48 protein-coding genes and 1 pseudogene (1 of these 49 running past the window's edge) are annotated in these 57,671 nt (G+C 64.1%); 21 read left to right on the top strand and 28 right to left on the bottom strand.

From position 1 onward, the window contains the following. The 6 genes from GGD65_RS34210 to GGD65_RS34185 form a co-directional block, all read left to right on the top strand. Positions 1 to 857: the 3' portion of an MBL fold metallo-hydrolase gene (locus tag GGD65_RS34210; RefSeq protein WP_183238107.1), read on the top strand. The gene continues 10 nt to the left of window position 1, outside the view; 857 of the gene's 867 nt are visible here — the last part of the coding sequence; its start codon lies off the left edge, out of view; its stop codon occupies positions 855 to 857. Between the two features lie 115 nt (positions 858 to 972). After that, entirely contained in the window at positions 973 to 2,127 is a 1,155-nt protein-coding gene (locus GGD65_RS34205) for an alpha/beta fold hydrolase (protein ID WP_183238106.1), read from the top strand. A 62-nt stretch (positions 2,128 to 2,189) separates the two neighbouring features. Further along, on the top strand, positions 2,190 to 3,161 hold the full coding sequence (gene mbfA, locus GGD65_RS34200; protein WP_018321384.1) for an iron exporter MbfA: 972 nt from the start codon (positions 2,190 to 2,192) through the stop codon (positions 3,159 to 3,161). A 119-nt stretch (positions 3,162 to 3,280) separates the two neighbouring features. Then, entirely contained in the window at positions 3,281 to 4,753 is a 1,473-nt protein-coding gene (locus tag GGD65_RS34195) for an amidase (protein ID WP_183238105.1), read from the top strand. A 188-nt stretch (positions 4,754 to 4,941) separates the two neighbouring features. Then, complete coding sequence (locus tag GGD65_RS34190; protein ID WP_183238104.1) at positions 4,942 to 5,295, top strand: nuclear transport factor 2 family protein; 354 nt, start codon at positions 4,942 to 4,944, stop codon at positions 5,293 to 5,295. 388 nt (positions 5,296 to 5,683) lie between these two features. After that, a complete protein-coding gene (locus tag GGD65_RS34185; protein ID WP_312017763.1) occupies positions 5,684 to 6,934 on the top strand; it encodes a hypothetical protein in 1,251 nt (416 codons plus the stop codon). Positions 6,935 to 6,967: 33 nt separating this feature from the next. Here the strand turns inward: GGD65_RS34185 and GGD65_RS34180 are convergent, their stop codons facing one another. Both GGD65_RS34180 and GGD65_RS34175 read right to left on the bottom strand, forming a co-directional pair. After that, positions 6,968 to 8,056, bottom strand: a complete 1,089-nt coding sequence (locus GGD65_RS34180) for a Zn-dependent alcohol dehydrogenase (protein WP_028140641.1) — start codon at positions 8,054 to 8,056, stop codon at positions 6,968 to 6,970. 45 nt (positions 8,057 to 8,101) lie between these two features. Beyond that, positions 8,102 to 9,886, bottom strand: coding sequence for an acyl-CoA dehydrogenase family protein (locus tag GGD65_RS34175; RefSeq protein WP_183238102.1), 1,785 nt, complete (start codon positions 9,884 to 9,886; stop codon positions 8,102 to 8,104). On the opposite strand from GGD65_RS34175, the gene GGD65_RS34170 reads away from it, so the two are divergent. The 3 genes from GGD65_RS34170 to GGD65_RS34160 all read left to right on the top strand — a co-directional run bounded on the left by GGD65_RS34170 (position 9,879) and on the right by GGD65_RS34160 (position 11,765). Further along, a complete protein-coding gene (locus GGD65_RS34170; RefSeq protein WP_157644434.1) occupies positions 9,879 to 10,049 on the top strand; it encodes a hypothetical protein in 171 nt (56 codons plus the stop codon). The two genes, GGD65_RS34175 and GGD65_RS34170, sit on opposite strands and share 8 nt — an antisense overlap. Before the next feature lie 69 nt (positions 10,050 to 10,118). Then, entirely contained in the window at positions 10,119 to 10,820 is a 702-nt protein-coding gene (locus GGD65_RS34165; protein WP_092254227.1) for an SDR family NAD(P)-dependent oxidoreductase, read from the top strand. A gap of 114 nt (positions 10,821 to 10,934) precedes the next feature. Further along, positions 10,935 to 11,765, top strand: a complete 831-nt coding sequence (locus GGD65_RS34160) for an enoyl-CoA hydratase (protein WP_183238101.1) — start codon at positions 10,935 to 10,937, stop codon at positions 11,763 to 11,765. A gap of 238 nt (positions 11,766 to 12,003) precedes the next feature. On the opposite strand, the gene GGD65_RS34155 is transcribed toward GGD65_RS34160, so the two are convergent. Both GGD65_RS34155 and GGD65_RS34150 read right to left on the bottom strand, forming a co-directional pair. Further along, a complete protein-coding gene (locus GGD65_RS34155; RefSeq protein ID WP_018321375.1) occupies positions 12,004 to 12,627 on the bottom strand; it encodes a GNAT family N-acetyltransferase in 624 nt (207 codons plus the stop codon). A 67-nt stretch (positions 12,628 to 12,694) separates the two neighbouring features. Then, positions 12,695 to 12,898, bottom strand: coding sequence for a DUF1127 domain-containing protein (locus GGD65_RS34150; RefSeq protein WP_183238100.1), 204 nt, complete (start codon positions 12,896 to 12,898; stop codon positions 12,695 to 12,697). Between the two features lie 110 nt (positions 12,899 to 13,008). Here GGD65_RS34150 and GGD65_RS34145 point away from each other — a divergent pair, with 110 nt between their 5' ends. Both GGD65_RS34145 and GGD65_RS34140 read left to right on the top strand, forming a co-directional pair. Continuing rightward, entirely contained in the window at positions 13,009 to 13,908 is a 900-nt protein-coding gene (locus tag GGD65_RS34145) for a transcriptional regulator GcvA (protein ID WP_018321373.1), read from the top strand. 142 nt (positions 13,909 to 14,050) lie between these two features. Then, positions 14,051 to 15,382 carry an MFS transporter gene (locus GGD65_RS34140; protein ID WP_018321372.1) on the top strand — a complete coding sequence of 444 codons (1,332 nt, stop codon included), beginning with the start codon at positions 14,051 to 14,053 and terminating at the stop codon, positions 15,380 to 15,382. 198 nt (positions 15,383 to 15,580) lie between these two features. Here the strand turns inward: GGD65_RS34140 and GGD65_RS34135 are convergent, their stop codons facing one another. Genes GGD65_RS34135 through GGD65_RS34125 form a run of 3 tightly spaced genes read right to left on the bottom strand, consistent with a single transcriptional unit; the run spans position 15,581 to position 18,187 of the window. Further along, complete coding sequence (locus GGD65_RS34135; RefSeq protein ID WP_018321371.1) at positions 15,581 to 15,994, bottom strand: Rieske (2Fe-2S) protein; 414 nt, start codon at positions 15,992 to 15,994, stop codon at positions 15,581 to 15,583. Then, complete coding sequence (locus tag GGD65_RS34130) at positions 15,994 to 17,103, bottom strand: amidohydrolase family protein (RefSeq protein ID WP_018321370.1); 1,110 nt, start codon at positions 17,101 to 17,103, stop codon at positions 15,994 to 15,996. Before GGD65_RS34130 ends, GGD65_RS34135 begins: the two co-directional genes overlap by 1 nt. Before the next feature lie 25 nt (positions 17,104 to 17,128). Continuing rightward, a complete protein-coding gene (locus GGD65_RS34125; protein ID WP_183238099.1) occupies positions 17,129 to 18,187 on the bottom strand; it encodes an amidohydrolase family protein in 1,059 nt (352 codons plus the stop codon). Positions 18,188 to 18,331: 144 nt separating this feature from the next. On the opposite strand from GGD65_RS34125, the gene GGD65_RS34120 reads away from it, so the two are divergent. After that, on the top strand, positions 18,332 to 18,814 hold the full coding sequence (locus tag GGD65_RS34120) for a CinA family protein (RefSeq protein ID WP_183238098.1): 483 nt from the start codon (positions 18,332 to 18,334) through the stop codon (positions 18,812 to 18,814). Positions 18,815 to 18,975: 161 nt separating this feature from the next. Here the strand turns inward: GGD65_RS34120 and GGD65_RS34115 are convergent, their stop codons facing one another. The 13 genes and pseudogenes from GGD65_RS34115 to GGD65_RS34055 form a co-directional block, all read right to left on the bottom strand. Then, positions 18,976 to 19,251, bottom strand: coding sequence for a DUF1488 family protein (locus GGD65_RS34115; RefSeq protein WP_020508771.1), 276 nt, complete (start codon positions 19,249 to 19,251; stop codon positions 18,976 to 18,978). Positions 19,252 to 19,384: 133 nt separating this feature from the next. Further along, a pseudogene (locus GGD65_RS34110) lies at positions 19,385 to 20,015 on the bottom strand (tetratricopeptide repeat protein). 118 nt (positions 20,016 to 20,133) lie between these two features. Further along, entirely contained in the window at positions 20,134 to 21,603 is a 1,470-nt protein-coding gene (locus GGD65_RS34105; protein WP_183238097.1) for an AMP nucleosidase, read from the bottom strand. A 247-nt stretch (positions 21,604 to 21,850) separates the two neighbouring features. Next, positions 21,851 to 23,185 (bottom strand): HlyD family type I secretion periplasmic adaptor subunit, encoded by a 1,335-nt coding sequence (locus GGD65_RS34100; protein ID WP_018321364.1) that lies wholly within the window; start codon positions 23,183 to 23,185, stop codon positions 21,851 to 21,853. Next, entirely contained in the window at positions 23,182 to 24,930 is a 1,749-nt protein-coding gene (locus tag GGD65_RS34095; protein WP_018321363.1) for a type I secretion system permease/ATPase, read from the bottom strand. Before GGD65_RS34095 ends, GGD65_RS34100 begins: the two co-directional genes overlap by 4 nt. Before the next feature lie 262 nt (positions 24,931 to 25,192). After that, complete coding sequence (locus tag GGD65_RS34090) at positions 25,193 to 25,462, bottom strand: GlsB/YeaQ/YmgE family stress response membrane protein (protein WP_018321362.1); 270 nt, start codon at positions 25,460 to 25,462, stop codon at positions 25,193 to 25,195. Between the two features lie 216 nt (positions 25,463 to 25,678). Then, positions 25,679 to 26,656, bottom strand: a complete 978-nt coding sequence (locus tag GGD65_RS34085; protein WP_018321361.1) for an ABC transporter ATP-binding protein — start codon at positions 26,654 to 26,656, stop codon at positions 25,679 to 25,681. Then, positions 26,653 to 28,068, bottom strand: a complete 1,416-nt coding sequence (locus GGD65_RS34080) for an amidase (RefSeq protein ID WP_183238096.1) — start codon at positions 28,066 to 28,068, stop codon at positions 26,653 to 26,655. The genes GGD65_RS34085 and GGD65_RS34080 overlap by 4 nt, the downstream gene beginning before the upstream one ends. Next, complete coding sequence (locus GGD65_RS34075) at positions 28,065 to 28,262, bottom strand: hypothetical protein (protein WP_018321359.1); 198 nt, start codon at positions 28,260 to 28,262, stop codon at positions 28,065 to 28,067. The genes GGD65_RS34080 and GGD65_RS34075 overlap by 4 nt, the downstream gene beginning before the upstream one ends. Next, a complete protein-coding gene (locus GGD65_RS34070; RefSeq protein ID WP_183238095.1) occupies positions 28,259 to 29,320 on the bottom strand; it encodes an ABC transporter ATP-binding protein in 1,062 nt (353 codons plus the stop codon). The genes GGD65_RS34075 and GGD65_RS34070 overlap by 4 nt, the downstream gene beginning before the upstream one ends. Positions 29,321 to 29,323: 3 nt before the next feature. Further along, positions 29,324 to 30,226 (bottom strand): ABC transporter permease, encoded by a 903-nt coding sequence (locus GGD65_RS34065; RefSeq protein WP_183238094.1) that lies wholly within the window; start codon positions 30,224 to 30,226, stop codon positions 29,324 to 29,326. 229 nt (positions 30,227 to 30,455) lie between these two features. After that, positions 30,456 to 31,409 carry an ABC transporter permease gene (locus GGD65_RS34060; RefSeq protein WP_018321356.1) on the bottom strand — a complete coding sequence of 318 codons (954 nt, stop codon included), beginning with the start codon at positions 31,407 to 31,409 and terminating at the stop codon, positions 30,456 to 30,458. Positions 31,410 to 31,656: 247 nt separating this feature from the next. Continuing rightward, a complete protein-coding gene (locus tag GGD65_RS34055) occupies positions 31,657 to 33,315 on the bottom strand; it encodes an ABC transporter substrate-binding protein (RefSeq protein WP_183238093.1) in 1,659 nt (552 codons plus the stop codon). A gap of 199 nt (positions 33,316 to 33,514) precedes the next feature. Here GGD65_RS34055 and GGD65_RS34050 point away from each other — a divergent pair, with 199 nt between their 5' ends. Continuing rightward, on the top strand, positions 33,515 to 35,110 hold the full coding sequence (locus GGD65_RS34050; protein ID WP_183238092.1) for an ABC transporter substrate-binding protein: 1,596 nt from the start codon (positions 33,515 to 33,517) through the stop codon (positions 35,108 to 35,110). A 322-nt stretch (positions 35,111 to 35,432) separates the two neighbouring features. Here the strand turns inward: GGD65_RS34050 and GGD65_RS34045 are convergent, their stop codons facing one another. After that, positions 35,433 to 37,664, bottom strand: coding sequence for a CHASE2 domain-containing protein (locus tag GGD65_RS34045; RefSeq protein ID WP_183238091.1), 2,232 nt, complete (start codon positions 37,662 to 37,664; stop codon positions 35,433 to 35,435). Positions 37,665 to 37,741: 77 nt separating this feature from the next. Next, positions 37,742 to 43,063 carry a VCBS domain-containing protein gene (locus GGD65_RS34040; RefSeq protein ID WP_183238090.1) on the bottom strand — a complete coding sequence of 1,774 codons (5,322 nt, stop codon included), beginning with the start codon at positions 43,061 to 43,063 and terminating at the stop codon, positions 37,742 to 37,744. Positions 43,064 to 43,684: 621 nt separating this feature from the next. Here GGD65_RS34040 and GGD65_RS34035 point away from each other — a divergent pair. Both GGD65_RS34035 and GGD65_RS34030 read left to right on the top strand, forming a co-directional pair. After that, the gene (locus GGD65_RS34035) at positions 43,685 to 44,416 is read left to right on the top strand and encodes a transglutaminase-like cysteine peptidase (RefSeq protein ID WP_018321351.1); all 732 of its coding nucleotides are present in this window, start codon (positions 43,685 to 43,687) and stop codon (positions 44,414 to 44,416) included. Positions 44,417 to 44,584: 168 nt separating this feature from the next. After that, a complete protein-coding gene (locus GGD65_RS34030) occupies positions 44,585 to 45,697 on the top strand; it encodes a lysozyme inhibitor LprI family protein (RefSeq protein ID WP_018321350.1) in 1,113 nt (370 codons plus the stop codon). Between the two features lie 213 nt (positions 45,698 to 45,910). Here the strand turns inward: GGD65_RS34030 and GGD65_RS34025 are convergent, their stop codons facing one another. The 6 genes from GGD65_RS34025 to GGD65_RS34000 form a co-directional block, all read right to left on the bottom strand. Beyond that, positions 45,911 to 47,110: an ABC transporter substrate-binding protein gene (locus GGD65_RS34025; RefSeq protein ID WP_018321349.1), complete on the bottom strand. Its 1,200-nt coding sequence runs from the start codon at positions 47,108 to 47,110 to the stop codon at positions 45,911 to 45,913. Positions 47,111 to 47,215: 105 nt separating this feature from the next. Next, positions 47,216 to 49,054 carry a long-chain fatty acid--CoA ligase gene (locus tag GGD65_RS34020; RefSeq protein ID WP_183238089.1) on the bottom strand — a complete coding sequence of 613 codons (1,839 nt, stop codon included), beginning with the start codon at positions 49,052 to 49,054 and terminating at the stop codon, positions 47,216 to 47,218. 91 nt (positions 49,055 to 49,145) lie between these two features. Further along, on the bottom strand, positions 49,146 to 49,934 hold the full coding sequence (locus GGD65_RS34015) for an ABC transporter ATP-binding protein (protein ID WP_018321347.1): 789 nt from the start codon (positions 49,932 to 49,934) through the stop codon (positions 49,146 to 49,148). A gap of 3 nt (positions 49,935 to 49,937) precedes the next feature. Further along, entirely contained in the window at positions 49,938 to 50,696 is a 759-nt protein-coding gene (locus tag GGD65_RS34010) for an ABC transporter ATP-binding protein (protein ID WP_018321346.1), read from the bottom strand. Further along, positions 50,693 to 51,844 carry a branched-chain amino acid ABC transporter permease gene (locus GGD65_RS34005; protein WP_183238088.1) on the bottom strand — a complete coding sequence of 384 codons (1,152 nt, stop codon included), beginning with the start codon at positions 51,842 to 51,844 and terminating at the stop codon, positions 50,693 to 50,695. Before GGD65_RS34005 ends, GGD65_RS34010 begins: the two co-directional genes overlap by 4 nt. Before the next feature lie 5 nt (positions 51,845 to 51,849). Beyond that, positions 51,850 to 52,725: a branched-chain amino acid ABC transporter permease gene (locus GGD65_RS34000; protein WP_018321344.1), complete on the bottom strand. Its 876-nt coding sequence runs from the start codon at positions 52,723 to 52,725 to the stop codon at positions 51,850 to 51,852. A gap of 262 nt (positions 52,726 to 52,987) precedes the next feature. Here GGD65_RS34000 and GGD65_RS33995 point away from each other — a divergent pair, with 262 nt between their 5' ends. The 6 genes from GGD65_RS33995 to GGD65_RS33970 all read left to right on the top strand — a co-directional run bounded on the left by GGD65_RS33995 (position 52,988) and on the right by GGD65_RS33970 (position 57,458). Beyond that, positions 52,988 to 53,737 (top strand): ABC transporter ATP-binding protein, encoded by a 750-nt coding sequence (locus GGD65_RS33995; RefSeq protein WP_026202537.1) that lies wholly within the window; start codon positions 52,988 to 52,990, stop codon positions 53,735 to 53,737. After that, positions 53,734 to 55,260 (top strand): permease, encoded by a 1,527-nt coding sequence (locus GGD65_RS33990; RefSeq protein ID WP_183238087.1) that lies wholly within the window; start codon positions 53,734 to 53,736, stop codon positions 55,258 to 55,260. Before GGD65_RS33995 ends, GGD65_RS33990 begins: the two co-directional genes overlap by 4 nt. An 83-nt stretch (positions 55,261 to 55,343) precedes the next feature. Next, positions 55,344 to 55,598 (top strand): AbrB/MazE/SpoVT family DNA-binding domain-containing protein, encoded by a 255-nt coding sequence (locus GGD65_RS33985; protein ID WP_018321341.1) that lies wholly within the window; start codon positions 55,344 to 55,346, stop codon positions 55,596 to 55,598. Continuing rightward, the gene (locus GGD65_RS33980) at positions 55,595 to 55,999 is read left to right on the top strand and encodes a type II toxin-antitoxin system VapC family toxin (RefSeq protein ID WP_018321340.1); all 405 of its coding nucleotides are present in this window, start codon (positions 55,595 to 55,597) and stop codon (positions 55,997 to 55,999) included. Before GGD65_RS33985 ends, GGD65_RS33980 begins: the two co-directional genes overlap by 4 nt. Positions 56,000 to 56,058: 59 nt before the next feature. Further along, positions 56,059 to 56,871: an MBL fold metallo-hydrolase gene (locus GGD65_RS33975; RefSeq protein WP_183238086.1), complete on the top strand. Its 813-nt coding sequence runs from the start codon at positions 56,059 to 56,061 to the stop codon at positions 56,869 to 56,871. A 65-nt stretch (positions 56,872 to 56,936) separates the two neighbouring features. Further along, on the top strand, positions 56,937 to 57,458 hold the full coding sequence (locus GGD65_RS33970) for a hypothetical protein (RefSeq protein WP_026202535.1): 522 nt from the start codon (positions 56,937 to 56,939) through the stop codon (positions 57,456 to 57,458). Positions 57,459 to 57,671: the final 213 nt, after the last annotated feature.

Raw genomic sequence — 57,671 nt, 5'->3', positions numbered from 1 at the left:
AGTTCTCGGTCGGCGATCTCACCATCCATCGCGTCATCGAGCAGGAAACCTCGTTCGTCCCGGCGCTGGAGATGCTGCCGGGATTGACGGCGGAGGTGCTGGCCGAGAATCGGGCATGGATGCGCGAGAACAAGGCGCTGGATGACCAGGACGTGCTGCTCCTGTGCTTTCAGTCCTATGTGGTGAAGACGCCCCATCACACCATCCTGGTCGACAGCTGCATCGGCAACGACAAGCCGCGGCCTCGGCCGAAATGGAACATGAAGACCGACGACACCTATCTGCGCGGGCTGGGCGCCGCCGGATTTGCGGTCGAGGACATCGACTTCGTGATGTGCACGCATCTGCACGTCGATCACGTCGGCTGGAACACGCGGCTGGAGAACGGCCGCTGGGTGCCGACCTTCCCCAAGGCACGCTACGTCTTCGCCAGGCAGGAATACGACCACTGGTTCGCGGAGAATGCGAAGACGGAGATTCCGCCCTTCGCCGACAGCGTGCTGCCGGTGGTCGAGGCTAACAGGCACGAGCTCGTCGGCAACGATCATGAGATCGGCGATCACGTCCGCATCCTGCCGACGCCGGGCCATACGCCGGGTCATATCGCCATCACGATGGGCCGCGGCAAGGACGATGCCGTGTTCTCCGGCGATCTCATGCACTCGCCGCTGCAGACGCTTTATCCGGAGCTGTCGATCAAGTTCGACGTCGATCCGGTCGCGGCAGCGAAAACGCGCCGCAGCTTCCTGGAACGCTATTGCGACACCGACACGCTGTGCTGTACCGCGCATTTCCCCTCGCCCTCGGTGGGGAAGATCCGGCGCAAGGGCAGTGCATTCGTGTGCGCGGCTGTTTAGCGAGATGCCGTAGGGTGGGCAAAGGCGCGCGCTTCGCGCGCCGTGCCCACCACTCTTTATGGTGGGCACGCTCCGCTTTGCCCACCCTACGATTCCACCCGAGTGGAGAGACACGATGACTGCACTCCCCGACATCCCCCTGCCCGCCGGAATCCGCTCGCGTTATGTCGACGGCATCAACGGCTTGCGCATGCATGTGCTGGAGGCCGGGTTCGAGACCAGGGGACGGCCATGCGTCCTCTTGCTGCACGGTTTCCCCGAGCTCGCCTTCTCCTGGCGCAAGGTGATGCCGACGCTGGCTGCGGCCGGCTATCACGTGATCGCGCCGGACCAGCGCGGCTATGGCCGCACCACGGGATGGCGCGCGGAATACGACGGCGATCTCGCGCCCTTCTCGCTCTTCAACCTGGTGCGCGATGCGCTCGCTCTGGTGTCGGCGTTCGGTTACAAGCAGGTCGATGTGGTCGGGCACGATTTCGGCAGCCCGGTCGCATCCTGGTGCGCGCTGATAAGGCCTGATGTGTTTCGTTCGGTGACGATGATGAGCGCGCCGTTCGGCGGGCCGCCGCCCCTGCCCTTCAATACGGTCGACACACCGGCAAAGCCGCCCGCCGAAGACCCCGTGCATCGCGAGCTCGCCGCGCTGCCGCGGCCGCGCAAGCACTATCAATGGTACTATTCGACACGCGAGGCGAACGCCGACATGCAGCACGCGCCGCAGGGCGTCCATGATTTCCTGCGCGCCTATTATCATCACAAGAGCGCGGACTGGACCGACAACAAGCCGTATCCGCTGTCATCGTGGTCGGCGAACGAGTTGGCAAAGCTGCCGACCTACTATGTGATGGACCTGAACCAGACCATGGCCGAGACGGTGGCGAAGGAAATGCCCTCACCCGCCGCGATCGCCGCCAACCAATGGCTGCCGGACAGCGACCTCGCCTATTACAGCGCCGAGTATGGCCGCACCGGATTCCAGGGCGGGCTGCAATGGTATCGCTACGGCACGTCGGGCATGCTCAACAGCGAGATGCAGCTGTTTTCAGGACGCAGCATCGACGTGCCCTCATGCTTCATCTCGGGCAAGCAGGATTGGGGCACTTATCAGCGTCCGGGCGTGCTCGAGGCGATGCAGGGGCGCGGCTGCACAAGGATGCTCGGCTGCCATCTCGTCGACGGCGCCGGCCATTGGGTGCAGCAGGAGCAGCCCGCCGCGGTGAGCCGGCTGCTGCTGGACTTCCTGGCCAAGGCCCGGCAAGGCCTGATTTGACCCGGGAACCCAGGCCCCTTATATAGTTTAGAATAATTCTAAACTGCTGATACAGGGCCACCGTGAAGAATTTTGCCGATCTGACCGAGCGCGAGGTGCTTGCGGTCGCGATCTCCTCCGAGGAGGAGGACAGCCGCATCTACATGACCTTCGCCGAGGACCTCCGCGAGCGTTACCCGGACACGGCAAAAATCTTCGAGGAGATGGCCGAGGAAGAGCGCGGCCACCGGCACATGTTGCTGGAATTATACGAGCAGCGCTTCGGCAAGCATCTGCCGCCGATCCGGCGCGAGGACGTCAAGGGATTCCTGCGCCGCCGCCCAGTCTGGCTCACCAAGAACCTGTCGCTCGACGCCATCCGCAGGGAAGTCGAGACCATGGAGATGCAGGCGGAGCGCTTCTACGTGAAGGCCGCCGAACAGGCCCAGGACGTCGGCGTGCGCCGCCTGCTCGGCGATCTCGCCGAAGCCGAGAAAGGTCACGAGGAGACCGCCGCAAAGCTGACAGGCGAGATCCTGAATTCCGACGTCCGCGCCGAGGAGGATCGCACCAACCGCCGCATGTTCGTGCTGCAATATGTGCAGCCGGGCCTCGCCGGATTGATGGACGGATCGGTCTCGACGCTGGCGCCGCTGTTCGCGGCGGCCTTCGCCACCCACCAGAACTGGCAAACGTTTCTTGTGGGCCTCGCCGCATCGATCGGCGCCGGCATCAGCATGGGCTTTGCCGAGGCGCTGTCCGACGACGGATCGCTCACGGGGCGCGGCTCGCCCTGGCTGCGCGGCATCACCTGCGGCGCGATGACGACGCTCGGCGGGCTCGGCCATACCGCGCCCTATCTGGTGCCGGATCATTGGGCCAATGCGTTCTGGATCGCAACCGCGGTCGCCTGCGTCGTCGTGTTCTTCGAATTGTGGGCGATCGCCTTCATTCGCTCGCGCTATATGGACACGCCGTTCCTCCAGGCCGTGTTCCAGATCGTGCTCGGCGGCGCGATCGTGCTCGCGGTCGGCGTGTTGATCGGGGCGGCGTAAGCCCCAACCCTCGCTGTCATGCCCCCGGCTTAACCGGGCATCAATCGCGATCAAACGGCGGTTGCAGCATTCGGGCAAACTGCGCATCATCCTCCGACAACAAGAGCAGGAGAAGCGCCGTGGCCAGATCGGAATGGAGTTTCAAGAGCGCGGTCGAGCTGTCGGCCGCATTGACCGCAAAGAAGGTCTCCGCGGTCGAGCTTACACAGGATGCCATCGACCGCATCGAGCGTCACGACGGCAAGGTCAATGCGATCTGCGTGCGGGATTTTGATCGCGCCCGCAGTGCGGCACGCGAGGCGGATGTGGCGCTGGCGCGCGGCGAGAAAAAACCGCTGCTCGGAATTCCGGTGACGGTGAAAGAATCCTTCAACATCGCGGGCCTGCCCACAACTTGGGGCTGGACGCCGCAAAAGGATTTCAAGCCAACGGAAGACGCGCTGTCGATCTCCCGGGTGAAGAACGCCGGCGGCGTCATTCTCGGCAAGACCAATGTTCCCGTGGGCCTGGGGGACTGGCAGAGCTACAACGACATCTACGGCACGACGAACAATCCATACGATCTCGGCCGCACGCCCGGCGGCTCATCAGGCGGCTCGTCGGCAGCGCTTGCGGCCGGCTACGGACCGCTCTCGCTCGGATCCGACATCGGCGGCTCGCTGCGCGTGCCGGCATTCCATTGCGGCGTCTATGCGCACAAGCCGACATACAATCTCTGTCCCACGCGCGGCCATACGCCGCCGCCATTTCCTGCGGTCCCGATGGAACGCGATATGGCGGTGATCGGCCCGATGGCCCGGAGTGCAGCCGATCTGACGCTGCTGCTGGACGTGATGGCCGGTCCCGATCCGGTCGACCTCGGCATCGGATACAAGCTGGCGCTGCCGGACGCACGCCACGACAGGCTGAAGGATTTCCGCCTGCTCGTGATCGACAGCCATCCGTTGCTGCCTGCGAATGCCGACATTCGCGGCGCGATCGAGACGCTGGCCGGGCGATTGACGGCCGCCGGCGCGACCGTCGCGCGCGAAAGCCCGCTGTTTCCGGAGTTCCGGGAGGCCTCGCGTCTCTACATGCGTATGCTGATGAGCTTCCTGGGCGCGTTCTTCCCTCCCGACGTTCTCGCCGGCGCGCGGGCCGGCGCGGCGCAACTCTCGCCGGACGACAAGAGCCTTGCGGCCGAGCGGCTGCGCGGCATGACCTCGAGCCATCAGGCCTGGGTGTTCGACGAAGGCGCGCGCGCCGGTCTGCGCGCGCAGTGGCGGCAATTGTTCAGGTCATTCGATGCGGTGATCTGTCCGATCATGCCGACCCCCGCCTATCCGCATGATCATTCGCCGGAGCAGGAGAAGCGTCGGATCAATATCGACGGCAAGGACCATGTTTATCCGGACCAGCTTGCCTGGCCCGGCATCGCCACGCTGACGGGCTTGCCGGCCACGGCCGTTCCGCTCGGCCTGTCGAAGGATGGTCTGCCGGTCGGCGTCCAGATCATCGGCCCCTTCCTCGAAGACCGTACGCCGCTCAAGCTCGCTGAACTGATCGAGCGTGAGTTCGGCGGGTTCACGCCGCCGCCATTATTCAATGACTAGTTCTTCCCGTCATTGCGAGCGAAGCGAAGCAATTCAGGATTTTTCGAGGCGACAGTCCGGATTGCTCCGTCGCCAGCGCAAAATTGCTTCGCAATTTTGTCGCGGGCTCCTCGCGATGACGGAGGACGACAACGTCGCGATTTTGGGCTCGCGCGTCGGGCGCCCCGGATTGACGGAAAGGAAGCACCATGAGCCAGGACCTCGACCAACTGACCGCCCTCAACCGTGACTACGTTGCGTCCGTGCAGAACTGCGACGTCAAGCGTTTCGACGAAATCCTGGCTGCGGAGTTTTATTGCTCCAATCCCGACAAGACGCTGGTCGACCGTGCCGCCTTCCTGGAGCAGACGGCGCGGCCGATCGCTATCCGGAACTTGAAAGAGCGCGACGTCGTCATCCGCATCATGGGCGACTTCGCCGTCATCCACGCCGCGACGAGCTACACCACGGCGGATGGCCAGCAGGCGACGGGGCGCTACACCGATTGCTGGGCGAAGCAAAATGGCAAGTGGCTCGCGGTGTCGGCACACGTGTCGCGGTGAGGGGGCACGATGCCGTTCCCCCTCGGGCCGCGGGTCATTCGACGACTGCCATAAAGAAATCGCTAACCAAACAATCTTTTCCCGAGCAATGGGCAAACCGCTCATCTGAGATTTATCCAGCTGGCAATCGTTCGCCCGTCAAAATTGCAGGCGACGAGAGGTCCCCTTAGGGCATCGATCTCGAGCATGTCACGAGGACGCGCTGCGAAGCTCGGAGTGTTTCTGAGCCCCGGCGAGGCTACTGCTCAAATCCGGCGAGAGTGATTGCGTGACAAACGATACAATCGAGATAGGCGCGCTCCGCGACCCCTATCATCGCGTCAATCCAGACGAGACGCTGCCCGAGAGATGGCGGATTCCGATCGCCATAGCGATCGGGTGCGGGCTCGTGGGCCTTGTGCTCCGTTACCTCGCGCGGGAACACGCGACCGCTGACGCCGCCGAGTACATCACCTGGTATACGTTCGCTCGAGATCACGGCATTGGCGGGCTGGCCGAGGCTTTCACCAACTACACGCCGTTTTACAGCTACCTGCTGCTGATCGCCACGCAGTTCGATTGGCTAGGCCAACCGCTTTCTCTCGTGAAGATGATCTCGACCATATTCGAGTTCGGCTGCGCGATCGTCGTGGCCCAGATGGTCTGGCGCGCGACGAGCGTGCCATTGCGCGCGTCCCTGGCCTTCTGCGCGGTGTGGCTTGCGCCGACAGTGCTCTTCAATGGCGCAATGTGGGGACAGGCCGATTCGATCTGGACCTTCTTCGCGCTGATTTCCGTGGCGATGTTCATGCGGGACCGAAACGGCGTCGTGCCGTTCGCAGTGGCCTGCTCGGTGAAAGCCCAAGGCGTCTTCCTGGGGCCGTTCGTGCTGGGAATGATCCTGCGCCGCAGGATCCACCTGGCATGGCTTGCCGCTATTCCGGCAGCCTATGCGATCCTCGCCATTCCGGTTCTCATCGCCGGCAGGTCCCTGGTCTCCGTATTCGGGATCTATCTCGGCCAAGCCAACACATTTCATCACCTGACCATGAATGCAGCGAATATCTGGGTGTTCGCGGGAGGAACGCCGTACACGGTCGGCGTCGCCGCCGGCCTCGTGCTCGCGGCGGCGAGCGGGCTTGCCCTATCGATCTTCATCGCACAGTCCAGGCGGACGGGGCCGGAGTTCATTCTGCTCGTCGCGTGCGTATCGCTCATCCTCATGCCGTATTTGCTTCCGAAGATGCACGAGCGCTATTTCTACGGGTTCGAGCTTGCGGCGATCGCCCTGGCCTGCCTCAATCTGCGCTATCTGCCGTTCGCGGTGATTGCCCAAGTCGATGGCGTGCTATCCTACCTCGCATTCGAGAGCGAGATCGTCATGGGCCTGTTGCCGGCGGCGCTCTGCAACACCCTTCTCGTGTTCTACCTCGTGCTCGATCTCCGCCACGGCGAACGTGGATTTCGCCTTCCGAGGTTTGCCTGGCTTGGCTTCACCGCGTCGACCGCGGGATTGTTCTCCTATCTGCTGTTCGCGGGTCCCGGCTTGAACGTATCCCTCGCGTATATGCTCGTCGCGGGTCTCGCCACGGCCATGACGCTGCTTCTCGTCAAGGAGACACGTTGCGCCTCGGCCGACGGTCCGACCGCGTCGCGTTGACTCGATTTTCGAGCGACGACGGCGTCCGTGGCGCTAGCTGTCGAACACGATCACGCTGCGCAGCGTCTTGCCGGCTTTCATGTTGGCAAAACCCTCGTTGATCTCGGACAGCTTCAATTTCGCCGAGATCCAGTCCTCCAGATGCAGCCGTCCGCGCAGGTAGAAGTCAACCAGGCGCGGCATGTCGACGCGAAAATGGTTCGACCCCATCGAGGAGCCCTGGATCCGGCGCTCGCGCAGGAAATCGAAACCGTGCAGTTCGATCTTCTGGCCGAACGGGATCATGCCGACGATGGTGGCGGTGCCGCCGGAAGCGAGCATGCCGAACGCCTGCTCGGCTGTCTCCTTGCGGCCGAGCACCTCGAAGGAATGATGCACGCCGCCATTGGTGAGATCGCGCACCTGCTTCACGACGTCGCCGTCGGCGGGATTGATGATGTCGGTCGCACCCAGCTTGGTCGCCAGTTGGAGCTTGGCCGGATTGGTGTCGATGGCGATGATGCGGCCGGCGCCGGCGATCTGCGCGCCGTTGATCGCGGCCATGCCGACGCCGCCGCAACCGATCACCGCCACGGTCTCGCCGGCCGTCACCTTCGCGGTATTCACCACCGCGCCATAGCCGGTGATGACGCCGCAGCCGATCAGCGCGGCGAGATCGAGCGGCATTTCTTTACGGATTTTGACGATGGCGTTCTCGTGCACCAGCATCTGTTCGGCAAAGGACGAGAGATTGAGGAACTGGTGCAGCTTCTCAGGCTTGGACCACTGCATCCGGTTTGAGGCCCCCGGCAGCAACTTCACGGTGGTGTCGGTGCAGAGGACGGTGCGGCCCGTGGTGCAGTTATCGCAGGTGCCGCAGAACACCGACAGGCAAGTGACGACGTGGTCACCCGGCTTGACGTAAGTGACATCGGAGCCGACCTGCTCGACGACGCCAGCGGACTCGTGGCCGAGCACCGCGGGCAGCGGATGCGGATAGAGCCCTTCCATGAAATGCAGGTCGGAGTGGCAGAGCCCAGCGACCGTGGTGCGGATCAGGACTTCGCGCGGTCCCGGCTTCGGCAGGCTGACGTCCTCGATGACGAGCGGCTGGTTGACTTCATAGAGGACGGCGGCCTTCATCGAGCTCTCCCTGTCGCGTTTCTTGGTTTGATCGTGGCGTGCAGCCTACGCTGCCAGAACCAGTTCGCCAACCTCGCTCATGCTGGCTGAGCTGTCGCCGAGCAGCAGCGCGGCGATCCTGGCTTGCGTCGCATTTTCCGTCAGCCGGAACGGATCGCTTGGCGCCACCCGATGATCGATCACCAGCCGCGACAACAGCAACCGGCGCGCATCGCCGCGCATCTCGTGGATACGATGTGCCTCCCAGGCGAGCGCGACCGCGCTGGCGACATGATAGAGCAGGCTCGTTGCACGACGCGCATCCGCTTCGTTCTCGGATTTCCCCGCGACCTCTCGCGCAAAACCCACCGCACGATCGACGAGGCCACGTAGATTGTCGCGCCAGGCCTGCGGCACGGATGCACTGTCATCGAGCCGCGCATGCAGATCGGCTGACAGCGCGGATTCCGCGCCATGGCGACCGACTGCGCGCCGGAGCGCATCGATCGCGACGATGTTGCCGGTGCCTTCCCAGACCGAGCCGAGATGCGCATCGCGCAGCAGACGCGGCGTCGCGAATTCCTCGATATAGCCGATGCCGCCGCGCATCTCGAGCGCATCGCCGCAGACCTTGCGCGCATCGCGCGTGGCGCGGAATTTCAGCGTCGGGGTGAGTATCCGCAATAGCGCCGCCGCATCCTGGCTGCCGGCCTCGGCGCGGTCGAGCGCGTCCGCAGTGAGGAAGCTCATCGACAGCGCCTGCTCGACCGGCAGCATGATCTTCAGCATCTGCCGTCGGCCGAGCGGCAGGTCGATGATGCGATTTCCGAACACGACCCGATTTGTCGCAACCGTCATCGCGTCGTGATAGGCGCGGCGCATCAGCGCGGTGGATTTGACGCCATTGGAGAGCCGCGACGAATTCACCATCTCGGCCATCTGCACGAAGCCGCGGTCGAGCTTGCCGACCGCATAGGCGATCGCGCCTTCCAGCTTGATCTCTCCCGAGGCCATCGAGCGTGTGCCGAGCTTGTCCTTCAGACGCACGATCCGGTAGTGGTTCTGCGAGCCGTCGTCGAGGAAGCGCGGCATCAGGAACAGGCCGACGCCGCGCGTGCCGGGGCCGGCGCCTTCGGGCCGTGCCAGCAGCATCACCACCTTGGCGTCCGCATTCGAGCAGAACCATTTCTCGCCATAGAGGCGCCAATGGTCGCCCTCCTGCACCGCGCGCGTGGTCAGCGTGCCGACGTCGGAGCCGCCTTCCTTCTCGGTCATGAACTGGCCGCCTTGCGTCAGCTTGCTCATGTCGGTCTGGGTCAGGCCGTCCAGATATTTCGCCTTCAGCGCCTCGCTGCCGAAATTCGCCAGCAGCTTTGCGCAGCCGTCGGTGACGTTGATCGGACAACCCATGCCGAATTCGGTCTGGTTGAACAGGAAAGTAAAGGCATGTTTGGCCACCACGGGATATTTGTCCGGCCAGCCCATGATGCCCTTGCGGATCGAGAGCGCGTGGATGCCGAACTCGCCGAACGCCGCGTTCTCCAATTCGCGATAGGCCGGGTGATATTCGATCCACTGCACGTCGCGGCCGAACTTGTCGCGCTGGTGTAGCACCGGTGTATGACGGTCGGCGAGCCGCGCGCAGTCGTCGAGCCGGCCGCCGGCGAGTTCGCCGAGACGATCGAGATGCGGCTCGATATGGCGGAACAGATTTTCCGGGAGATGGATGCGGAGCAGGTCGGTCAGCGCGGGATCGGCGCGGTAGAAATTCATCCCCGTGGTGTCGGGCGCCAGCAGTCCGGATGATGCGGCCACGACATTCTTCGGCTGCGCTGGGGCCGGCTTGGGCATGATCGTCCTCTTGGTTTCCGTCGTGCGGACATTTTGCGCTGATTTGGCGCTTGCCGCTTGGGATGATGTCGATCATGCTCCAGCGGCGGATGCGGATAAAGCCGCAAATCGTCAGGGCGGCATGATCGCCGCGAGGGAGCAAACTCGCCCTGCGGAATTGTGAACGTCCCGGCTGTTTGTCCGCGCGGACCATGCATAGATCAACGGCTTCCCGTCTGCGAGAGATCACGCCATGGAACATCCGAAATACAAGATCGCCCTCATCGTCGGTGCCGGCGAAGGCCTGAGCGCTTCGCTGGCGCGCTTGCTGGCTGCGCAAGGCATTCGCGTCGCGCTGGCGGCGCGCAAGATCGAGAAGCTGGGCGCGCTCTGTAGCGAGACCGGTGCGAAGGCCTATGCCTGCAACGCGGCGGATCCGGAGGAGGTCGAGCGGCTGTTTGGCCTGGTCGAGCGCGAGATCGGCACGCCCGACCTCGTGGTCTACAATGCCAGCGGCCGCACCCGCGGGCCGTTCGTCGACCTCGTCCCTGCCGACGTCGCCAACGCGATCGCGGTCAGCGCCTATGGCGGTTTTCTGGTTGCGCAACAGGCTGCAAAACGCATGCTGCCGAACAAGCACGGCGCGATCCTGTTCACCGGCGCCTCCGCCAGCGTCAAGGGCTACGCGCAGTCGGCCTCGTTCGCGATGGGCAAGTTTGCGCTACGCGGCCTCGCGCAGAGCCTGGCGCGCGAATTGTCGCCGCAAGGCATTCATGTCGCGCATTTCGTGATCGACGGCGGCATCCGTAGCGCGGCGCGGACGGAAGCCGAAGACAAGCCGGATTCGATGCTCGATCCCGACGCGATCGCGCAGAGCTATTGGAACGTGTTGCAGCAGCCGCGCAGCGCCTGGAGCTGGGAGCTCGAGCTGCGGCCCTGGGTCGAGAAGTTCTAGGGCGAGATGCCGTAGGGTGGGCAAAGGCGCAACGCGCCGTGCCCACCATCTCGGCGCGAAAAGCAATGGTGGGCACGCTTCGCTTTGCCCACCCTACGAGAGCGGGGAGGAATAATGAGCAGCGAAACCACCATCGACACCGGCACCAACGAGCTCCTCTGCGTCATCCGCGACCGCGTCGCTGTCATCACGCTGAACCGGCCGGACGCGCGCAATTCGCTGTCGGATGCGCTGACACCGGCGCTGCGCACGATGATCCGCAGCTGCGGCGAGAATCCCGGCGTCGGCGCGCTGCTGATCACCGGCGCGGGCGAAGCGTTCTGCGCCGGCGGCAACGTCAAGGGCATGGGTGCCCATCGCGACAAAGCAAAGCTCGAGATGCCGCTGGAAGATCGCATCGCCGATCTGCAGGAACGGCAACGGCTGCTCACCGGCGCGCTGGTATCGGTGCGCAAGCCGACCATCGCCGCCCTGCCCGGGCCCGCGGTCGGCGCCGGACTCGCCATCGCCATGGCCTGTGATATCCGCATCGCCGCGCAATCGGCCTTCGTCGCCACCGGCTACGCCCGCATCGCGCTAAGCGGTGACTACGGCATCGCCTGGCTGCTCACCCGCCTCGTCGGCACCGCACGGGCGCGCGAGCTGATGTTCACCGGCGACCGTGTCGATGCCGCGCGCGCGGAGGCCATCGGCCTCGTCAACCGCGTCGTGCCCGATGACAAATTGCAAGCCGAGGCCTTCGCGCTGGCCAAATCGCTCGCCGAAGGCCCGCGCCTCGCGCTGCGCTACATGAAGGATAATCTCGACGAAGCCGTGCTGTTCGACTTCGAAACCGCGCGCGACCACGAAGCCGAACGGCTGATCCGCCTTACCACGACCGCCGATCACAAGGAGGCAGTGCAGGCGTTCATCGAGAAGCGGAAAGCGGTGTTCACGGGGAAGTAGCAGCGTTCGAAGATCTATGACCGTCACCCTGAGGTGGCCGCTTCTTCAGCGGCCCTCGAAGGGCGACGGCCCGACTGTTGCTGCGCGAAGTCCGACACCGGGGATGCAGAGGGGCCGCTCATCCTTCGAGGCTCCCCGCGCGTCGCGTTGCGCCGCGCGTCTCGCACCTCAGGATGACGGATCTGCAAGCAAAAAAAACGCCCGGCTCTGGCTATGCCAGGCCGGGCTTGCAGTGATGTCAAACCGAGGCTGAGGGGCTTTCGGCCTGACGGGAAAGGGCGGCAAGGCGCCAGCTCGCGCAGGGGATATCCTTTGCCGCGACGCTGATCTCCTTGTCGAAGCGCACCAGCTTCCAATCATCAGGGTGATTGACGAAGGCGAAACCGGATTTGCGGGCGAGCGAGACCATGGCCTCGTTGGAGCGTAGCGTGTCGCCAAAGATGTGCTCGGCGCCAAGCGCGGCCGCGCGGCATTCGAGATTCTTCAAAAGCGCCGTGGCGATGCCGTGGCCCTGCCAGCGATCATGAACCGACAGGCCGAATTCGAGCGTCGCGGTTTCGGCCTGCAGCGCATAGCGCGCCTCGGCGACGATGGTCTCGAAGCCGTCGACCATCATGGTCGCGACCACGGTGAAACGTTCGCGCTCGCCGATCTGAAGGAAGTCGTGCAGCAGTCCGTTCGGCAGCTCGCTGATCGCGCCGAAGAAACGGTTGTAGCGGGAGCGGGTCGAGAGCGAGCGGAAATAGTGCTGAAGCTCGTCGGTATCGCGCGGCTCGACGAAGCGGACATTGAGCGCCTCGCCCTGCCGGGTGCGCAGCGTGTCCGAATATTGCTTCAAATCTTCCAGGCGAAGAGCGGTCATGACACATGCTCGGGACAAAAGGGACCGCCGGCGCCCCACAGTCAGGCGGCGCCGGCCTGGCGGCCAATCAGGCCCGCCAGAAGGGTTTGTCGGCCTCGCAGGCGATGTCACTCCAGGACAACCCGACGTCCTGAAGGTCGCGGGCGGTCCATTGGGTGAGTTCGCGCCTGTTACGGTAGCGCTCGTGCCAGACGTGGAGGGTCTCGCCGATCTGCTGGACCAGGCCGGGCGCATGATGATTTGTCATCGAATTGTCAGCCAAAGTAGACATTTTCAGCTCCTTGAGCTAAGTTGACCGCTAATATCTGCTTCCTGGTGCAGTGCGACAAACGACAATTTGTACCTTTTCGCATGAATTAACGTCATGTATCCTGCTGCCAAATGACTGCCAGATTGCCGTCCCTGAACGGATTGCGGGCGTTTGAGGCCGCCGCGCGCCATCTCAGCTTCACGCTGGCGGCGGCCGAGCTGAACGTGACGCAGACCGCGATCAGCCATCAGATCCGAAGGCTCGAGGAGGAGCTCGGCATCCGCCTGTTCATCCGGCAGAACCGTGCGCTGGCCCTGACCCCGGAGGCGCGCGATTACCTGCCCGGCGTTCGCGCCGCCTTCAACGACCTCCGGCTTGCGACCGACCGGTTGCTGCGCAAGGACGACGACAAGGTGCTGACGGTCTCGACGCTGGCCTCGCTCGCCGCAAAATGGCTGTTGCCGCGGCTGACGGATTTCCAGGAGCAGCATCCCGGCATCGACGTTCGTATCACCACCTCGACCAGCTTCGTCGACTTCCAACGCGACAATGTCGATGCCGCGATCCGCTACGGCCGCGGTCAATGGCCGGGCCTGCGCGCCGACTGGCTGATGGCGGATGAGCTGTTTCCGGTGTGCAGTCCGTCGCTATTGCGTGGCGACAAGCCACTGCGCCGGCCCGAAGACTTGGGAAACCATCCGCTGCTGCACACCTCAAGCGCCAACAGCGACGATTGGCGGCTTTGGCTGACCGCGGCAGGCCTGCCGGCCGACATCGCGAGGCACCCCGGTATCACCTTCGACATGATCTTCATGACCATCCAGGCCGCGATCGACGGCATTGGCGTCGCGATGGGACGGACCTCCTACGTCCAGGACGACATCGCCAAGGGCCGCCTCGTGGTGCCCTTCAAGATCGCGCTGCCGGCCGACGCCGGCTTCTACCTGGTCGCGCCCGAGGGGCGCCGCGAAGCACCGAAGCTGACCGCATTCCGCCAATGGCTGATTGCTGCAACGCAAAATAAGGCCTGAAAAATCAGCAGCTTCCTCCGCAAAACGGATTGACTCGCCCAGCCTCGCGCGGGAAGAGGCGTGGCAGATTGTCGCAGTCTCTGTCGCCTTGCCGTGGGATGATTTCCCGGTCCGGCCAGACCTTTCCAAAGGGAGCAACGCCATGGCTGGACCAGCCGCATCGACCAATCCACCCGCGATCAAATCGCGCATCGGCGCCATCCTGCGCGCCACGTCAGGCAATTTTCTCGAGCAGTTCGACTTCTTCCTGTTCGGCTTCTATGCCGCCGCGATCGGCAAGGCGTTCTTCCCCTCCTCCGATGAGACCGCATCGCTGCTCAACACCTTCGGCGTGTTCTGGCTCGGCGCGTTGATGCGGCCGGTCGGCGCGATCGTGCTCGGCGCTTACATCGACCGCATCGGCCGCCGCCAGGGCTTGATCGTCACGCTCGCCATCATGGCCTTCGGCACCGTCGTGATCGCATTCTGCCCGAGCTATGCGACCATCGGCATCGCCGCGCCCATCATCGTGCTGGTCGGACGTCTGCTGCAGGGCTTCTCCGCCGGCGTCGAGCTCGGCGGCGTGTCGGTCTATCTCTCGGAGATCTCCACCCCGGGCAATCGAGGTTTCTACACCTCCTTCCAGTCGTCGAGCCAGCAGGTCGCGATCTTCGTCGCCTCGATCCTCGGCTACATCCTTTCGGAGGTGATGCCGGCCGACACCGTCGCCGCCTGGGGCTGGCGCATTCCCTTCTTCGTGGGCTGCCTGATCATCCCCCTGATCTTTGTCCTGCGGCGGACGCTGGAGGAGACGCCGGCCTTCCTCGCCATGAAAAAGCATCCGACGGCCAGCGAGGTGTTCGCCTCCGCGCTCGCCAACTGGCGCATCGTCATCCTCGGCATGATGATCGCGATCCTGACCACGACGACATTTTACTTCGTCACCGTCTACACGCCGACCTTCGGCAAGACCGTGCTGAAGCTGTCGACGCAGGACGCGTTGCTGGTCACGTTGCTCGTCGCCGTGACCAACTTCTTCTGGAACCCGGTCGGCGGCGCGCTGTCCGACCGGATCGGCCGCAAGCCGGTGCTGATCGCGATCGCCTGCATGTCGCTCGTCACCGCCTACCCGGCGCTGCACTGGCTGGTGACGGCCCCGAGCTTCGGCAAGCTGCTCGCGGTCGAGATGATGTTCTCGTTCTATTTCGGCGTCTACAGCGGCACCATGCTCGGCGCGCTGGTCGAGATCGTGCCGGCGCATGTGCGCACCACCTGCTTCTCGCTCGCCTTCGCGCTCGCCGCCGCCCTGTTCGGCACCTTCACGCCGTTCGCCTCGACCTTGCTGATCGAGCATACCGGCGACAAGGCCTCGCCCGGCTTCTGGCTGATGCTCGCTGCACTGCTCGGCATCATCGCGGCCTCGACGGTGTACCGCGGCGGCGGCAAGGCGGTGCCGACATATGATGCGGTGGCCGAGCCTGTGGCGGGGCGTTGATGGTCGCTTCGATCATCGCCGCCTCTTACCCTCCCTGGAGGGGGAGGGTCGGCTCACATTGAGCGCAGCGATAACGTGAGACGGGGTGGGGTGAAGGTCCCTCCGCATCGAACGCTGCCCCTGGGGAGAGATCACCCCACCCCGCTCGCGCTCCGCGCGATCGACCCTCCCCCTCCAGGGGAGGGTAAAGAGAAGGGGCTACAGCTCCACCACCACGTAATCGCTCTCGACTTTCACCGGGATCGTCTCGGCCACATATGGCCCCTTCACCACGCTCGCGCCCGGCTCGACATGGGCCGGATAGGCCTTCACGCGGAAGCGGCGGGGATCGCAATAGGACTGGCCGGTGCGGATGTCGAACTCCCAGCCGTGCCAGGGGCAGCGGATGATCTCGCCGAGCCTGGTGTATTCGATCTCGCCGGGCTCCTTCGACTGCGCAAGACCGATCAGCGGGCCCTCGCACAGCGCCGCGCCCTGATGCGGGCAACGGTTCATCAGGCCGAAATATTCGCCCTTGATGTTGAAGACCGCGATCGGCCGCCCGTCGATCTCCAGAAATTTTCGCGTCCCCGGCGGCAGTTCATCGACCGGCGCGATCACATGCCGCGCCATCAACCAATCCCGTACAGCGCGCGCGCATTGCCGAGATAGAACGCCTCGCGATTGGCCTCGCTGACGCCTGGAGGCAAGACGCGGGAGGGCTCGTCATAGTCCCAATGCGGATAGTCGGTGGCAAACAACAGGCGATCCCAGCCGATCCAGTTGATGACATCGAACAGATCCTCGCGGCTTTCAGGATCCTCCATCGGCTGCGTCGTCCACCATACCTGCTCGCGGATATATTCCGACGGCGGCCGCTTCACATGCGGCACCTCGCTGCGCAGGCGCTGCCAGGTCTTGTCGAGCCGCCAGGCCAGCGACGGCGCCCAGCCGAAGCCAGCCTCGATCATCACCATCTTCAGTTTCGGGAAGCGCTCGAACACCCCCTCCAGCACGAGACTCGCCAGCGCCGATTGCTGGCATTGCGAGTGCCCCACCATCTCCTCGATGTAATAGGACGGCCAGCCGGACGGCGTAATCGGATTGCCGCCGAAGCCGAAGGCGTGGACGCCGACGGGAAGGCCGGCTTCCTCCGCGGCCTGGTAGATCGGCCAGTAACGGCGCTGGCCGAGCGGCTCGACATTGCGGCTGAGCAGCAGCACCTGCACGAAGTTCTTGTCGCCGGCGCGCTCGCGGATTTCGGCGGCGGCCGACAGCCCGTCCTCATTGCCGACGACGATCGAGGCTTTGAGCCGCTTGTCCTTGCTGGTCCATTTGTCGATCTGCCAGTCGTTGATCGCCGAACACAAAGCGGCCGAGAGTTCGTGATTGCGGATGCCCTGCCCGGTGTTGAGTGGATTGAGCACGCCCAGCTGCACGTTGTTGGGATCGAGCAGCTGCTTCTGCATGAAGGACAGCGAGGAGCCCTGCGGGCCGCCTTCGGGCGGATAGGCATCGCGGCGCGAGGCGTTGGGCTGGGCCTTCGGATAGGGCGGGCCTTCCATCATGCCCTGATAGGCATGGACGCCGTAGACTTCGAGATGATGCTGCCAACGTTTGGCGAGATAAGGATAAAGCTCGGTGCGGGTGGCGCGTGCCGGATGGATGTCGCAGTCCGCGATCGCGGTTTTGACGGTCAGTGGGGAAGCGGCTTCTTGGCTCTCGCGGAATTGGATATTCATCGCCTTGCCTCCTTTGGCAGCGGGCTCATTTCAGGCGGGGATAGGTCGCATGTGGATTTTCGATCATGATCTTGCGCACGAGATCGGGGGTGAGACCTTCGGGCAGCGCGTCCTGGCCGTCGAACTGCCAGTGCGGATAGTCCGTGGAGAATAGGACCAATTCGTCGGACTGCATATGATCAAACAGGCGAATTAATGTCGCCTCGTCTGGCGGCGCATCAAATGGCTGTAAGGAGAAACGGATGTTGCTGCGCACAATATCCAGCGGCGCGCGGTCGACCCAAGGCGTCTCCATCCGCACCCCGCGCCAGAACTTGTGCAGGCGCCAGAGATAGGGAGAGATCCAGGAGACGCCGGATTCCAGCATCACCATTTTCAGGCGCGGATATTTGGCGAACACGCCCTCGACGATCAGACTGGTGAGCTGGGTCTGGAACGCCTGGGCCTGCCCCACATAATCCTCGATGTGGTAGGAACCCCATCCCACGGCGGTCGGCGGATTGTGATAGGCGGAACCCGCGTGAATGCCGACGGGTAGTTCCAGCCGTTCCGCGGCTTCATAGATCGGCCACAGCGCGCGCTTGCCGAGCGGCGTGTCGCCCATCACCAGCATCAGCACCTGGACGAAGCGCTTGTCCAGCGCGCAGCGCTCGATTTCGGCCACGGCCTTCTCGACGCTTTGCGTCGGGATCACGATCGAGCCGCGCAGCCTCTTGTCGCGGTCGAGCCACTCGTGCGCCAACCAGTCGTTCAGCGCACGGCAGAAGGCGGCCTGCAAATCTTCCGAAAACACCATCTGCACGCCGTAGAGCGGATTGCAGATGGCATGCTCGAGCTTAAAAGCATCGAACACATGGCGCTGCATGTCCTCCAGGCTTTCGCCGGGTTTTCCAATTTCGGGGCGCCAGTCTGGCCGCGCCGTAATCGGTGAACTCTGAGGATAGGATTGCGAGATAAGGTCGACCATGCCGCGCGTCGTCACCTGATCGCGCCAATAGTCGTTCAGGTACGGCAGCAGGCTGGTCAGATGCGGCACGGCCGGATGCACGTCGCAATCCACCCCGCCGGCGATCAGGGACGCCATGACGTCTCCCTTCTCACGTTCCCTCGCATGTCTCTTCTTGTACCCGCCATTCAAGCAGGCCTGCCCGTCGCCCGCAACTCAGCCAAGCGTCCTGTCATATGCTAGGAAGGCTGAGCTCGGTTGCGAAGGAATGAGGGGTGCGGAATGAAAGAGCTCGTCGGCATTGCGGAACAGGTCGCAGCCAAACTGATCGCGCGCAAACAGACCATTGCTGTTGCGGAATCTTCGACCGGCGGCCTGATCGCGGCCAGCCTGCTCGCGGTGCCCGGCGCGTCCGCCTATTTCCTCGGCGGCGCGGTCGTCTACACCCGCGATGCCCGGCGCGTGCTGATGGATATTTCGGACGAAGGCATGAAGGGCTTTCGCTCCTCGTCGGAGCCCTATGCGCAACTGCTGGCGGAGCAGATGCGAACGCGCTTTGGCAGCGACTGGGGCCTGTCCGAGACCGGCGCAGCCGGCCCCACCGGCAACCGCTACGGCGACGCCGCCGGACATAGCTGCATGGCGGTGAGCGGACCTGTGGCGGAGGTCATGACGCTGGAGACCGGCAACAACGACCGGCTCGGCAACATGCAAATGTTCGCGGCGACGGCGCTGAAACTGTTGTTGAGGAAATTGGAGCGGTGAGCTGCTTCTCGAATGAGTAAGAATAGTCTCGCCGCAGATACCGCTGTCATGCCCCGCGGAAGCGGGGCATCCAGTACGCCGCGGCCCATCGATTTAATCACAACTGTCTCGGAGTACTGGATCGCCCGCCTGCGCGGGCGATGACACCGGAGTATGTGGCATCACCGCCCCAGATGCCGCATGAAGATCCGCACCACATATCCCTGGAATCGCGGTGCTTCGTCGTAGAGATCTGACGCGATCCGCTCGATGGTCTCACGCAACGACAAGAACTGCGCCTGCCGCGCACTGCTTTCGGTGCCCTGCATGCCCGCGAGCTCGTCCATCGCGGCGTCGCTGATCTGGCACTGCACGACCTCGTCGCCGCTCAGCATGGTGAAGCGAAAGGCCAGCCGTTCGAGGTCATGGCCGATGATCTTGTCGCGCGTCAGCGGCATCCAATTGTCCCGTTCGCGCCCCCGAACGGGACAATGCTGAAAATCTGACGCCTTGTCACTATCCGCGCCGAAGGACGTGGCGGTCATCCGACGCCCATCAGCAGCGGCTCGACGAACCAGCTGCTCTCCAGCTTCAGTAGACGAGCGCCGTGCCGGTCGGCCTGTCGAGCGCCGCGGCCAGCGACCGATACTCCTCGCAACCGGTCCCGCAGATGGAGGCAATCCGGCTCAAATGATAAAGCGCCTGCTCGCGATTGCCCCGCTCGAGCTGCCACAGCCCGTAATATTGCCACGTCAGCACGTGGTTCGGATCGGCCTTCAATGCGCGCTCATACCAGACCTGCGATTGCTCGTAGTCGCCGAGCTTGCGATAGGAATAGCCGATGAGGTTAGCGACGTTCGGATGGTCGTCATGCCCGAGCGACTTCAATTTGCGCGATCGCGGCCGCGTAGTCGTTGCGCTCTTAGATCGTGTCATAGGCCACGCGGTAGCCGGCCGCGAATGCGGGATCGCCGATGCTGGACTGATTGTTCGGCTTCTTGCCTTTCTGGGTTGCCTTGGCGCCCGGGCGCTTCGGATAGGTCGGCTGCAACCTCTGATCCGAATAAGCACCGGCGTACGGATCCGTGGAACTGGCGCCGCCCCCGCCTCCGCCACCGCCGCCTCCGCCACCGCCGCCTCCGCCCGCGGCAAATGCCGGCGAGCACAATAGGGCTGCCGCGAACGTACCGAACACGACGCGCCTGATCATCGCTGCGCTCATGTCTGCCTCCTGTGTTTCAAGCGGCCCCGGACCAATTGATAACCCTGCCTCGGCGGCAATATTCCGGGACGCTGCGCTCACGGAGGCGTCAGCATGCGTACGACAGTTCCAGTGTCCTTTACTGGAAGGCCACCTCGGCAAAGCTGCGCAGCTTTCGCGAATGCAGCCGCTCCGATTCCTGCTGCTTGAGCCGTTCCAGCGCCTTCAGGCCGATCTCGAGATGCTGGCCGACGCGGCGGCGGTAGAATTCGCTGGCCATGCCCGCGAGCTTGATCTCGCCGTGCAGCGGCTTGTCGGAGACGCAAAGCAGCGTGCCGTAGGGAACGCGGAAGCGATAGCCGTTGGCGGCGATCGCGGCCGATTCCATGTCGAGCGCGACCGCGCGCGACTGCGACATGCGTCGGATCACCTCGGGCCCGGAGATCTCCCAATTGCGGTTGTCGACGCTTGCCACCGTCCCCGTGCGCATCAGGCGCTTGAGCTCGAAACCTTCGAGGCCGGTAACGTCCTCAACCGCCTCTTCCAGCGCGACCTGCATCTCGGCCAACGCGGGGATCGGGACCCACAATGGCAGCTCGCGATCGAGCACATGGTCCTCGCGCACATAGCCGTGCGCGAGCACGTAATCGCCGAGCCGCTGCGTGTTGCGCAGGCCCGCGCAATGGCCGAGCATCAGCCAGGCATGCGGGCGCAGCACCGCGACATGGTCGGTGACGTTGCGCGCGTTGGACGGACCAGTGCCGATGTTGATCAGCGTGATGCCGCGGTAGTCCGGCATGACCAGGTGGAAGGCCGGCATCTGCGGCATGCGCGCGGGCGCAACGCCACCGGTTGCGCCGCCGCTGCGCGTGATGACATTGCCCGGCGCGACAAAGGCTTCAAGGCCGGCCTCACTCGACTGGAGCCGCTGCTGACAGAGCTGCGCGAAGGCGTCGACATAGAACTGGTAGTTGGTGAAAATGACAAAATTCTGGAAATGTTCGGGGTCGGTGCCGGTGTAGTGATAGAGCCGGCGCAGCGAGTAATCGACGCGGGCAGCACGGAACAGCGACAGCGGCTCGGGCGCGCCCGGCCGAAGCTCGAAGGTGCCGTCGGCAATCGAATCGTCCATGGTGGCGAGATCGGGCACGTCGAAGGCGTCGCGCAGCGATCGCGCGACAGGGGAATTCTCGCTCGTGGTGATCGCAGCTTCGATGTTGATGTCGCGGCGATAGGCGAAGTGGATCGGGATCGGCTCGGCGGACTCGCCGATCTCGACGGGCACGCCGTGATTCTGGATCAGGAGGCCGATCTGCTCGATAAGATAGCTCCGGAACAAATCCGGCCGCGTCACGCTGGTTTCATGCACGCCGGGCCCGGCGACGAAGCCGTAGGCGAGACGCGAATCCAGCCGCGCATGCGTCGCGGTGGTGAGGCGGACGAAGGGATAATAGGCGCGCACCCGCGTCGTGATCGCTTCGCCGCCGACATAGGCCTCGAACCGGTCGCGCAGGAACTTGGTGTTGCGCTCATAGATCTCTTCGAGCCGCGCGACGGCGAGGGAGGCGTCGGAGAAAGATTCGGTGGCGATGGAGGATGGGGATTGCATTGTTCGACCGCCGGGTTGCTGGGGCTTTGAGTCGAACTATAGCAAAGAAGGCGGTGCCGTAGGGTGGGCAAAGCGACTTGTCCGCCGTAGCTCGAAGAGCGAAGGCGGAAGCGTGCCCACCAACTTGTTCGTGGGAAAGATGGTGGGCACGGCGCGTTGCGCCTTTGCCCACCCTACGAGACCGCGTGTGCCGCACGAGATCCCGGATGCGCGCTAAGCGCGCTCCGGGATGACGCGCTTTCGCGCGTCACTTCTCCCGGAACGCCCGCATCAGCTGGTCGTGCAGCGGCTTCATCAGATAGGACAGCATGGTGCGGTCGCCGGTCTGGACGAAGGCTTCCACCGGCATGCCCGGGATCATCTTGACCTCGCCGAGACGAGCGATCTCCTCGGCCGGCATCGAGACGCGGATGGTGTAGTAGCTCTGGCCGGTGCGCTGGTCGGTGGTGACGTCGGGTGAGACACGGCTGACGAGGCCGTTGAGCTCCGGCGTGGTGCGTTGATTGAAGGCGGAGAGGCGCAGCAGCGTCTTCTGGCCGATCTGGAGCTTGTCGATGTCGACCGGATTGACCTTGGCCTCGACCTGGAGATCGTCGGCCTGCGGCACGATCAGCATGAGCGCGTCGCCGGCGGTGATGACGCCGCCGACCGTGTGCACCGTGGATTGCAGCACCATGCCGTCCTGCGGCGCGCGGATGTCGATGCGGCGAAGCTGGTCTTCGGCGGCGACCTTGCGCTCGATCAGCTCGCCGATCTTGTCGTTGGTCTCGCGCAGATCCTTGGAGACCTCGCTCACAACGTCCTTGTCGACCTGGATGATCTGCAGCTCGGTCTCGGTGATCTTGCCCTTGGCCTGGGCGCGCGAAGCGATGTATTGCGCGCGTTCGCCGTTGAGACGGGCCGAGTCGCGTTCGAGCTGGGTCAGGCGCGATATCTGCACCAGACGCTTGTCGTAGAGCTCGCGCACGCCGGTGAGCTCGTTCTGCACCAGCGCGATCTCCTGATCCTTGGCCTTCTCCTGGGCGCTGAGGCCCGCGATCTCCTCGTTGAGCTGCGTAATGCGCTCGCGAAGCTGGGCCTTCTGTCCGGTGCGGCCATTGACACGGACGTCGAACAGCTTGGTTTCGGCGGAGAGCAGCAGCTTGACGTCGGGATCGCTGGCGCGCTCGAGCAGGGATGGCGGAAATTCGATCCTGTCGACCCCGCGCTGCTCGGCCTGCAAGCGCGCCGCACGCGCCTGCGCGGCGTCGAGATTCTTGGTGACGATGGCAAGGTTGGCCTTGGTGACGGTGTCGTCGAGCCGCACCACGATATCGCCGGCCTTGACCAGGTCGCCGTCGCGGGCGCGCACCTCGCCGACCACGCCGCCGGTCGGATGCTGCACCTTCTTGACGTTGGATTCGACCACGATCTGGCCCGGCGCGATCAGCGCACCCGAGATCAGCACGGTCGAGGCCCAGCCGCCGAGACCGACGACAAGGACCAGCACGATCACGAAGCCGAGGATCAGGTGAAACTTGATGGATTCGCGTACGGTCTTGTTCGCGGCCGGCTTCGGGCCGCCGATGGCCATCGTGCTCATGGCTTGGCAACTCCGCCTTCGCTGACGATCTTGATCGGGGCCGGCGGCGTCACACGCGGCTGCAGAACCTGGGCGAGCACCTGCTCCTTGGGTCCGAACGCCTGCATGCGGCCGTCGCGCAGTACCAGGACCTGGTCGACCGCCTCGACGCCGATCGGGCGGTGCGCGACCACGACGACGATGGCGCCGCGCTCGCGGGCGGCGCGGACGGCGCGGGTCAACGCCTCGTCGCCTTCGGTGTCGAGGTTGGAGTTGGGCTCGTCGAGCACGATCAGGAAGGGGTTGCCATAGAGTGCGCGCGCCAGCGCCACGCGCTGCGCCTGGCCGGCGGAAAGCGCCGTGCCCTGCTCGCCGACTTGCGTGTTGTAGCCCTCGCGCATCTTGATGATCATCTCGTGCACGCCGGCCTCTTTCGCCGCCGCGATGATGCCCTCGGATGTCGCCTCGGGATCGAACCGGCTGATGTTCTGGGCGATGGTGCCGCCGAACAATTCGACGTCCTGCGGCAGATAGCCGATGTGCCGGCCGAGCATGTCGGACGACCATTGATCGAGCGCCGCGCCGTCGAGCCGCACCTTGCCGCGCACCGGCTGCCAGACCCCGACCAGCGCGCGGATCAGCGACGACTTGCCGGAGCCGCTCGGGCCGATCACGCCGAGGCCGTTGCCCGCGGCGAGCGCGAAGGTGATGTCCTGCACGATGAGGCGCTGGTCGCCGGGCGGCACCATTGCGACGCCTTCGACCGAGAGCCGGCTCGTGGGCGCCTGCAGCTGGGTCGGCATCGTCTGTGCCGGCATCTGCTCCAGCAGGCGCGTGAGGCGGTGCCAGCTCTGGCGCGCCGCGACGAAGGATTTCCAGTGCGCAATGGCGAGATCGACCGGCGCGAGCGCGCGGGCGGACAGGATCGAGCCGGCAATGATGATGCCGGCGGTCGCCTCCTGGTGGATGACGAGATAGGCGCCGACCGCCAGCACGGCCGATTGCAGCATCATGCGCAGCACCTTTGCGACCGCGCCGAGACCACCGGCGACGTCGCTCGCGCGCTGATTGCCGGCGAGATATTTTTCGTTGGCCTCGCTCCAGCGCTGGTTCATCCGGCCGGCCATGCCCATCGCCACCATGACTTCGGCGTTGCGGCGGCTGGCCTGGGCGAGATCGTTGCGCTGGGCGGCAAGCCCCATCGCCTCGCGCGCCGGCTGGCGGGACATGAACTCGGTGACCAGCGTCAGCCCGACCAGGATGATGGCGCCGGCCAGGGCGGTGACGCCGATCATGACGTGGAAGGCGAAGCAGATGGCGAGATAGAGCGGCAGCCAGGGCAGGTCGAAGAACGCGCTCGGGCCCATGCCGCCGAGGAAGGAGCGGACGTTGTCGAGATCGCGCAGCGGCTGGAGGCCTTCGTTGCGGCTGCCGACCAGCAGCGGCAGGCGCACGATGGTGTCGAACACGCGCTTGTTGAGGGCTTCATCGAGCGCGGTGCCGATCCGCCCCAGGATCCGGTTGCGGATCATGTCGAGCACACCCTGCGCCATGTAGAGGAAGCTGGCGAGGATGATCAGGCCGACCAGGGTCGGGACGCTGCGGCTCGGCAGTACCCGGTCGTACACCTCCAGCATGAAGATCGACCCGGTCAAATAGAGCAGGTTGATCATGCAGCTCATCAAGCCGACGCCGACGAACGCCGTGCGACAAGCGCGCAAGGCGTCACCGAGTTCTGAACGGCGGACGCCAGGACCGGCTGCCATCAGTCTGATCTCTTTCAGGTGGGGGCCAAGGCCCCTGATTTCACGGGCAATTCAGGATACTCGCCCCGGATTAACATCATGTTCGCGCTGCGTCCAACGCAGCCGGGTTCATCCAAAATCCCGATGGCCCACATCTACCCCTGATGGCCCCGCACGCAAGTCCGGTAATTCACAGTCTTTGCGGCTTTTTGGTGCAGTGGCCGCCGCCGCCTCCCCGGTCCTGGAGAGGCGGCTAGTTCCGATCGATCGAACCGGGCGGTTGCTAGAACCGGCCGCCGCCCCGCACCAGCCGCACCACCAGCAGCAGGATGACCGCGCCGATGGCGGAATAGACGATCTCCGAGACCAGGCCCGTGCCGAGGCGAATGCCGAGCTTCGGAAACAGGAAGCTCGCCACCAGCGCGCCGGCGATGCCGACCACGATGTCGCCGATGATCCCGAACCCCGTTCCGCGCACCACCTTGCCGGCGAGCCAGCCGGCCACCAGGCCGACGAACAGAATTACGAGCAGGCCTTCGTTGGAAATGTACATAAGTCTGGTCCCTCTCCATGAACGGCCGCATGGAACGGGAACCGGGATGAATGGGGTGTGAATGCTACCCGCTTCACCCGCTCCGGCAAAAAGTCGAAAACAACCCCATGCAAAGTAGAACGGCTCTTGCCTGCGGTCCCCGGTGAACTGTGACAACTAGGTGTTGCCATGGAGGAATTTCAAAGGAAGGAGCGCTGCTGCAGCGCCGCTCGAATATTATGACAGCGCCGCCGCCTGCTCCGCCAGCACACATCGCGCCGCCCGGCCCGGCCCGACCGGCACATTGGCAGGCAATTGCTCCAGGCAACGGGGCTGCGCCACGGCGCAGCGCGGAGCGAAGGAGCAGTTGTGGGGTTTCTCGGCCAGCGAGGGCGGCGTGCCGGGGATGGTTTCGAGCCGGGCGCCACGCTTGGCGCCGTGAATCGTCGAGGCGAGCAGGCCCTTGGCATAGGGATGCACCGGGCTGCGGACGATGTCGCGAAGCGTGCCCTGCTCCACGATCTGGCCGGCATACATCACCGCGACACGGTCGCAGATCTCGATGGCGACGCCGATATCGTGGGTGACGAAGATGACGGACATGCCGAACTCGCGCTGCAGCTCGCGCAGCAGCAGCAGGATCTGGATCTGCACGGTGGCATCGAGCGCGGTGGTCGGCTCGTCCGCGAGCAGGATTTTTGGCCGGCAGGCGAGCGCCAGCGCGATCATGGCACGCTGACGCATGCCGCCGGACATCTCGTGCGGATAGGCGTCGAGCCGGCGTTTTGCGGAGGGAATGCGCACGACCTCGAGCATTTCGAGCGCGCGTGCCCTGCCCTCAGCGTAGCTTTTGCCCTCGTGGCGCACGACGCTTTCGGCGATCTGCGCACCGATGGTGTAGACCGGATCCAGCGCCAATGCCGGCTCCTGGAAGATCATCGACACGGTCTGGCCGCGGAAGGACGACAGCTCCTCGTCGTTCATGGCGAGCACGTCGCGGCCCATGACGTTGACGGCGCCGGAAATCTGCGTGCGCTTCTTCGGCAACAGCCGCATCAGCGCACGCAGTGTCACGCTCTTGCCCGAACCGGACTCGCCGAGCAGGCCCAATACCTCACTGTTACCCAGCGAGAGACTGAGATCGTTCACGGCATAAACCGTACGCTCCCCGGTGAAACGGATGTTGAGGCCTGAAATCTCGACGAGCTTTGTCATGACGGCAGTTTCGGCAATCGATCGTGATAGTCGGTGACGCGCTGGAAGGCGGCGCCGATGGTGAGCAGGGTCGCTTCGTCGAAGGAGCGGCCGATCAGCTGCATGCCGACCGGCAGGCCGCTTTTCGTGAAGCCTGAGGGCACGGTAAGCGACGGCAGGCCGAGGAAGTTGACCGGGCGGGTGAACAGCGTTAGCCGCTGCACCATGGCCGGTGCGTTCGGCCCGCCGCCGACATCGCTCTCTTCGATCGTCGGCGCCGGCACGGGCGACGCCGGTGCGACCACCGCATCGACGCCGGCGGTGGCCGCATGGTGCGCAGCGAGCGCGGGGCCGCGCCAGCGCATTGCCTCGAGATAGGTGATGGCGGGAACGGCGAGACCGTTCTGCAGCCGCATCAGGACCTGCGGGCCATAATCCTGCGGACGCTCGATCATCCAGCGCTTGTGGAAGGCGGCAGCTTCGGCGGCGAGCACGAGCTGGCTCGCCGAGGACAATTGGCGCTGGTCCGGCAGCTCAACCGTGACGATGTCGGCGCCCTCGCGCTTGAGCAGGGCGATGGTCTCGTCCAGCACGCGCGCGACCTCGCTGTCGAGATCGTCGACATAGAACGAGCTGGGCACGCCGATCTTCAGGCCCTTCAGCGAGCCCTTGGTCGCGCCGACATAGTCCGACAGCGGCTCGTGGCTGCAGGTGGAGTCCGCAGGGTCCGCGCCGGCCATCAGCGCCAGCAGCAGCGCACAATCCTCGGCGGTGCGGGCGAGAGGGCCGACGGTGTCGAGCGACTGCGATAGCGGCATCGCGCCGGCCCGGCTGACGCGACCGACCGTGGTCTTCAATCCCGTGACGCCGCAGAAATGCGCGGGCATGCGGATCGAGCCGCCGGTGTCGGAGCCGAGCGCCGCATAGGTCAGCCGCGCGGCCACCGCCGAGCCGGAGCCCGACGACGAGCCGCCGGTGATGTGCGCGACGTTCCAGGGATTGCGCACCGGACCGTAATGGGCGTTATGCCCGGTCGGGCCATAGGCGAATTCGGCCAGATGCAGCGTGCCGAGGCGGACCTGGCCGGCGTCCTTCAACCGCTGCAACGCCGTGGAGGTCACGGTCGGCACGAAATCGCGGCGGATCAGCGAGCCGCAGGTCGCGACGTGGCCGGCATCGTAATACATGTCCTTGTGCGCGAGCGGCACGCCATGCAGGGGACCACGGACATTGCCCTTGGCGAGCTCGGAATCGGCGGCCTCCGCCGCTTTCAATGCAGCCTCGGCCTCGATCGACATGAAGGCGTTGAGATGCGGCTGCCACTGCGCGACGCGCTGCAGCAGCGCGCGCGTCGCCTCTTGCGAGGACAGCTGCTTCATCGCGATCGCGCGCGCGACCTCGGTGAGCGTCATCAATGCAGGCTCAGCGCTCATTTCGACACCTTCTGCGTCTGCGCAATCGGATAGAGCGCGGGCTCGAGGTCGAACGGCAGCGTGCCGGCAATGGCTGCGAAGCCTTCGAAGGCAGGCCCGATGGAATTGGAGATACGCGTCGCGATCTCGTCGTCCACGGGGACGCCGGCGATTTGCGCGATGGGCTTGATCTCTTTCGGTGTCGGTCTCGTCATGCGGTCTTCTCCCTGGGCGCGCGGCTATGGCCTGAACCCGGAATCGCCATGTAGCACGCGGTCTCGTGGCCCATATTATCGAGCGCGGTGAGCTTTGGTGTCGCATTTGCGCAGAGCGGCTCCGCAAACGGGCAACGGGTGTGGAAGCGGCAGCCCGGGGGCGGGTCGATCGGATTGGGCGGATCGCCGGTGATCGGCGGCTGCTCGGTGCGCCGGTCGGGGTCGGACGACGGCATCGCCGCAAGGAGCGCGCGCGTGTAGGGATGCGCAGGACTGTCCCAGACCTGGTCGACCGGGCCGAGCTCGACGACTTCGCCGAGATACATCACCAGCACGCGGTCACTGATATAGCGCACGACGTTGAGGTCGTGGCTGATGAAGAGATAGGTGAGGCCGAACTCGCGCTTGAGGTCGGCGAGCAGGTTGAGCACCTGCGCCTCGACGGATTTGTCGAGCGCGGAGACCGCTTCGTCCAAAATCACAAGTCGCGGCGACAGCGCCAGCGCGCGTGCGATATTCACGCGCTGGCGCTGGCCGCCGGAGATCTCGTGCGGATAGCGGTTGGCAAAGTTCTCCGGGCGCAAGCCCACCTTGCCGAGCAGCTCGCGCGCCAATGCGCGTGCCGCGCCATCGGCCATGCCGTGCACCTTCGGGCCGAAGGCGATCGATTCCTCGATCGTCAGGCGCGGGTTGAGAGAAGCGTAGGAGTCCTGGAACACCATCTGCATGCCGCGGCGCAATTCACGCAGCGACAGCGACTGACCGACGGTCATGCCGTCATAGATGATGTCGCCGGTGTCGCGCGGCATCAGATGCATCAGCAGGCGCGCGGTGGTGGACTTGCCGCAGCCGGATTCACCGACAATGCCGACGGTCTCGCCTTTGGCAACGGCGAAGGAGACGTTGTCAACGGCGCGCACGGTGCGTTTGGCGGCGAACAGGCCGCCGCGTACAGGGAAGTGCTTGGTCAGCCCGTTGACCTGCAGCAGCGGCTGCGCGACGCCGCCGCGGTCTTCGACCGGCTCCAACATTTCGACGGACGTGTTGGTTTCGCTCATGGCCTAGTTCCTGATGTCCATGGCGCTGCGCAGGCCGTCCGAGAGCAGGTTGAAGCAGATCGAGACCGCGAAGATCATAGCGCCCGGCAATGCGGCGACCCAGGGATTGACGTAGATCGCGGTGCGTAATGTGTTGAGCATCAGGCCCCATTCCGGCTCCGGCGGCTTGGTGCCGAGGCCAAGGAAGGAAAGACCGGCGGCCAGGATCATCGAGACCGAGATCAGGCTCGTCGCATAGACGAAGATCGCGCCGAGCACATTGCCGAGGATGTGCACGCGCATGATGGTGATGGGTCCAGCGCCCGAGGCACGCGCGGCCTCGACGAAGTCCATGTTGCGCACGCCCGTGGTGACGCTTTCGGCGACGCGGGTGATCTGCGGCACGAACACGACCGTCAACGACACGATGGAATTGAGGATGCCGGCCCCCAGCGCGCCGGAGATCGCGATCGCCAGCAGCACCGAAGGAAAGGCGTAGAACACGTCGATCGTGCGCATGATCGCGGTGTTGAGCCTGCCGCCGACATAGCCGGCGACGAGGCCGAGCGAGGTGCCGATGCAGAAGGCGAGGATCACGGGCAGGATGCCGATGACCAGAGACAGCCGCCCCCCATAGATCAGCCGCGCCAGCATGTCGCGGCCGAGCTCGTCGGTGCCGAGCGGGTAGCCAACGGTTCCGATGTGGCGCAGGCGGCGGATCATGGAGCCCTTGTAGGGATCTTCCAGACCCAGCCAGGGCGCGAGGATCGCGGAGAGGAAGATCAGCAGCAGCACCAGCGCGCAAGCCATGCTGACCTTGTCGCGCCGGATGCGGCGGACGACGGTCGCCCAATAACCCCGCGCCTTGGTTGCCGGCGCGGCCTGCAGCGCGGCATCGGCGGTGGCGGACAACGGAAGGTCGCTCATTGGCTGGCTCCCAGTCGTTGGTACGATCGATGCGAGCCAAGGAGGTGGTGCACCTCTCCCGCTTGCGGGAGAGGTCGGCGCTCCGGGCGATGCGAAGCATCGTCCCGTGCGCCGGGTGAGGGTTCTCTCCTCTTGGGGGTCCTCGATTGCGGAGACACCCCCACCCCGCCCCTTCCCCGCAAGCGGGAGAGGGGGAGCACCTTTTGCGTGGCGACAGCTGAACTCATTATCAGCCCCGCTTGATGCGCGGATCGATCGCGGCTTGCGCGATGTCGACCATGAGATTGAGGAAGACGAAGAATAGCGCCAGGATCAGGATCGTGCCCTGCAGCAGCGGCAAATCGCGCTGGAAGATCGCCGAGTTGAGCAGGAAGCCCGAGCCCGGCCAGGAGAACACGGTCTCGATCAGAATCGAGCCGCCGAGCATGTAACCCAATTGCAGCCCCATTACCGCGAGCGCGGTGGGCGCGGCGTTCTTGATGACGTGGCGGAACACGCCGCGCTCATGCAGCCCCTTGGCGCGCAAGGCCTCGACGAAATCCTGGCTCAGGATGTCGCCGGTCAGCGCCCGCACCGTGCGGGTGACGATACCCATGGGAATCACCGATGTCGTGATCGCCGGCAGCACGAGGTATTGCAGGTGTGCCCAGTCCCAGGCCCAGGTGGCGGAGCCGCCGGGCCCGGCGCCGACCGCGGGCAGCCAGTTCAGCTGCACCGAGAAGATGATGACCATCACCATGCCGAGCCAGTAGTGCGGCACGGAGACGCCCGCAATGGCAAAGGACGTCGCGACCTTGTCGATCCAGGTCTCGCGGAAGTAGCCGGCGATCAGGCCGAGCAGGATGCCCATGGTGAAGCCGATGATGGCGGCGGCAATCGCCAGCGTGACGGTATTGCTGACGGCGCGCATGACTTCGGCGAGCACCGGGCGCCCCGTCGCGATGGAATTGCCGAGATCGCCGTGCAGCGCGCGCATCAGCCACAAGCCGAACTGCACCGGCAGCGGCCGATCAAAACCGTAGGCCGCGCGCAGCTGCGCCGCGAGCTCCTGCGAGGCATCGGCCGGCAGCACCGCGACCAGCGGATCACCCGGCGTGATGTGCACGAGCAGAAAACACACCAGCGCGACGCTGATGACGATCGGAACGACGTAGACGATGCGTCTGGCGATATAGGCGAGCACGTTTGGTTCTTTCTTCCTTCTCCCCTTGTGGAAGAAGGTGGCATAGGCCGCCTCCGGCGGCCGTTTTTAAGTCGACGCCGAAGCGAAGCTTCGGCTCCGGCGCCGGATGAGGGGTTCTACCCGCGGATACAGCGTTATCGGATGAGGGAAAGGGCCACTCGCGGAGAGAGACCCCTCACCCGGCTTCGCTGTCGCGAAGCCACCCTTTCCCACAAGGGGAGAGGGTGCACTGTTCGTGTGGTGCGAACTACTTCATCGACACCAGCGAGAAGTCGATGAACCAGCTCTTCGGCTGCACGACGCCGGTCACCTTCGGGCTCATCGCGCGGGGGCCGACGTCGTGGGCGACGTACAGGAAGGCGGCATCGTCGACGGAGGCCGCGTGCAGCTCGGCGAGCGCGGCGTCACGCGCGGCGGGATCGAAGGTCTGTCGCGCCTTCTTCACCAGCTCGTCGAACTTGGGATTGTTGATGAAACCCCAATTGTTCGAGACCGGCGGCGCCATGCCCGATTGCAGGAAGCGCACCAGCGCGAAGAACGGATCCATCGCCGCATAGGTCACGTTGGTCGCGTGCGAACCGTTGGCCGAGGGATCCTTGGCGCCGCGGCGCCAGTTGGTGAACAGCGTGTTCCATTCGATGACGTCGAGCTGCACATCGAAGTAGCATTCGGCAAGGGCCTGCTGGAGATACTCGTTCATCGGCAAGGGCTGCATCTGGCCCGAACCCGAGGCGGAGGTCTGCGTCTTCACCGTCAGCTTCTTGTTGGGGCCGAAGCCGGCCTCCTGCATCAGCTTTTGCGCAGCCGCCTTGTCATACTTGATCTCGAAGCTCGGCTTGCCGCGCCAGGGATGGCCGGGCTCGAAGGTGCCGGTCGCCGGCACCATCAGGCCGGCGAGCAGGCCGTCCTTGAGGCCTTCGCGATCCACGCAAAGGTTGGCGGCCTTGCGCACGCGGATGTCGTTCCAGGGCGAACCCTCGACGCGGGAGAACTGCCACGGCCAGACATGCGGCTGCTCGTTGGCGTAGAGCTTGAAGCCGCGCTGCTTCAGTTCGGGCAGCGCGTCCGGAGCCGGCGCCTCGACCCAGTCGACCTGCCCGGAGAGCAGCGCCGCGGTGCGTGCGTTGGCCTCCGGCATCGGCAACAGCACCATCTTGTCGACCTTGGGCACGCGCGCCTTGTCCCAATAGCTCGCGTTCTTCACGAGCTCGAGCCGCTCGCGCGGCGTGAAGCTCGCCATTTTCCACGGGCCGGTGCCTGCGGCGTCCTTGGCGAAGGCCGTCCACGCCGCCTGCGATTTGGCCTTGGCGTCGGCGCCTTCGGCCTTGTCGTAGAAATGCTGCCACTTCGCCGGGCTCGCCATGAACAAATTGGTGAGGTTGATCGGCAGGAAGCTGTCGGGCTCCTTGGTGGTGAGCTCGACCGTCATGTCGTCGATCTTCTTCGCAGAAGCCAGCGTCGGCATGCGCGAGGCCGTGACGCCGACCTGGCTGGCGTCGAACTGCGGCGCGTCCTGCTTCAACACCTTCTCGACGTTCCACACCACGGCATCCGCATTGAACGGGGAGCCATCATGGAAGGTCACGCCGGGGCGCAGCTTGAAAACCCACTTGGTCTTGTCGGCATCGTCGACCTTCCACTCGGTGGCAAGGCCGGGAATCACCACGCTCGCCTTCTCGGCGGAGGACAGGTCCCAGCCGGTCAGCGCGTCGTACATGGTGAGGCCGGTGAAGCGGTTGCCTTCGAAACCCTGATCCGGCTGGCCCAACGTGCGCGGAATATCGGCAGCGGTCATGCCGATGCGCAGCACGGTTTCGGCACTGGCCTCGCGCGGCCATGCAGCCACCGTCGTTAGAGCGAGCACCGCGATCAATGCCGCGCGCGTGTTCTTCTTCTTAGTAAGCATCGCCTCAATCCTTTTCCGGCTTCGATGACTATTTTTGATGCAATCGTATGCAATGGCTATGCCAAAGAGAAACTTATTCTGCGATTTGGCCCTGCGACGACAAGTCCTTGTAGCCCGCAGGCGGGTGCACGCGCCGCGCTGCCTATTCTGGCATCAAGATTGCAAGTTCGGTCCCGAAATCCCCTGGGAGCTTTGGGCCATGCGTGTTCGTCTATCGATTTGTCTCGCCGTGCTTGCGCTGGCGTTGTCCGCAATCTCGGCGCGCGCCGAAACGGTGGTGCGCTACGGCATCTCGATGGCCGACATTCCGCTCACCACGGGTCAGCCCGATCGCGGCGCCGGCGCCTATCAGTTCACGGCCTACACGATCTACGATCCCTTGGTCGCCTGGGAGATGGATGTCGCCGACCGGCCTGGCAAGCTGGTGCCGGGGCTCGCCACCGAGTGGAAGGTGGATGATGCCGACAAGACCAAATGGCGCTTCACGCTTCGCAAGGGCGTCAAGTTTCACGACGGCAGCGAGTTCAACGCCGACGCCGTGATCTGGAATCTGGACAAGGTGCTCAACGACAAGGCGCCGCAATTCGACAAACGGCAGAGCGCGCAGGTGAAGACCCGCCTTCCCTCCGTTGCGAGCTACGCCAAGGTCGACGATTTCACCGTGGAGATCACCACGAAGACGGTCGACTCCTTCTTCCCCTATCAGATGCTGTGGTTTCTGGTATCGAGCCCTGCGCAGTACGACAAGCTCGGCAAGGATTGGGACAAGTTCGCCAGCCAGCCCTCCGGCACCGGCCCGTTCAAGCTGACCAAGCTGGTGCCGCGCGAGCTCGCAGAACTCAGCAAGAATGTGGACTACTGGAATAAGAAGCGCATCCCGAAGGCCGACAAGATCGTGCTGGTGCCGATGCCGGAAGCACTGACCCGCACCAACGCGCTGCTTGCGGGACAGGTCGATCTGATCGAGACGCCGGCGCCGGATGCCGTGCCGCAACTGAAAGCGGCCGGCATGAAGCTCGTCGACAACGTCACGCCGCATGTCTGGAATTATCATCTCAGCGTGCTGCCGGGCTCGCCCTGGACCGATATCCGCCTGCGCAAGGCGCTGAACCTCGCGATCGACCGTGACGCCGTGGTCGGGCTGATGAATGGCCTTGCCAAGCCTGCCAAGGGCCAGGTCGACCCGTCGAGCCCGTGGTTCGGCAAGCCGGGCTTCGAGCTGAAATACGATCTGGCTGCAGCGAAGAAGCTGGTCGAGGAGGCCGGCTACTCCAAGGCCAAGCCACTGAAGGCCACCTTCATCATCGCGCAAGGAGGTACCGGCCAGATGCTATCGCTGCCGATGAACGAATTCCTGCAGCAGAGTTTTAAAGAGATCGGCATCGACATCGACTTCAAGGTGGTCGAGCTCGAAACGCTCTATACGCACTGGCGCAAGGGCGCGGCCGACGAGATCAACGCCGGCATCACCGCCAACAACATCGCCTACGTCACGTCAGACCCGCTTTACGCTATCGTCCGCTTCTTCCATTCGGGCCAGATCGCGCCTGTCGGCGTCAACTGGGGCGGCTACAAGAATCCGAAGGTGGATGCTCTGATCGACGAGGCCAAGCAGACGTTCGACAGCGCCAAGCAGGACGAGCTGCTGGCGCAGGCGCACGCGCTGATCGTGGACGACGCCGCGCTGGTCTGGGTCGTGCACGATACCAACCCGCACGCGCTGTCGCCAAAGATCAAGCAGTTCGTGCAGGCCCAGCACTGGTTTCAGGATCTGACGACCATCGGGATGGAGTGAGGGGCCAACGCAGGTGTCGTAGGGTGGGCAAAGCGCAAGCGTGCCCACCATTTCTACATTGCCGAGCAAGATCGTGGGCACGGCGCTACCGCGCCTTTGCCCACCCTACGAGAGTTGATATTTGGTGCTCACGCATCAAAACTCAGCTGTCGTCCCGGGCAAGCGCAGCGCAGACCCGGGACCTATAACCACAGGGAGTGGTTTGGCGAAGACTCGGAGTTACCCGCTCGCTGCCGTAACCACTCCCTGTGGTTATGGGTCCCTGCGTTCGCAGGGACGACAGCGAGTGTGAGGCGTTAGCCGGGACTACACGCTCGAAACACTACTTCGTCAGCAGCGCATAGGCCCCGGTCCAGCCTTCCGGCGGCGGGTTGAGCTGGAAATCCTTGATCCTCGCCTCGTAGAGCCTGAACAGCTTCTCCAGCGTATCGGCGTCTTCGCTGTGACGGCCGCGTTCGATCGCATCGAGTGCGCCCTGCCAGTCGCGGCCGCGGTAGCAGCCGAGCATCTCGATGGTGATGTTGCGCAGGCGCTGGAAGGCGCCTGAGTGCATCACGTCCTCGCGCCCGGCGATGGCGTAGATCACCTCCGGCTCGGTCTTGCCCTTGACCATGATGAAGTCGAGCTCGAGGATCGCGAACCTGTCCTTGGCGGCGAGCGCGGTGCGAGAGCCGACGATGATGGGAAAGCCGTATTCCTTGGTTTGCCCTTCGAGACGCGATGCCAGGTTCACGCTGTCGCCGAGCACCGAGTAGTTCTTCTTCAGGTCGGAGCCCATGTTGCCGACCACGCCGATGCCGGTGTTGAGGCCGATGCCGACATTGAGCGGGATGTAGACGCGGCCGCCCTCGGCGGCTTCCTGCTCGCGCTCCTTGTTGACCGTGTCGATCTGCTCCAGCATCTGGATCGCGGCCTCGCAGGCGTTGATCTGGTGCTCGGCATCGTCGAGTGGCGCGTTCCAGAACGCCATGATGGCGTCGCCCATATATTTGTCGATGTAGCCCTTCCGCTCGATGATGACGTCGGTCAGCGGCGTCAGGAAGCGGTTCATCAGCTCGATGAGCCCTTGTGGATCGTGCTTGTAGCTCTCCGAGATCGTCGTGAAGCCGCGCACATCGGAGAACATGATCGTCATCTCGCGCTCCTCGCCGCCGAGCACGAGCTTCTCCGGCGATTGCACGAGTTGCTCGACCAGCACCGGCGACATGTATTGCGCAAATTGCCCGCGAATCTGCACGCGCTGCCGCTGTTCGCGCACGAAGCTCGCAAAGATCAGCGTCAGGTAGACTGCGGTGGTCGACAGCAACGGGTAGGTGAAGTCGATGAGATAGCGGTACTGTGCGTAGAAGAACCAGGATACGCCGACCAGGATCGCGGCGAAGGCCCCACCCGCAAGCACCAGGCGCACCGGTCCGAGATTCGGCGTGAATATGATCACCAGCAGGCCGATGATGAGCGCGGCGAGCAGCTCGACGCCGAGTGCGTAATTTGGCTGCGAGATCGCCGCGCCGCTCAGCACGCTCTCCAGCACCTGGGCGTGGATCTCCACGCCCGGCATGGTCGAGGATACCGGCGTGGTCTTGATGTCGTTGAGCCCGGCCGCGGAGGTCCCGACTAGTACCAGCTTGCCGGCGAATTTGCTCGGCGACACGCTGTTGTCGAGCACGTCGGCCGCGGAGACGTAGATCGAGGGATCCCGGCGGGCGTAGTGCACCCAGAACTGGCCGTTCTTGTCAGTGGGGATCTCGACGCCCTTGAGACGCACGGCCCGCACGCCGGTCTTGTCGGTCCTGACCAGCAGCGTCGGCGTGCCCGTGACGACCCGCAGGATCTCGAGGCTGAGCGAGGGCATGATGTTGCCCTGGGCGCGCATGATCATCGGCACGCGGCGGATGAACCCGTCCCGCTCTTTCCTGATCGAAAACAGGCCGCGGCCGGCAGCAACCCTCTCGATGATCGGCACGTTGCGCAGCAAGCCTGGAAATTCGAACAGGAAGCGTTCGGCGCTCTCCTCGCCCACGGTCGCCACCCCCGTGAGCGGAAGTGATTTATCAAGCTCGGTCAAAACCTCGGGAAGCCCGGTCTCGCCCAGCACCACGCGCGAGCGCTTGATCGCATCGGAGAGTATCTGGTCGTTGCTCGGCAGCTCGCGCAGCTTGGCGCGGGTGGCATCGTCCAGATAGCGCATGTGGCTCGCGACCAGGTCCGGGTTGAGCCGGTCGGGTTCCGAGAACACGACGTCGAAGCCGATCGCCACCGCGCCGTTGTTGGTGAGGTTCTGGATCAGGTCGGCGATGCGCGTGCGCGGCCACGGCCATTGTCCGAGCCTGGCGAGGCTCTTGTCGTCGATGTCGACGATGGTAACCGGCCGCGCCGTCTTATGGCGAGGATCGATCAGCTGGAACATGTCGAAGGTGCGCAGCCGCAATTCCTGGATCGGCGGCGGGTCCCACAGCCGCGCGCCGGCGAACACGACCAGCAGCGCAAGGCACATCAGCCGCGCAAAGCCGAACTTTCGCGCAAACCACCGTCGCAGGATCTTGAGACGTTTCATGCTGGTGGAATATCACGCTTTGACGACGAGCGGCAGCTCCGACCTGGTGTGCCAACGATCGGCTTCGCCCAGGGGTGTCAGGAATGCACTATGAAGTCGCTCGCCTGAAGACTGACACCCTTGACGAGGATGGTGTTCGCCGCATCGAGCGTGATCAAAGTATCCGTTCCAGACGCAGCCACGTGCTGAGCCATCCAGTCGGACACGCTGGCGGTGGTCACGACGGCCGACAGGTCGATGTGGTCCTGATTGTGCGTGAAATCCAGAATGATGTCGCGATTCGAATTGGCCGCGAACACGAATTGATCCTGATAGCCCGTCCCGAACAACACATCCTTGCCATCTGTGCTGGCGAGGGTCACCGGGCCTTGTTCGGCCAGATTGAAGATCAGGTTGACCGTATCGCTCGCACCGTGGCTGTCGGTGACGGTGATCGCCAGCTTATCCGTCGCAGGCCCACCCGGGCTCGGCTCGGCGTATGTCAGATATTGAAGGGCCGAATTGACGCTCGCCAAGGTATCGGACGTCGATGCTGGCTCCACATATGTGCCCGAATCCGCCGCCGCAGTGAGTGTGAAGGTTTCATCGGGAGCAGCGTCGGCATCGGCGACGGTGATGCCATGGACGAACACCATGTCGCCTTCCTGCGTGACGTAAATCTGGTCGACGTCGATCACCGGAGCGTCGCTCTCGTCCGCGCCGGTCACGTCCACGGTGAGGGTGGCCGTGCCGGTTGCACCGTGCACATCCGTGGTCTGGACCGTGAAAATATCCGCGTAGGAGCCGTCGGCCAGCGCGTTGATCGCGGCGGCGTTCGGAACGTAGCTGTAGCTGCCATCGGGATTGACCGTCAGCGTCCCGTAGAGTCCGCCAGCTGTCGTCGCCGCATGGTGATCCGCATTGATGACGGCATAGGTCAGCGTCGCCGTCTCGCCGGTATCGACATCGTTGCCCGCCAACGTCCCGGTCAGATCGCAGAAGGTGTCGTCGGCCGTCGTATCCTCGAGCGGTCCGATGTGGAGATCGGCCAGCGTCGGCGCGTCGTTGCTGCCGGCGATGTTGACGGTAACGACTGCGCTCGTGCCAGCGCCCTCGGCATCCGACGGAACGATCGTGTATTGCAGCGACAGCGTCTGGCCGGCGGCGAGGAAATCGAACGCCTGCCCGTGCGAATTGAAGGTCCAGGTGAACTGCGTATGAGTCGCGGTGCCGTCGAGGATATCACCCGAGGGGACAGTGAGATCCGCGAGGAGGTCGGCATTCGACAACCCGCCGACGCTGCCCGTTTGCAGCACGCCGTCGAATGTAACCTGTACCTCGCTGACCGCCACCGTGACGTGATCGGTCGCATCGACGTCGGAGACCACCAGCACGCCATGCGCGAGCTGGCCGGCATTGGTTTCCACCAAATCGGCAACGGCGCCGCCCGGCCCGGAGGTGCTGCTTGCCCAGTCCGCATCGCCCGCGATGGCGAGGCTCTTGGCGGGGTTGACCGCATTGGAGGCCGTGGTCCCACCGCCGTCGGCGAGCTGGTAATACGCGGCCAGATTGGCCTCGTTGCCGGTGAGCGCGGTGAAGTCGATCGACTGGATCTGAGCTTGCGTCAGCGCGGTGGTCCAGACGCTGACATCGGCGATCGAGCCGGTGAAGCCCTGCGCCCCGAAGCCGGGGGCGTACCTGTCGCTTGCGGCCCCGATCATCATGTAGGACGGATCCTGGCCGCTGCCGACCGCGTTCACGCCTCCACTGTGGGAGTAGACGGCGTTCCCATCGACAAAAAGCGTGAAGGTACCCTGATCGCGCGTCAAGGCGAGGTTATGCCATTGCCCTGCAGTGAGCGCGAAGCCGGTATCCAGGATATCGACGCCTCCCTCGAGAATTTCGATCTCCAGATTGCCGCTGACGACGGTACCGATAAGACCGAAGCCGGCTGTCGAGGTATTGCCGTTGTAGAACAGGACCTGGCCGTCGGGCGCAGCGGCTCCGTTCCAGTTTACCCAGCCATCCAGCGTAACCCCATCGGACGCGACGGTCGGCACCTCGCCGACCGCGATGGTCTGGCCGTCGAAGTTCATGTAGTCCGACGTGACATAGGACACCGCCGGCGCATCATTGGTGCCGGTGATCGTGACGGTAACGTCCTGGCTGATCTTGCCGCCATGCTGGTCGTCGAGCGTAACGGTGTAGACCTGGGTGATGGTCTGCCCTTCCGCCAGCGACTGCAGCACGGGATCGTTGTTGTCGAGCGTGAAGTGCCAGCCCAACGTCGCACCGTCGTCGTTGTCGCTGCCGGATTCGGACACCGCATCGATCGTGAAGGTGCCGATATGCGAGCTGGCGCCGAAGCCCGGCAGGTCCGAGCTGACGGACGAAGATTTGAACGACCATGCCGCCGTGTGGGTGTCGGTCAGGTCCAGATCCTGGATCGCCAGCGTGCCGTCGGCCGTGAGCGAGGCGCACTCATCCTCGGTCACCGCGCCCGTCGCTGCGGCGGCATCGCTCGTGATCGTCGGTGCATCATTGACGCCCGTGATCGTGACAGTGACGTCTTGGCTGACGGTACCGCCATGATGATCGTCGAACGTAACGGTGTAGACCTGCGTGATGGTCTGGCCCTGCGCCAGCGACTGCAGCATTGCATTGCTGTTGTCGAGGGTGAAGTGCCAACCCAGCGTCGCGCCATTGCTCGTGTCGGTATTGTACTCCAGCACCGACTGATCGATCGTGAACGTGCCGATGTGCGTGCTGTCGGCATCGAAGCCCGGCAGAGCCGAGCTGATGGACGACGACTTGAACACCGCCTGCGCCGCATGGGTGTCGATCAGATCGAGGTCTTGAATCGCCAGCGTGCCGTCGATCGACAGCGTCAGGCCCGCGTCCTCGACGACATGACCTGTCGCCGCCGCGGCACCGCTGGTGACGGTCGGCGCGTCGTTCTTGCCGGTGATGACGACCGTGACGTCCCGGGTGACGGTCCCACCGTGATGGTCGTCGATCCTGACGGTATAGACCTGCGTGATGGTCTGCCCTTCCGCCAGCGACTGGAGCACCGGGTCGTTGTCGTCGAGCGTGAAGGTCCAGCCCACTGACCCGCGGGAGCTGGCGCCCGGGCTTTCATTCACTGAGCCGAGGCTGAACGTGCCGATATGCGAGGCGCCGTCGCTGAAGCCGGGCAGATGCGCGCTCGAAATCGTCGACTTCAGCGAAAAACTCGCGGTGTGGGTGTCCGTGAGATCAGGGTCGTTGAATGTGATGGTGCCGTTGGCGGCGAGCGTGGCCGCCGTATCCTCGGTCACCGCACCGGTCGGCGTGGTCAGATCTTCGACGATCGTCGGCACGTCGTTGGTGCCCTCGACATTGACGTCCGCACCGTCGATGGACACGGTAACCGGCGTGCTGACGACACCGCCGTGCCCGTCATCGACTTGCACCACGTAGTTGAGGGTCAGCTTCTCGCCTTTGGCGAGGAAATCGAACAGATGGTCGGGAACGCTGTAGGTCCAGGTGGCCGAACCGTTATTGCTGTTTCCAGCGCCCTGTACCACGGTCAGCGGCACCTCGACGGCGGCGATCGCCGCGAGCTGCTGCGGCGTCAGCGTCGACGTGATGTCGTGGCCTTGCGCATCGAGATATTTGAACGGCTGGGTCGACGAGAGCGCCGCGCTCACGATCGGGCGGTCCATCAGATCGACGTCGGTGAAGGTGACGGTGCCCGTGATGGTATCCAGAGTCTCGTTGCCGGTCCCGACCTTCTCGATGACGGTTCCGCCCAACGTCGCGACGGTGGGCTTGTCGTTCGTTCCCGTGACCGTGATGGTGATCGGGATGAACTTGGACTCGGGATTGACTGCGAAATTGGTGTCGACGCGGACCATATAGGTCAGCGTCAGCGTTTCGCCGGCCGCGAGGAAGTCGAAGACTTTGTCCGGGATCGTGTACGTCCAGACCGCCGAGCCGTTGTTATTGTTGCCGGCGTCGGGGGCGACGTTGATCTGGATCTGGGTCGCCGCGATGTCCTGCTTCTGGAGCGCCGAGAGCGAGCCGGTGACGTCGTGCTGGCCGGCGTCCTTGTAGACATAGTTCGGCGCTTCGGCGAGGCTGATGCTCACCGTCGGCCGGTCGCCGAGGTTTTGATCGACGAATCTGATCAGGCCGGAAATCGTATCGGAATGCGTGTCGCCGGTGGTGTCGGCACGCTCGGTCAGCGCGAACGCCGACTTCACATTGCCGCCGGCGTCGAAGCTCTGCACAATCGGCTGGCCGGGGATACGCACGATGGGCGGCGTGGACGTGCTGGGCGCCTCCGATCCCTGCGGATTGAGATTGACGAATGTCGCGGTCGCGACGGCGCCGCCCCCCGACTTGAACACCACGTCCAGGCTCATCGGCGTGAGCGTGTCGGTGAAGTTCGTGGTCAGCTTGGTGTTGGTGTTGTTGTCGGTGAACTTCAGCGTGAACACGTCCGTGATCAGCTTCTGAACATCCGGCGACATCAGCGCATTGGAGATCGAGACGTTGCCGCCGCTGATCTGGATCATCTGGCCGGCCTGGTTGACCGTCGCGATCGGCAGCAGCGTGACCTTGTCGAACAGGATGTAGGAGCCCGTCGTGCCGTTCGGTTCGACCAGCACCTGGAAGCTCGCCTGCGGCTGCGGATCGCCGCCACCGGCGGGAACGACGAAGTTGATCTGGGTCAGCACGGCGGTGCCGCGGATGCCCATGGTGGCAACCGGCGTGTCGATCTTCATGTCACCGTGCTTGGCGGTCTCGCCGGCGACGAAGGTGATGGTGCCGGCGACGAGGCTCAGCAGCGAGGAGTTGCTCGACCCGTTGGGGTCGTAGACCATCTCGTTCAACACCATCCGCGCATTCGAGGACAGGCCGAACACGGTGCCGTCGATGAAGGTGATGCCGAGCGTGGAATCCGCGCCGGTCGAGACCACGTCACCCTTCTCGACGTTGTCGCCGTTGTTCAGGATGACCGAGACGCCGTTGCGGATCGCGGTCGCGCTGCCCACGAGCTTGGTGACGTGGCCGATGACCTGGGCCGCGGCAGCGCCGCCGGGGGCGGCTTGAGCGACCTGGACATGGCCCGTGAGCACGTTGACGATTTCGCCGGTGAGATGGGCGCCGTCGGGGGAGGCGAGCGCGGCGCGCTTGTCGCCCCTGAAATAATCGTGAACGACGAACTCGTGCCCCTCGTGGGACAGCACGAGATCGAGACCCGCGCGCTTGAATTCGCCGTTGAAGATCAGGTTGGGGTCGGGAACAACGAACGCGCCCTCGGGCACGTGGCCCTGCGCTTTCGCCGTAAAGGAATCGACATGAGCGCCGCCGGGCGAACGGGAACCCTGGCCGTCCAAAGGAATCGCGGCGTCAAATTGGCCAGCGTAGTTCAACCGGGCACCGTAAAAAGGGTTAAAATTTAAGTAAGTATCGACCGCCTAAGCTTGCATAGCATTAGCAAGTCCTTAGCGATACCATCTATTGCTTGTGTGATTTCGCATCACTTGGCCCCAGGAAACCCCACGTCTTGGCGTCGCTCCAGAGAAGCGAAAGTAACCTTTTAAATATTCGGAAGTCGAATTCGGCCTGTTTCCACGCATTTCCAATCATCCAAAGTAACCTGCCGTATAGTCAAAGAGCAGATACTTGCGTCATCTTACCGTCGCGAGGTCCCGCAGCATCCTGCGGCAAATACGCACTTAAATCTGTGACCTAACTAACAGAACCCCATGAAATAGGGGGTCGTTAGCCATAGGACCCAGATTCGGCACTTCCACAACCTATGTCTGCAATTGGCTCGATTTCGCGGCGAACTGACACCTCCTAGCCGGCGAATCGTAAAATTTTACGCAATTTGGACGAGCCTGTTTCAGCCTGTTCCCCGGATTTGGAACCCCAGCCGGGCGCGTTAAGCAGAACAAAACAGCCCGTCTCGCACTATCTCCGCGAAAGCAACAAAGCCTGGCGCGTTCAGGTCGAGGGGGACTTGGACCGAAGCCGGAAGGGGATGTCAGATGGAGACCGCTGCTCGCTCGCGCGCCTGGCGCGCAATCCTTGTCCTGTGCGGATTGGTCCTGTGTGGGTCGGCCGCCGAGCTTCGCGCCGGCACGCTGCTGTCGCCGGGCGCAGGCCTACTCGTGCGCAAATCCGCCGAGCCGTTCGGCGTGTTCGCCTTCGCCATCTCCGCCGGCAGCCTGCAACAGAAATGGCTCCTGCTGAAGGACAAGCTCGACGGCGACATGGTGCAGCTCGCGCTATGCGACGGTGACCGCGACAATTGCGCTTCGCCGGCGGCCCTGAAGCTGCTCGCCATCGTCGACCAGGCCCGCGCCCGCGACGGCCGCGCCCGGCTCGGCGAGACCAACCGCGCCATCAACCTTGCCATCCGGGCCGCCAATGACGGCATCGACGACGTCTGGAGCTCGCCGCTTGCGACCTTCTCGCGCGGCGCCGGCGACTGCGAGGACTATGCCATCGCCAAGCTCGCCGCGTTGCGGCTGGCGGGCGTGGCCGCCGAGGATCTCCGCATCGTCGTGGTGCGCGACGTCAGGGCCGGCGAGGAGCATGCGGTTGTCGCCGCGCGCCTCGATGGCCGCTGGCTGATGCTCGACAACCGCCGCATGGCGATGGTCGAGGACGACGCTGCGCGGAGCTACCAGCCGCTGTTCGCGCTCCATCGGTCGGCCGTGATGAAATATGTCGACGAACCGATGCAGGTCTCGATGATGGCCGTCGAGGCGCGCTGAGCCATCTTGTAGTCCGGATGGAGCGCAGCGAAATCCGGGGCGCGGTCGCTTATCGCTCGAATCCCGGATTACGCTTCAGCCGGGCTACGAACCTCGGTTCACCAAAAACCCATTCCACGACGCGATCCGGACGGCTAGCATGGCCACGGCTTTGCGGGGGCGACGGGAATGCGGTTCATCGTGCTGACTGTGATTGCGTTGCTGGCGCTCGCCTCACCCGCGTCAGCGCAGTCCGACCGCTCCATCGCCGATCGGCTGCCGCTGTTCGCCAAGAACAACTGCCAGCAGATTCGCGACCCCGGCAATCAATTGTTCTGCGGTGATGCCGCGCTTGCCGCCGCCGCCGAGAAGCTGAACACCGCGATCGAGGCGCGGCTCGCCCGGCTGCCCGATCGCCTTCCCGCGATCGAGGAGAATGCGATCTGGATCCGCCAGCGCAATCTCGGCTGCGGCATCGTCGGCCAGACCGCGATCCGCCCCGACGATTTCGAGCGGGTAAAGGCGTGCCTGCTCAAGGTGACAGAGGAGCGCGCCGCGATCCTGCGCGATCCGGATTTCGACTGCCTCGCTGCCAACACCGCGGCGGGCGCGGTGATCTGTGCGGACCCGTCGCTGGCACTCGCCGAAACGGAGCTCAATGGCCAGGTGCTCGGCCTGATCGGCAAGCTGGACCCGACCGCGGCGCGCTTTGCCTTCGCCGAATATGGCAGGTGGACACGAGAGCGCGATCGCAAATGCAATCTGGTCGGCAAGGAGAACGTGCCGCTCCAGGAGCTCGAATCCGCAGAGGATTGTCTCTCCGACCATCTAAAGCACAAGGCCGACGAGATCCGCACGGCAAAGGGCGACCCCAGAAAGGTGTTCGGCCGGCAGGTCGCGGCCCGCATCCCCGACACCGACGCGGTCGACTTCTGCGCGGCGCGGATCCATGCGGCCAATTCGTGCGGCCACTTCCTCCGCATCAACCGCGTCTACGCGCTCGACAGCCAGGTGACCGAACAGGAGGCGCAGGTCACCGGCGAAATCGAGATGGCGGTGCTGGCGCCCTTCACCATGTGCAGCAAGGTCGCATCCAGCTGCACCGGCACCTGCTGGGACGCTAGGACGGGCCTCCCGCAGCCGAGCGCCGCCAACAAGGAGCGTTCGGCAGAAGCCTTCAACGTGACGCGTCGCCTGAGGATCCAGCGCACTTTTGCGTTCGTCAAAGCCGCCGACGGCTGGCGCTGCCGCGAGGACGAGTTGGCACCGGTGAATTCGGGGACGGCGAGCGGGGGATCTTGAGTTTCGCTCAGCTTGGCGAGCTTCTTCCTTCTCCTCTTGCGGGAGAAAACGCCGAAGCCAAGCTTCGGCTCTGGCGCCGGATGAGGTGTTTTTCCGCTCGCTAGGCTATTCGTGAGGATAGAGACCCCTCACCCGGCTCGCCGCTTTGCGGCGATCCACCCTCTCCCGCAAGGGGAGAGGGTGCACCGTTCGTGTCGCGAGAGCCGCCCTTCATCAAAACATCAGATTGTCCTTCACCAGCACCCAACGGCCGTTCTTCACCTGCTGCACCTGGGTGACGGTGGTGGCGAGATGGTTGGTCTTCGAGAACACGGTCGGCGGCGAATTGAAGATATCCTGGAACTTGTCGCCGGACTCCAGCGCGTCGAGCATCTTCTGGCCAGTGAGATCCTTGCCAGCCTTGTTGGCATAATGCGCGAACGTCATCACCGCATTGTAGCCGATGATCGCCTGCGTGTTGGCGTCGGCGTTGAACATCTTCTTGTAATTGACGAGCCAGTCCTTCACCTTTCCCTTCGCGGTGTCTTCGTAGGGGATTTCGAAGTTCGAAGCGGCATACAAGCCTTCCACCACTTCCTTGCCGAGCGCCGGCACTTCGAGCACGTTGACGGGCGTGGCACCGAGGAAGGTTACCTCCCAGCCGAGCTTCCTGGCCTCGGTCATGGTGCCGATAGGCTCACGGAGGACCGCGCCGAGCACGACGAGGTCGCAGCCGTCGGACTTCATCTTGGCGACCTGCGCCGAGAAGTCGGAGGCGCCGCGCTTGTAGCTCGTGATCGAGGCCGGCTGCACCTTCATGGCGGCGAGCTGCTGGTTGAAGCCATCGAGCACGTTTTTTCCGTACTCGTCGTCCTGATGCATGATGCACGGCTTCTTGAAATTCTTTGCCTCAATCATGTATTTGAGCGCTGCGCGCGTGCTCTCGACATAGGGCAGGAGGTTGTTGAACTTCAGCCGCTCCTGCGGCTTGGCCGCATCGAACTTGAAGGTGAACTCGGCCGCCGTCAGCGGGAAGAGCTGAAGCACGCCGGCGTCGAGCAGGATATCCTGCGCAGCGAGCACGGTCGGCGATCCCATTGGTCCCACCATCGCGAAAATCTTGTCGCGCTCGATCAGCTTTTGCGAAGCCAGCACAGCTTTCTTCGGATCGTAGCCGCTATCCTCGACGACAAGCTTGATCTTGCGACCCTGGACACCGCCCGCCGCGTTGATCTCCTCGACCGCCATCTTCATGCCGTTGGAGACCGGCACGCCCCAGCCCTTGATCGGGCCCGACAGGTCCTGATGCGTGCCGATGACGATCTCGGATGCCGAGATGCCTTCATTGGTGACCTTGGTTTGAGCGGCGGCCGGCAGACAGGTCAGCGCAAGGGCGCTCACCGCCAGGCCCAGCGCCTTCAGCGATTTCGACATTGCAGTCCTCCTTCGGTGGCCCGTGTTGAGCGAAGGATCGGGCCTCTCAAGCCTTCGCCGTTTTCTCAAATCCATCTCTCTTGAGCATGATCCTCCGGATCTTGCTCAAGCAACCGCGCGCTCGCGATACATCGCCTCGATCTCGGCGGCGTAGCGCTTGTTCACGAAGCCGCGCTTCAGCTTCATGGTCGGCGTCAGCTCCTCGTCCTCAGGCGTCAGCTGGCGCTCGATCAGGTAGAACTTCTTGATGGTCTCGACGCGGGCAAAATTGCCGTTGACCTGCTCGATCTCGCGCCCGATCAGGTCCTGAATCTCGGTCGCCCGGCACAGGCTCGCGTAATTGGTGAAGGGAATGTCGTGGTCCTGGGCGAACTTCTCGACGTTCTCTTGGTCGATCATCACGAGGCAGGTCAGATACGGCCGCTTGTCGCCGATCACGACCGCATCGGAGATGTAGGGCGAGAACTTGAGTTGGTTCTCGATCTCGGACGGCGTGATGTTCTTGCCGCCGGAGGTGATGATGATGTCCTTCATCCGGTCGGTGATGCGGACAAAGCCTTCATTGTCGATGGTGCCGACGTCGCCGGTGTGCAGCCAGCCGCGCTGATCGATGGTCTCGGCGGTCTTCTCCGGCTGGTTGAGGTAGCCCATGAACAGGAAGTCGCCCTTGATCAGGATCTCACCCTCGGGCGACAGCGTGACCTCGCCCCAGGGCACGGCGGTGCCGACCGAACCGAGCTTGATCCGCGTCGCCGGCATCATGGTGGCGACACCGCAATTCTCGGTCTGGCCGTAGAGCTCGTGCATGTCGATGCCGAGCGCGAGATACCAGCGGATCAGCTCCGGCGCGATCGGCGCTGCGCCGGTGAAGGCGACGCGGCAGCGATCGAGCCCGATCATGCGGCGGATATTGCGGAATGCGAGCCGGTAGGCGATCCGGCTTGCGAGGCGCAACGACAGCGGCGGCGACTTGCCTTCGATCCGGTAATCGACCATGCGGTAGCCGATGCCGATGGCGCGGCGATAGACCCATTGCTGCAGCGGGGTCGCATCCTTCAGCGCGATGGTGATGGCGGAGTAGAATTTTTCCCAGATGCGTGGGACCGCGAGGAAGACGGTCGGCTGCACCTCGCGCAAATTGTCCGGCACGGTTTCCGGGCTCTCGGCGAAATTCATCACCGAGCCGAGAGCGACCGAGATGTAGTAGCCGCCGATGCGCTCGGCGACGTGGCACAGCGGCAGGAAGATCAGCCTGTCCTCGTCCTCCTGCGCCGGAATGAAGTCATTGGCGTGACGCATCTGGTGCGTAACGCTGCGGTTGGCGTGCATCGCGCCCTTGGGCGGACCGGTGGTGCCGGACGTATAGACCAGGATCGCGAGATCGCCGGCGCCGCGGCTGTCGATCATCTCCTGCCACAGCGCCTCGCGGCCGACCATGTGATTGCGGCCGAGCGCGCGAAACTCGTCGAGCGACATCACCATGTCGTCGGAGAAGCCGCTGAGGCCCTCCATATCGAACACGATGATCTTCTGCAGGCTCGCGCAGCGCGAGCGGCAGGCGAGGATCTTGTCGAGCTGCTCCTCGTCCTCGGCGAAGATCACTTTGGTCCGGGAATCGTTGATGAGATACTCGACCTGGGACGACGCGTCGGTCGGGTAGATGCCCGAAGCGACGCCGCCGGCGCACAGGATACCCATGTCGGCATGGACCCATTCCGGCACGGCGTTGGCGATGATGGAGGCGACGTCGCCGGGCATGAAGCCGGAGGCGTGAAGCGCGTAGGCGATCTCTTTCGATATCGCGAGCCATTCGCGCCAGCTGGTCGGCTGCCAGATGCCGAATTTCTTCTCGCGGATGGCCGGCCGATCGCCCCGCATCTCCGCGGCGCGCAAGAAGCTCTTCGCGATCGTATCAGCGACCGTCAGCACCGCCGGTCGGGCCATGCACGTCTCCTCCTTGTCGCCTGCCTCCGCTGCCTGCCTTGCCGGCGGTCTTGATTGCGGATGGCAAGCTCATCTTACTGCCAGCTCTTCCTCACCGCCACGTCTTCTTCTTTTTCCAGCGCCGCTCGCCTCGCGCACCCGCTTCCTTGGCGCCAAGGTAGAACTCCTGGATGTCCTGGGAATGCATCAAGCGGTCGCAGGTGTCGTTCATCACGATACGGCCGATCTCCAGCACATAGCCGTAATGCGCCGTCTCGAGCGCCACCTTGGCATTCTGCTCGACCAGCAGGATCGACATGCCCTGCTCCTCATTGACGCGGCGGATGATGGTGAAGATCTCCTTCACCAGCAGCGGCGACAGGCCGAGCGAGGGCTCGTCGAGCAGCAGCAGCGTCGGCCGGTTCATCAAGGCGCGGCCGATCGCCAGCATCTGCTGCTCGCCGCCCGAGAGCTGGCCGGCCGGCTGGTTGATGCGCTCCTTCAGCCGCGGAAAGTAACCATAGACGCGATCGAGATCCTCCGCGACGCCGGCGCGGTCCTTGCGCGGATAGGCCCCCATCATCAGGTTCTCGCGCACGGACAGGAACGGAAACACCTCGCGTCCCTCCGGCACATGGCTGAGGCCGAGCCGCACGATCCGGTCGGCCTCCATGCGCTGGATCGGCTTGCCCAGGAATTCGATCGAGCCCTTCTGCGGGTCGAGAATGCCCGAGATGGTCTTCAGTACCGTGGTCTTGCCGGCGCCGTTGGCCCCCAGCAGGGTGACGATGCGGCCGCGCGGCACTTCCAGCGAGATGCCGCGGATCGCCATGATCGGCCCGTAATAGCTCTCGATGTTGGAGAGTTTTAAGATGATCTCGGGCGTGACAGCGGCAACCATGCGTCAAGCTCCCAGATACGCAGCGACGACGTCGGGATGCTGCTGGACTTCGGCGGGCGACCCCATCGCCAGCACCCTTCCGTAATTCAATGCGATGACGCGATCGGAGACGCGGTTGACCAGCGACATGTCGTGCTCGACCATCAATACGGTGACGCCGAGCTCGCTCTTCATGTCGCGGATCCAGAACGACATGTCGTCGGTTTCCTCGACATTGAGGCCGGACGATGGCTCATCGAGCAGGATCAGCTTCGGCTCCGAGCACAGCGCGCGCGCCAGCTCGATCACCTTGCGCACGCCGTAAGGCAGGCCGGAGATCAGCTTGTCGCGATAGGGTTCGAGGTCGAGGAATTCGATGACCTGCTCGACCCTGCGGCGATGGACCTTCTCGTTGGCGCGCACGCTCGGGAGGAACAAGAGCTCCTGCCAGAGCTGCGTGGTCGAATGCCGATGGCGGCCGACCAGCAGGTTGGACAGCACGGTCGCATTCTCGAACAGCTCGATGTTCTGGAAGGTGCGGGCGATGCCGAGCTTGGCGATGTCGTAGGGCGGCTCTTCGGTGATATCCTGATCCTCGAAGAAGATGCGGCCCGAGGTCGGCCGGTAGATCCGCGAGATCAGGTTGAAGATCGAGCTTTTGCCCGCACCGTTCGGCCCGATGATCGAGAGGATCTCGCCCTTCTCGACCGCGAAGGACACCGCATCGACGGCCTTGAGTCCCCCGAAATGCAGCGACAGATTTTCGGCGCGGAAATAGCTCATCGGTTCCGCTCCGACTTCACGTAGATCTTCTGCCGCTTGAAGGTGGCGCGCTTGTAGAGCGGGAACAGCTGGAAGAAGAGTTTTATCTTGAGCCAGCGGCCGTAGAGACCGAGTGGCTCGAACAACACGAACAGCACGATGATGATGCCGTAGATCGCGCCCTTGAGGCCGTTGAGCGAGGCGAAGGCCGCGACCTTCGACTGGATGTTGCCGGCGGTGGCCGGGCCGGCGCCGAACGTCGCCGCGATCCCGGCGATCAGACCGGGCATGTCGTCCTTGAGATAGGTCAGGAACGGATCGATCATCACGATGAAGATCGCCCCGAGCACCGCGCCGTGCAGGCTGAAGGTACCGCCGATCAGGATCACGATGATGAATTCGATCGAGAGCTGGAGCGTGAACATCTCCGGCGAGATGAAGGAAAGCTTGTGCGCGAACAGCACGCCGGCAAAGCCGGTGATTGCCGCCGAGATCGCAAAGGACTTCACCTTGTAGAGCGCGACGTTGACGCCCATGCTGCGTGCCGCCGTCTCGCTGTCGCGGATCGCGACGAAGGCGCGGCCCGTCGGCGAACGCAGCAGGTTGAGCGTGCCGACGATGGTCAGCACCAGCACCGAGAGGCAGAGGAAATAGAAGGTGGGGCTGTCGCGCGGGACGGTGACGCCGAGCAGCGACAACGTCTTCACCCGCATGCCCTCGTTGCCGTGGGTGACGCTTTCCCAGCGCGCCAGGATCTCCTCGACGATCAGGGCAAAGGAGATGGTGGCGATGACGAGATAGATGCCGGTCAGGCGCAAAGCGGGAAAGCCGACCATCGCGCCGATGATGCCGGTCAAACCTCCGGCGGCGAGGAAGTAGATTGGGAACGGCACGTTGTACTTCTGCAAGTATGCCGCCGTGTAGGCCCCGATGGCGAGGAATGCAGCGTGGCCGAGCGAGGCCTGGCCGGTAAAGCCGGTCAGGATCAGCAGCGCGACGCCGACGATCGCATAGATGCAGACGAAGACGAGCTGGCTCATCAAATAGCTGGAGAGCACATAGGGCGCGATCAGCAGCAGTGCGAGCAGGATGCCGTACGAGACCAGATAGCCCGAATGCGGGAACAGCTTGATGTCGTCCTCATAGTCGGTCTTGAACAGGAAGCGCATGGCGTTCAGACTTTCTTGCGGACGTGGTGGCCGAACAGGCCTTCGGGCTTCAAGAGCAGCACCGCGAGCAGCACGAGGTACGGCGCGACATCCTTCCAGCCTTCGGGCAGGTAGAAGCCGGCCATGCTCTCGATCACGCCGATCAGGACGCCGCCGACCACGGCGCCCGGGATCGAGCCGAAGCCGCCGAGAACCGCGGCGGGAAATGCCTTGAGGCCAAGCACGAGGCCGACATTGGAATGGATGAAGGTGATCGGCGCCAGCAGCACGCCGGCGCAGGTCGCGACCGCCGCGCTGATCGCCCAGACGATCGACACCACGCGCTTGACCGGGATGCCCATGTAGTAGGCCGCGAGCATGTTCTCGGAACTGGCGCGCATCGCGGTGCCGAGCGTGGTCTTGTTGAAGAAGAGATAGAGCAGCGTGCACAGGATCATCGTCGCCGCGATCACCGACAGCTTGTCGTAGGCGAGCACCAGCGAGCCGATGCGGAGCACGCCCTGGCTGAACGGCGTTTCGATCTTCAGATCATCGGTCCCCCAGATCATGCCGGCGACCGAGCGCAGGAAATAGCCGAGGCCGATGGTGGCCATGATGATGGAGAATTGCGGATAGCCGAGGATCGGCCGCACCACGACGCGCTCTGCCAGCATGCCGAACAGCGCCATCGCGGCCACCGCACCGGCAAAGCCGATCCAGTAGTTCAGGCCCATCATGCCGATAAAGGTGAAGGCGAAGAAGCCGCCGAGCATCATCAGATCGCCCTGGGCGAAATTGACGACCTCGGTGGCCTTGTAGACGAGCACGAAGCCGAGCGCGATCAGGCCGTAGACGCAGCCGAGCGCAACACCGCTGACCAGCTGCTGAACGAAATCCAGCATTGACGCGCGTCCTCCCGATACAGCCGGCGGCTCTTCCCGACCGCCTTGCCGCATCTTGTGTCCAGTCGCTACGCAGTCGTTTCGCTGCGTTAGCGCCATTTGTCCGGAACCAATTCAGCCTGAACCGCTCCTTACTGTCAACAAACGGTGACTTGCCATTAGTCGAAACCGGATGGCGGAATTTGTGGGCCGTAGATTCACGGTGCCGAAACATCTTGGGATCATGGTCGCGAGCGATGCAAAACCGGATAGTGTGGGCGTCATGAAGCGGGACAAGTCGGCGCTGGAAGTCCTGGGGTTAACGAAGCGTTTTGACCGTCTGGCGGTCGACAGCCTCGATCTCACCATCCACGCCGGCGAATTCTATGCGCTGGTCGGCCCCAACGGCGCCGGCAAGACCACCACTTTGCGCATGGTCGCGGGCCTGCTGCGGCCCGATGCCGGCGCGGTCTCGATCTTCGGCATCGATGCGCTCGAAAATCCCGTCGCCGCCAAGCAGGTGATGGCGTGGGTCTCCGACGAGCCGATGATCTACGACAAGCTGACCCCGCTCGAATATCTCGAATTCGTCGCCGGCCTCTGGGGCATCGCGCCGTCGGTCTCGGAGCCGGTCGCGCAGGACCTGCTCGGCTCGCTCGGCCTGGAGCCGCACCGACACGAGCGCTGCGAAGGCTTTTCCAAGGGCATGCGCCAGAAGGTCGCGCTCGCCGGCGCGCTGGTGCACGATCCCCGCCTCATCATTCTCGACGAACCGCTGACGGGGCTCGATGCCGTCTCCGCCCGCCACGTGAAGGGCCTGCTCAGCGAACGTGTCCGCGCCGGCTGCACCGTCATCATGACCACGCATATTCTCGAAGTCGCCGAGCGCATGGCCGACCGCATCGGCGTGATCGCTTCGGGCCGTCTGGTGGCCGAGGGCACGCTAACCGAGCTGCGCCAGCAGAACGGCCATGCCGATACCAGCCTGGAGGATCTCTTCATCGCGCTGGTGACGCTTCCGGAAGCCGCATGAGCTCGGCCACCGCGCTCTCCTGGTTCGCACGCCACGAGCTCCGGCTCGCCTGGCGCGAATGGTTCGCCATGATGACCGGCGGACGGCGCAAGCGGGCGCGCGCCGCCGTCATCGGCCTCATCTGCTTCGCCGCGCTGCTGCACCTGCCGGCCTGGGCGGTGATCGGCCGTTTCGCCGATCTGCAGCTGCCGCTCGACAAATCCTCGCTGATCGTGATCTCGGCGACGATCTTTCTCGCCTGGACCTTGATGCTGTCGCAGGCGATCGAATCGGTGACGCGGGTGTTCTACGCCCGCGCCGATCTCGACCTGATCATGTCCTCGCCGGCGACGCTCGCCAATCTGTTCTCGGTCCGCATCGCCGCGATCGCGCTGACCGTCACCGCGATCGCGCTGCTGTTCTCGACGCCCTTCATCGACGTGCTCGTGATCGGCGGCGGCGCGCGCTGGCTCAGCGCATTCGGGGTGGTCGTCGTCATGGGCCTCTCGGCCGCGGCGGTCGCGATCGCCGTCACCATCCTGTTGTTTCGCCTGATCGGCCCGGCGCGCACGCGCCTGATCGCCCAGATCCTCGCCGCGATCATCGGCGCCGGCTTCGTCATCGCGCTCCAGATCGCGGCGATCATGTCCTACGGCACGCTGTCGCGCTTCACCATCCTGACCTCGGGCAGCGTGGCCGCCCATGCCCCCGATGTCGAGAGCATCTGGTGGTGGCCGGCGCGGGCGGCGATGGGCGACAGCGAAGCGCTGCTGCCGCTCCTGGCGCTCGCTTTGGTGCTGCTCGGAAGCGTCATGGCGATCTTCTCGCACCGCTTTGCCGACACGGCGATCGATGCCGCCGCTTACGGCACCTCCGGCAACAGGCGCGCGAAGGAGCGCCCGTTCCGCGCCGGGTCGCGGCAGCAGGCGCTGCGGCGCAAGGAGTTCTCGCTGCTCTGGCGCGATCCCTGGCTGATCTCGCAGACCCTGATGCAGCTGCTCTATCTGGTGCCGCCGGCCTTGCTGCTCTGGCGCAATTTTGCCGACAGCTCCGCGGCGCTGACGCTGATCACGCCGGTCGTGGTGATGGCGGCCGGACAGCTTGCCGGCGGACTGGCCTGGCTGACCATCTCGGGCGAGGACGCCCCCGACCTGGTGGCGACTGCGCCGCTGACGCCATCCGCCGTCATCCGCGCCAAGATCGAGGTGGTGCTGATCGCGATCGCCGTCATCTTCTGCCCGCTGATTGCCGCACTGGCCTTCGCCGCACCGATCCAGGCAGCAGTGAGTGCCGGCGCGATCATCCTCAGCGCGGCCTCCGCGACCGCGATCCAGCTCTGGTTCCGGGTGCAGGCCCGGCGCAGCCAATTCCGCCGCCGCCAGACCTCGTCGCGGCTCGCGACCTTCGCGGAGGCGTTCTCCTCGATTGGCTGGGCCGCAACCGCGGCACTGCTGCTTGCACTCCCCATCGCCGGCCTCATTAGTGGCCTGATCACCGCCAGCCTCGTTGCGATCACCTGGAAGTTCAGCCCAAGGCGGGACTGAAGGCGTGAGAGGCGCCTTGCCTGCCTCACTTGAAAGTAAGGCTAAATTACCTTACCTATCGGCTATCAAGAATTGAGGATCCCATGGGCACGCTTACTGTCACGGCAAAGGGGCAGGTTACGCTGCGGAAGGATCTCCTGGAGCACCTCGGTGTGCATCCCGGCGACAAGATCTCGATAGAGAAGCTTCCGGGAGGGCGGGTTGAGGTGAAGGCAGCTCGGCCCGTCGGAAAGATTTCGGACGCCTTCGGTTTCCTGAGAGGAAAAACGAACGGTCGATCATTGTCGATCGAGGAGATGAACGAAGTCATTGCTGACGGCTGGACCGGCAAGCGATGAAGATAACGCCCGACACCAACGTGTTGGTGCGCGTTCTGGTCGGGGATGACGCCGAACAGAGCAAGGTGGCCGAAGCCCTTCTCAAGAAGGCAGACCTCATAGCCATCTCGATTCCCGCACTGTGCGAACTGGCCTGGGTTCTCTCTCGAGGCTACAAAACTTCGGCTGAGAATATCTCGGCTTCGATCCGGCATTTGATCAATGCCTCCAATGCGGTCGTCGATCGGCCGGCAGCCGAGGCTGGATTGTCGTTTCTCGATGCCGGGGGCGATTTCGCCGATGGCGTCATCGCCCATGAAGGCAATTGGCTTGGAGCCGACACTTTCGTGTCCTTCGACAGGAAGGCCGTGAAACTGATCGAGGCAAGCGGCGGATTGGCGCGGCTGGCCGGCACCACATGACGCGAGGATGATTCGTCGATACACTCAGCAGATCGTCGATGAGCGGCGGACGGTTCTGCATGTTTCGACCATTGCTGACGGCTCTTGCGTTTCTCAGTTGGCTGGCCGCCCCTGCCCTCGCCCAGCAGCCACAGCGCAGCGAATGCCTGGCGATGGCCAACGCGGCCCCGCGTATCCTGCCGGTGGCGTTCCGGCCGGCGGCCGGCACAGGCGGGGTCGAGATCACCTATGCCGGCCATTCCACCTATTTCATCGACACGCCCGGCGGCCTGCGCATCGCGACCGATTATAGCGGCGCCTATCAGGTCGGACGACTGCCCGACGTCGTGACCATGAACCGGGCCCACAGCACGCACTACTCGCTGTTTCCCGATAAGCGCATTCCTCACGTGCTGCATGGTTGGGGCGAGGACGGCAAGCCGGCGATCGTGTCGGAGCGCATCAGTGACGCCTTCATCCGCAATGTCACGACCGACATCCGCCGCTATTTCGGCGATGATGCCGGCGCCGACATGATCCGCGACGGCAATTCGATCTTCATCTTCGAGGTCGCGGGGCTCTGTATTGGCCATCTCGGCCACCTCCATCACAAGCTCGACGACAGCCATTTCGCCCAGATCGGACGGCTCGATATCGTGATGGTGCCGATCGACGGCACTTACACCATGTCGCTCGAAGGGATTTCTGACATCACCAGGCGCCTGCGCGCCTCCGTCGTGCTGCCGATGCATCGCTTCGCCACCCCGCTCGACGATTTCATGCGCCGGATCGGCCAGCAGTTCGAGATCGACCGGCGCTCCGAGCGGTCGTTCCGCATGTCGCGGGATGCGCTGCCGTCGAAGCCGACGGTGATCATCCTCGACGGGGTCTGACGCGCAATTTTCTCCAAGCCGGCGGTCGGCCGGTCGTGCTGATCTGTCTGAAACAGGAGATCGACATGACCGACTTTGCCAGACTCTTGCACGCGGATGGACCGAACCCCGAGCACGCGGCGGCGCTGCAGCTCTATGGCCGCTTCGTCGGGGATTGGGTTGCCGAGATCACCGCCCATGGGCCCGGCGCAGCGAAACACACGGCAGCCGGCGAGATCCATTTTGGCTGGGTGCTGGAGGGCCGCGCCGTCCAGGACGTCTGGATCATCCCGCGCCCCGCAGGCAGCCCCGACTTTCCGATTGCGGGCAATTGGTACGGCACGACGCTGCGCGTCTACGATCCGACCATCGCTGCGTGGCGGATTTCCTGGTTCGATCCCGGACGCAGCGTCTTCCGGCAGCAGATCGGCCGGCCGCGCGGCGCCGACATCGTGCAGGAAGGCACAACGGAGGCCGGCGAGCTGACGCGCTGGAGCTTTACGGAAATCACCGACGATTCCTTCCACTGGCTCGGCGAGGCCAAGCCGGCCGATGCAAGTGATTGGCGGCTGATGGTCGATGTGAAGGCGAAGCGGCGCAGGGCTTAGGCCGATTGGATTTTGATTGAAACGATCCGGCGGCAAACTCGCTGCAACCTCTCCCGCTTGCGGGGGAGGTCGGCGCGTAGCGCGGGTGGGGGCTTTCTCCGCATCTGGAATGTCCCATTGCGGAAGCACCCCCACCCCAGCCCTCCCCCGCAAGCGCAGGGGAATCGCATATGGGTTTTGTCTAGCTATTGCATTGGAAGGCAAGACGGATTC

The sequence above is a fragment of the Bradyrhizobium sp. CIR18 genome (assembly GCF_014198295.1).
Taxonomy (GTDB): Bacteria; Pseudomonadota; Alphaproteobacteria; order Rhizobiales; family Xanthobacteraceae; genus Bradyrhizobium.
Note: the sequence above shows the minus strand (reverse complement) of the source record. Positions and strands in the feature narration are given on the sequence as shown.

Bases quoted from the DNA above. Each gene is read 5' to 3' on its own strand.
- GGD65_RS34075 (WP_018321359.1), bottom strand. From the start codon at position 28,262: ATGACGAGACCGACACCGAAAGAGATCAAGCCCATCGCGCAAATCGCC.
- GGD65_RS33970 (WP_026202535.1), top strand. From the start codon at position 56,937: ATGACCGACTTTGCCAGACTCTTGCACGCGGATGGACCGAACCCCGAG.
- GGD65_RS34120 (WP_183238098.1), top strand. From the start codon at position 18,332: ATGAAAGAGCTCGTCGGCATTGCGGAACAGGTCGCAGCCAAACTGATC.
- GGD65_RS34150 (WP_183238100.1), bottom strand. From the start codon at position 12,898: ATGTCTACTTTGGCTGACAATTCGATGACAAATCATCATGCGCCCGGC.
- GGD65_RS34025 (WP_018321349.1), bottom strand. From the start codon at position 47,110: ATGTCGAAATCGCTGAAGGCGCTGGGCCTGGCGGTGAGCGCCCTTGCG.
- GGD65_RS34125 (WP_183238099.1), bottom strand. From the start codon at position 18,187: ATGGCGTCCCTGATCGCCGGCGGGGTGGATTGCGACGTGCATCCGGCC.
- GGD65_RS34115 (WP_020508771.1), bottom strand. From the start codon at position 19,251: ATGCCGCTGACGCGCGACAAGATCATCGGCCATGACCTCGAACGGCTG.
- GGD65_RS34160 (WP_183238101.1), top strand. From the start codon at position 10,935: ATGAGCAGCGAAACCACCATCGACACCGGCACCAACGAGCTCCTCTGC.
- GGD65_RS34035 (WP_018321351.1), top strand. From the start codon at position 43,685: ATGGAGACCGCTGCTCGCTCGCGCGCCTGGCGCGCAATCCTTGTCCTG.
- GGD65_RS33995 (WP_026202537.1), top strand. From the start codon at position 52,988: ATGAAGCGGGACAAGTCGGCGCTGGAAGTCCTGGGGTTAACGAAGCGT.
- GGD65_RS34205 (WP_183238106.1), top strand. From the start codon at position 973: ATGACTGCACTCCCCGACATCCCCCTGCCCGCCGGAATCCGCTCGCGT.
- GGD65_RS34010 (WP_018321346.1), bottom strand. From the start codon at position 50,696: ATGAGCTATTTCCGCGCCGAAAATCTGTCGCTGCATTTCGGGGGACTC.
- GGD65_RS34130 (WP_018321370.1), bottom strand. From the start codon at position 17,103: ATGAATATCCAATTCCGCGAGAGCCAAGAAGCCGCTTCCCCACTGACC.
- GGD65_RS34180 (WP_028140641.1), bottom strand. From the start codon at position 8,056: ATGAAGGCCGCCGTCCTCTATGAAGTCAACCAGCCGCTCGTCATCGAG.
- GGD65_RS34175 (WP_183238102.1), bottom strand. From the start codon at position 9,886: ATGCCCAAGCCGGCCCCAGCGCAGCCGAAGAATGTCGTGGCCGCATCA.
- GGD65_RS34100 (WP_018321364.1), bottom strand. From the start codon at position 23,185: ATGAGCACGATGGCCATCGGCGGCCCGAAGCCGGCCGCGAACAAGACC.
- GGD65_RS34085 (WP_018321361.1), bottom strand. From the start codon at position 26,656: ATGACAAAGCTCGTCGAGATTTCAGGCCTCAACATCCGTTTCACCGGG.
- GGD65_RS34050 (WP_183238092.1), top strand. From the start codon at position 33,515: ATGCGTGTTCGTCTATCGATTTGTCTCGCCGTGCTTGCGCTGGCGTTG.
- GGD65_RS34070 (WP_183238095.1), bottom strand. From the start codon at position 29,320: ATGAGCGAAACCAACACGTCCGTCGAAATGTTGGAGCCGGTCGAAGAC.
- GGD65_RS34045 (WP_183238091.1), bottom strand. From the start codon at position 37,664: ATGAAACGTCTCAAGATCCTGCGACGGTGGTTTGCGCGAAAGTTCGGC.
- GGD65_RS34155 (WP_018321375.1), bottom strand. From the start codon at position 12,627: ATGACCGCTCTTCGCCTGGAAGATTTGAAGCAATATTCGGACACGCTG.
- GGD65_RS33980 (WP_018321340.1), top strand. From the start codon at position 55,595: ATGAAGATAACGCCCGACACCAACGTGTTGGTGCGCGTTCTGGTCGGG.
- GGD65_RS34065 (WP_183238094.1), bottom strand. From the start codon at position 30,226: ATGAGCGACCTTCCGTTGTCCGCCACCGCCGATGCCGCGCTGCAGGCC.
- GGD65_RS34095 (WP_018321363.1), bottom strand. From the start codon at position 24,930: ATGGCAGCCGGTCCTGGCGTCCGCCGTTCAGAACTCGGTGACGCCTTG.
- GGD65_RS34140 (WP_018321372.1), top strand. From the start codon at position 14,051: ATGGCTGGACCAGCCGCATCGACCAATCCACCCGCGATCAAATCGCGC.
- GGD65_RS34190 (WP_183238104.1), top strand. From the start codon at position 4,942: ATGAGCCAGGACCTCGACCAACTGACCGCCCTCAACCGTGACTACGTT.
- GGD65_RS34055 (WP_183238093.1), bottom strand. From the start codon at position 33,315: ATGCTTACTAAGAAGAAGAACACGCGCGCGGCATTGATCGCGGTGCTC.
- GGD65_RS33975 (WP_183238086.1), top strand. From the start codon at position 56,059: ATGTTTCGACCATTGCTGACGGCTCTTGCGTTTCTCAGTTGGCTGGCC.
- GGD65_RS34105 (WP_183238097.1), bottom strand. From the start codon at position 21,603: ATGCAATCCCCATCCTCCATCGCCACCGAATCTTTCTCCGACGCCTCC.
- GGD65_RS34020 (WP_183238089.1), bottom strand. From the start codon at position 49,054: ATGGCCCGACCGGCGGTGCTGACGGTCGCTGATACGATCGCGAAGAGC.
- GGD65_RS33985 (WP_018321341.1), top strand. From the start codon at position 55,344: ATGGGCACGCTTACTGTCACGGCAAAGGGGCAGGTTACGCTGCGGAAG.
- GGD65_RS34005 (WP_183238088.1), bottom strand. From the start codon at position 51,844: ATGCGCTTCCTGTTCAAGACCGACTATGAGGACGACATCAAGCTGTTC.
- GGD65_RS34145 (WP_018321373.1), top strand. From the start codon at position 13,009: ATGACTGCCAGATTGCCGTCCCTGAACGGATTGCGGGCGTTTGAGGCC.
- GGD65_RS34165 (WP_092254227.1), top strand. From the start codon at position 10,119: ATGGAACATCCGAAATACAAGATCGCCCTCATCGTCGGTGCCGGCGAA.
- GGD65_RS34135 (WP_018321371.1), bottom strand. From the start codon at position 15,994: ATGGCGCGGCATGTGATCGCGCCGGTCGATGAACTGCCGCCGGGGACG.
- GGD65_RS34000 (WP_018321344.1), bottom strand. From the start codon at position 52,725: ATGCTGGATTTCGTTCAGCAGCTGGTCAGCGGTGTTGCGCTCGGCTGC.
- GGD65_RS33990 (WP_183238087.1), top strand. From the start codon at position 53,734: ATGAGCTCGGCCACCGCGCTCTCCTGGTTCGCACGCCACGAGCTCCGG.
- GGD65_RS34090 (WP_018321362.1), bottom strand. From the start codon at position 25,462: ATGTACATTTCCAACGAAGGCCTGCTCGTAATTCTGTTCGTCGGCCTG.
- GGD65_RS34080 (WP_183238096.1), bottom strand. From the start codon at position 28,068: ATGAGCGCTGAGCCTGCATTGATGACGCTCACCGAGGTCGCGCGCGCG.
- GGD65_RS34015 (WP_018321347.1), bottom strand. From the start codon at position 49,934: ATGGTTGCCGCTGTCACGCCCGAGATCATCTTAAAACTCTCCAACATC.
- GGD65_RS34030 (WP_018321350.1), top strand. From the start codon at position 44,585: ATGCGGTTCATCGTGCTGACTGTGATTGCGTTGCTGGCGCTCGCCTCA.